Origin of the sequence: Pedosphaera parvula Ellin514 (genome assembly GCF_000172555.1) — a bacterium.
Lineage (GTDB): Bacteria > Verrucomicrobiota > Verrucomicrobiia > Limisphaerales > Pedosphaeraceae > Pedosphaera.
This window is the reverse complement of the sequence record NZ_ABOX02000008.1, coordinates 1-57671: the sequence shown is the minus strand read 5'-3', so window position 1 is coordinate 57671 and position 57671 is coordinate 1. Positions and strand designations below refer to the sequence as shown.

54 protein-coding genes, 1 other RNA gene and 1 pseudogene (1 of these 56 running past the window's edge) are annotated in these 57671 nt (G+C 52.5%); 30 read left to right on the top strand and 26 right to left on the bottom strand.

Annotated elements, in window-relative coordinates; all coding sequences use genetic code 11:
• From CFLAV_RS08270 to CFLAV_RS08255, 4 genes are all read left to right on the top strand, one after another.
• On the top strand, positions 1-537 hold the 3' portion of the coding sequence (locus CFLAV_RS08270; RefSeq protein WP_007414227.1) for a sugar-binding transcriptional regulator. 510 nt of this gene lie to the left of the window's left edge; the window shows 537 of its 1047 coding nt (coding positions 511-1047); the start codon falls outside the window, past its left edge; its stop codon occupies positions 535-537.
• A gap of 4 nt (positions 538-541) precedes the next feature.
• Positions 542-1894, top strand: a complete 1353-nt coding sequence (locus tag CFLAV_RS08265; RefSeq protein ID WP_007414226.1) for a sn-glycerol-1-phosphate dehydrogenase — start codon at positions 542-544, stop codon at positions 1892-1894.
• A 24-nt stretch (positions 1895-1918) separates the two neighbouring features.
• Positions 1919-3298, top strand: a complete 1380-nt coding sequence (locus tag CFLAV_RS08260; protein WP_007414225.1) for an MFS transporter — start codon at positions 1919-1921, stop codon at positions 3296-3298.
• Between the two features lie 77 nt (positions 3299-3375).
• Complete coding sequence (locus tag CFLAV_RS08255) at positions 3376-5481, top strand: sulfatase-like hydrolase/transferase (RefSeq protein ID WP_007414224.1); 2106 nt, start codon at positions 3376-3378, stop codon at positions 5479-5481.
• Between the two features lie 79 nt (positions 5482-5560).
• Here CFLAV_RS08255 and CFLAV_RS08250 read toward each other — a convergent pair whose 3' ends face one another.
• Positions 5561-6154, bottom strand: coding sequence for a hypothetical protein (locus CFLAV_RS08250; RefSeq protein WP_160164525.1), 594 nt, complete (start codon positions 6152-6154; stop codon positions 5561-5563).
• A 393-nt stretch (positions 6155-6547) separates the two neighbouring features.
• Between CFLAV_RS08250 and CFLAV_RS37575 the strand changes: the two genes are divergently transcribed.
• Positions 6548-6889 (top strand): four-helix bundle copper-binding protein, encoded by a 342-nt coding sequence (locus tag CFLAV_RS37575; protein WP_083808813.1) that lies wholly within the window; start codon positions 6548-6550, stop codon positions 6887-6889.
• Between the two features lie 522 nt (positions 6890-7411).
• Here the strand turns inward: CFLAV_RS37575 and CFLAV_RS08240 are convergent.
• Entirely contained in the window at positions 7412-8551 is a 1140-nt protein-coding gene (locus CFLAV_RS08240) for a hypothetical protein (protein ID WP_237712379.1), read from the bottom strand.
• 85 nt (positions 8552-8636) lie between these two features.
• Between CFLAV_RS08240 and CFLAV_RS08235 the strand changes: the two genes are divergently transcribed.
• Positions 8637-11750, top strand: coding sequence for an immunoglobulin domain-containing protein (locus CFLAV_RS08235; protein ID WP_007414218.1), 3114 nt, complete (start codon positions 8637-8639; stop codon positions 11748-11750).
• A gap of 165 nt (positions 11751-11915) precedes the next feature.
• Positions 11916-13061 carry an ISAs1-like element ISVer2 family transposase gene (locus tag CFLAV_RS08230; RefSeq protein WP_007414217.1) on the top strand — a complete coding sequence of 382 codons (1146 nt, stop codon included), beginning with the start codon at positions 11916-11918 and terminating at the stop codon, positions 13059-13061.
• A gap of 72 nt (positions 13062-13133) precedes the next feature.
• Here CFLAV_RS08230 and ssrA read toward each other — a convergent pair.
• The 5 genes from ssrA to dnaK all read right to left on the bottom strand — a co-directional run bounded on the left by ssrA (position 13134) and on the right by dnaK (position 18672).
• Positions 13134-13484, bottom strand: a transfer-messenger RNA (tmRNA) gene (ssrA, locus tag CFLAV_RS33670).
• An 81-nt stretch (positions 13485-13565) separates the two neighbouring features.
• Positions 13566-14441, bottom strand: coding sequence for a type II secretion system protein (locus CFLAV_RS08225; protein WP_007414215.1), 876 nt, complete (start codon positions 14439-14441; stop codon positions 13566-13568).
• A 149-nt stretch (positions 14442-14590) separates the two neighbouring features.
• Entirely contained in the window at positions 14591-16234 is a 1644-nt protein-coding gene (gene groL, locus CFLAV_RS08220; protein ID WP_007414213.1) for a chaperonin GroEL, read from the bottom strand.
• Positions 16235-16272: 38 nt separating this feature from the next.
• Positions 16273-16566 (bottom strand): co-chaperone GroES, encoded by a 294-nt coding sequence (groES, locus tag CFLAV_RS08215; protein WP_007414212.1) that lies wholly within the window; start codon positions 16564-16566, stop codon positions 16273-16275.
• A 150-nt stretch (positions 16567-16716) separates the two neighbouring features.
• Positions 16717-18672: a molecular chaperone DnaK gene (gene dnaK / locus CFLAV_RS08210; protein ID WP_007414211.1), complete on the bottom strand. Its 1956-nt coding sequence runs from the start codon at positions 18670-18672 to the stop codon at positions 16717-16719.
• Between the two features lie 606 nt (positions 18673-19278).
• On the opposite strand from dnaK, the gene CFLAV_RS08205 reads away from it, so the two are divergent.
• The 3 genes from CFLAV_RS08205 to CFLAV_RS08190 all read left to right on the top strand — a co-directional run bounded on the left by CFLAV_RS08205 (position 19279) and on the right by CFLAV_RS08190 (position 22580).
• The gene (locus CFLAV_RS08205; protein WP_202796868.1) at positions 19279-19668 is read left to right on the top strand and encodes a CopG family transcriptional regulator; all 390 of its coding nucleotides are present in this window, start codon (positions 19279-19281) and stop codon (positions 19666-19668) included.
• An 85-nt stretch (positions 19669-19753) separates the two neighbouring features.
• On the top strand, positions 19754-21007 hold the full coding sequence (locus CFLAV_RS08200; RefSeq protein WP_202796867.1) for an extracellular catalytic domain type 1 short-chain-length polyhydroxyalkanoate depolymerase: 1254 nt from the start codon (positions 19754-19756) through the stop codon (positions 21005-21007).
• A gap of 658 nt (positions 21008-21665) precedes the next feature.
• Positions 21666-22580, top strand: coding sequence for an ADP-ribosylglycohydrolase family protein (locus CFLAV_RS08190; RefSeq protein ID WP_007414206.1), 915 nt, complete (start codon positions 21666-21668; stop codon positions 22578-22580).
• 236 nt (positions 22581-22816) lie between these two features.
• On the opposite strand, the gene CFLAV_RS08185 is transcribed toward CFLAV_RS08190, so the two are convergent.
• Both CFLAV_RS08185 and CFLAV_RS08180 read right to left on the bottom strand, forming a co-directional pair.
• Positions 22817-23248 carry a hypothetical protein gene (locus CFLAV_RS08185; RefSeq protein ID WP_007414205.1) on the bottom strand — a complete coding sequence of 144 codons (432 nt, stop codon included), beginning with the start codon at positions 23246-23248 and terminating at the stop codon, positions 22817-22819.
• Between the two features lie 625 nt (positions 23249-23873).
• Complete coding sequence (locus CFLAV_RS08180; protein ID WP_007414204.1) at positions 23874-24437, bottom strand: hypothetical protein; 564 nt, start codon at positions 24435-24437, stop codon at positions 23874-23876.
• 235 nt (positions 24438-24672) lie between these two features.
• Here CFLAV_RS08180 and CFLAV_RS08175 point away from each other — a divergent pair, with 235 nt between their 5' ends.
• Positions 24673-25773, top strand: coding sequence for a hypothetical protein (locus tag CFLAV_RS08175; protein ID WP_007414203.1), 1101 nt, complete (start codon positions 24673-24675; stop codon positions 25771-25773).
• A gap of 90 nt (positions 25774-25863) precedes the next feature.
• Here CFLAV_RS08175 and CFLAV_RS08170 read toward each other — a convergent pair whose 3' ends face one another.
• The 7 genes from CFLAV_RS08170 to CFLAV_RS08140 form a co-directional block, all read right to left on the bottom strand.
• Complete coding sequence (locus CFLAV_RS08170) at positions 25864-26643, bottom strand: type II secretion system protein (protein WP_007414201.1); 780 nt, start codon at positions 26641-26643, stop codon at positions 25864-25866.
• A gap of 4 nt (positions 26644-26647) precedes the next feature.
• Complete coding sequence (locus CFLAV_RS08165; RefSeq protein ID WP_007414200.1) at positions 26648-28102, bottom strand: TIGR03435 family protein; 1455 nt, start codon at positions 28100-28102, stop codon at positions 26648-26650.
• Positions 28103-28377: 275 nt separating this feature from the next.
• Positions 28378-29790, bottom strand: a complete 1413-nt coding sequence (locus CFLAV_RS08160) for a TlpA family protein disulfide reductase (RefSeq protein ID WP_007414199.1) — start codon at positions 29788-29790, stop codon at positions 28378-28380.
• 98 nt (positions 29791-29888) lie between these two features.
• Positions 29889-30395: a GNAT family N-acetyltransferase gene (locus CFLAV_RS08155; protein ID WP_007414198.1), complete on the bottom strand. Its 507-nt coding sequence runs from the start codon at positions 30393-30395 to the stop codon at positions 29889-29891.
• Positions 30388-30672, bottom strand: a complete 285-nt coding sequence (locus CFLAV_RS08150) for a type II toxin-antitoxin system TacA family antitoxin (protein ID WP_007414197.1) — start codon at positions 30670-30672, stop codon at positions 30388-30390. Before CFLAV_RS08150 ends, CFLAV_RS08155 begins: the two co-directional genes overlap by 8 nt.
• 77 nt (positions 30673-30749) lie before the next feature.
• Positions 30750-31181 (bottom strand): hypothetical protein, encoded by a 432-nt coding sequence (locus CFLAV_RS08145; RefSeq protein ID WP_007414196.1) that lies wholly within the window; start codon positions 31179-31181, stop codon positions 30750-30752.
• Positions 31168-32007 carry a HEAT repeat domain-containing protein gene (locus CFLAV_RS08140; RefSeq protein ID WP_007414195.1) on the bottom strand — a complete coding sequence of 280 codons (840 nt, stop codon included), beginning with the start codon at positions 32005-32007 and terminating at the stop codon, positions 31168-31170. Before CFLAV_RS08140 ends, CFLAV_RS08145 begins: the two co-directional genes overlap by 14 nt.
• A 403-nt stretch (positions 32008-32410) precedes the next feature.
• Between CFLAV_RS08140 and CFLAV_RS08135 the strand changes: the two genes are divergently transcribed.
• The gene (locus CFLAV_RS08135) at positions 32411-32737 is read left to right on the top strand and encodes a hypothetical protein (RefSeq protein ID WP_007414194.1); all 327 of its coding nucleotides are present in this window, start codon (positions 32411-32413) and stop codon (positions 32735-32737) included.
• Between the two features lie 126 nt (positions 32738-32863).
• Here CFLAV_RS08135 and CFLAV_RS08130 read toward each other — a convergent pair whose 3' ends face one another.
• The 3 genes from CFLAV_RS08130 to CFLAV_RS08120 form a co-directional block, all read right to left on the bottom strand.
• The gene (locus CFLAV_RS08130) at positions 32864-33076 is read right to left on the bottom strand and encodes a hypothetical protein (protein WP_007414193.1); all 213 of its coding nucleotides are present in this window, start codon (positions 33074-33076) and stop codon (positions 32864-32866) included.
• Positions 33077-33128: 52 nt separating this feature from the next.
• Positions 33129-33725: a Panacea domain-containing protein gene (locus CFLAV_RS08125; RefSeq protein ID WP_007414192.1), complete on the bottom strand. Its 597-nt coding sequence runs from the start codon at positions 33723-33725 to the stop codon at positions 33129-33131.
• Between the two features lie 401 nt (positions 33726-34126).
• Positions 34127-35068: an IS1595-like element ISVer1 family transposase gene (locus tag CFLAV_RS08120; protein ID WP_007414190.1), complete on the bottom strand. Its 942-nt coding sequence runs from the start codon at positions 35066-35068 to the stop codon at positions 34127-34129.
• 137 nt (positions 35069-35205) lie between these two features.
• Between CFLAV_RS08120 and CFLAV_RS08115 the strand changes: the two genes are divergently transcribed.
• From CFLAV_RS08115 to CFLAV_RS08080, 8 genes are all read left to right on the top strand, one after another.
• Entirely contained in the window at positions 35206-35640 is a 435-nt protein-coding gene (locus tag CFLAV_RS08115) for a hypothetical protein (RefSeq protein WP_007414189.1), read from the top strand.
• 15 nt (positions 35641-35655) lie between these two features.
• Positions 35656-36063 carry a hypothetical protein gene (locus CFLAV_RS08110; RefSeq protein ID WP_083808823.1) on the top strand — a complete coding sequence of 136 codons (408 nt, stop codon included), beginning with the start codon at positions 35656-35658 and terminating at the stop codon, positions 36061-36063.
• Between the two features lie 107 nt (positions 36064-36170).
• Positions 36171-36611, top strand: a complete 441-nt coding sequence (locus CFLAV_RS08105; RefSeq protein ID WP_007414187.1) for a hypothetical protein — start codon at positions 36171-36173, stop codon at positions 36609-36611.
• 97 nt (positions 36612-36708) lie between these two features.
• The gene (locus CFLAV_RS08100) at positions 36709-37149 is read left to right on the top strand and encodes a hypothetical protein (protein ID WP_007414186.1); all 441 of its coding nucleotides are present in this window, start codon (positions 36709-36711) and stop codon (positions 37147-37149) included.
• An 81-nt stretch (positions 37150-37230) separates the two neighbouring features.
• Complete coding sequence (locus CFLAV_RS08095; RefSeq protein WP_007414185.1) at positions 37231-38646, top strand: PQQ-binding-like beta-propeller repeat protein; 1416 nt, start codon at positions 37231-37233, stop codon at positions 38644-38646.
• A 159-nt stretch (positions 38647-38805) separates the two neighbouring features.
• On the top strand, positions 38806-40770 hold the full coding sequence (locus tag CFLAV_RS08090) for a hypothetical protein (protein WP_007414184.1): 1965 nt from the start codon (positions 38806-38808) through the stop codon (positions 40768-40770).
• Positions 40771-40889: 119 nt separating this feature from the next.
• Positions 40890-42092, top strand: a complete 1203-nt coding sequence (locus CFLAV_RS08085) for a hypothetical protein (RefSeq protein ID WP_007414183.1) — start codon at positions 40890-40892, stop codon at positions 42090-42092.
• 191 nt (positions 42093-42283) lie between these two features.
• Complete coding sequence (locus tag CFLAV_RS08080) at positions 42284-42721, top strand: response regulator (RefSeq protein ID WP_007414182.1); 438 nt, start codon at positions 42284-42286, stop codon at positions 42719-42721.
• Between the two features lie 86 nt (positions 42722-42807).
• Here CFLAV_RS08080 and CFLAV_RS08075 read toward each other — a convergent pair whose 3' ends face one another.
• Positions 42808-43035 carry a hypothetical protein gene (locus tag CFLAV_RS08075; RefSeq protein ID WP_007414181.1) on the bottom strand — a complete coding sequence of 76 codons (228 nt, stop codon included), beginning with the start codon at positions 43033-43035 and terminating at the stop codon, positions 42808-42810.
• Between the two features lie 16 nt (positions 43036-43051).
• Positions 43052-43453 (bottom strand): hypothetical protein, encoded by a 402-nt coding sequence (locus tag CFLAV_RS08070; protein WP_007414180.1) that lies wholly within the window; start codon positions 43451-43453, stop codon positions 43052-43054.
• Between the two features lie 250 nt (positions 43454-43703).
• Between CFLAV_RS08070 and CFLAV_RS08065 the strand changes: the two genes are divergently transcribed.
• Complete coding sequence (locus CFLAV_RS08065) at positions 43704-44405, top strand: 3-keto-disaccharide hydrolase (protein ID WP_007414179.1); 702 nt, start codon at positions 43704-43706, stop codon at positions 44403-44405.
• A gap of 36 nt (positions 44406-44441) precedes the next feature.
• Here the strand turns inward: CFLAV_RS08065 and CFLAV_RS08060 are convergent, their stop codons facing one another.
• Positions 44442-45215, bottom strand: a complete 774-nt coding sequence (locus tag CFLAV_RS08060; RefSeq protein ID WP_007414178.1) for a hypothetical protein — start codon at positions 45213-45215, stop codon at positions 44442-44444.
• A gap of 926 nt (positions 45216-46141) precedes the next feature.
• Between CFLAV_RS08060 and CFLAV_RS08045 the strand changes: the two genes are divergently transcribed.
• On the top strand, positions 46142-46456 hold the full coding sequence (locus tag CFLAV_RS08045) for a hypothetical protein (protein WP_237712383.1): 315 nt from the start codon (positions 46142-46144) through the stop codon (positions 46454-46456).
• A gap of 80 nt (positions 46457-46536) precedes the next feature.
• On the opposite strand, the gene pyrE is transcribed toward CFLAV_RS08045, so the two are convergent.
• Positions 46537-47103 (bottom strand): orotate phosphoribosyltransferase, encoded by a 567-nt coding sequence (gene pyrE / locus CFLAV_RS08040; protein ID WP_007414174.1) that lies wholly within the window; start codon positions 47101-47103, stop codon positions 46537-46539.
• 85 nt (positions 47104-47188) lie between these two features.
• Here pyrE and CFLAV_RS08035 point away from each other — a divergent pair, with 85 nt between their 5' ends.
• The 6 genes and pseudogenes from CFLAV_RS08035 to CFLAV_RS08015 all read left to right on the top strand — a co-directional run bounded on the left by CFLAV_RS08035 (position 47189) and on the right by CFLAV_RS08015 (position 51916).
• Complete coding sequence (locus CFLAV_RS08035) at positions 47189-47842, top strand: M50 family metallopeptidase (RefSeq protein ID WP_007414173.1); 654 nt, start codon at positions 47189-47191, stop codon at positions 47840-47842.
• A 16-nt stretch (positions 47843-47858) separates the two neighbouring features.
• A complete protein-coding gene (locus CFLAV_RS08030; protein ID WP_007414172.1) occupies positions 47859-48254 on the top strand; it encodes a PTS sugar transporter subunit IIA in 396 nt (131 codons plus the stop codon).
• A gap of 303 nt (positions 48255-48557) precedes the next feature.
• The gene (locus tag CFLAV_RS08025) at positions 48558-49022 is read left to right on the top strand and encodes a PTS sugar transporter subunit IIA (RefSeq protein WP_007414171.1); all 465 of its coding nucleotides are present in this window, start codon (positions 48558-48560) and stop codon (positions 49020-49022) included.
• A 75-nt stretch (positions 49023-49097) separates the two neighbouring features.
• Positions 49098-49910, top strand: a pseudogene (gene argS, locus CFLAV_RS36875) (arginine--tRNA ligase domain-containing protein); the annotation flags it as partial.
• A gap of 58 nt (positions 49911-49968) precedes the next feature.
• Positions 49969-50877, top strand: a complete 909-nt coding sequence (gene argS / locus CFLAV_RS36870) for an arginine--tRNA ligase (protein ID WP_007414168.1) — start codon at positions 49969-49971, stop codon at positions 50875-50877.
• A 250-nt stretch (positions 50878-51127) separates the two neighbouring features.
• A complete protein-coding gene (locus CFLAV_RS08015) occupies positions 51128-51916 on the top strand; it encodes a PEP-CTERM sorting domain-containing protein (RefSeq protein ID WP_007414166.1) in 789 nt (262 codons plus the stop codon).
• 143 nt (positions 51917-52059) lie between these two features.
• Here CFLAV_RS08015 and dnaN read toward each other — a convergent pair whose 3' ends face one another.
• Positions 52060-53169, bottom strand: coding sequence for a DNA polymerase III subunit beta (dnaN, locus tag CFLAV_RS08010; protein WP_007414165.1), 1110 nt, complete (start codon positions 53167-53169; stop codon positions 52060-52062).
• A gap of 207 nt (positions 53170-53376) precedes the next feature.
• A complete protein-coding gene (locus CFLAV_RS08005) occupies positions 53377-54525 on the bottom strand; it encodes a cysteine desulfurase family protein (RefSeq protein ID WP_007414164.1) in 1149 nt (382 codons plus the stop codon).
• A gap of 267 nt (positions 54526-54792) precedes the next feature.
• Here CFLAV_RS08005 and CFLAV_RS07995 point away from each other — a divergent pair, with 267 nt between their 5' ends.
• Together CFLAV_RS07995 and CFLAV_RS07990 are read left to right on the top strand one after the other, a co-directional pair.
• Positions 54793-55080: an ElaB/YgaM/YqjD family protein gene (locus tag CFLAV_RS07995; protein WP_007414162.1), complete on the top strand. Its 288-nt coding sequence runs from the start codon at positions 54793-54795 to the stop codon at positions 55078-55080.
• Positions 55081-55286: 206 nt separating this feature from the next.
• On the top strand, positions 55287-56912 hold the full coding sequence (locus CFLAV_RS07990) for a molybdopterin-dependent oxidoreductase (protein ID WP_007414161.1): 1626 nt from the start codon (positions 55287-55289) through the stop codon (positions 56910-56912).
• Between the two features lie 24 nt (positions 56913-56936).
• On the opposite strand, the gene CFLAV_RS07985 is transcribed toward CFLAV_RS07990, so the two are convergent.
• Positions 56937-57569, bottom strand: coding sequence for a sulfite oxidase-like oxidoreductase (locus CFLAV_RS07985; RefSeq protein ID WP_007414160.1), 633 nt, complete (start codon positions 57567-57569; stop codon positions 56937-56939).
• Positions 57570-57671 lie beyond the last annotated feature (102 nt).

Sequence of the window (57671 nt, the reverse complement as noted above, 5' to 3'; positions counted from 1 at the left end):
ATAACTTTGAATACTCCCGCATTTTTGCCCGACAAGAAAACGCGCGAATCTTTTACGGCCCTGTCTCAAATCGATTCCGTTCGTCAACGGATGTCAAAAGCCGACCTAGCCCTGATCGGGGTTGGCACGCTGTCCAACTCCGTTTTCGTGGAGCGGGGGATGTTGCCAGAAAAAGAAGTCCACACCCTGCAAGACCTGGGAGCGGTAGGCGAAATTTGCGGAAGGTTTTTTGATATTCACGGCCAGGAGTGTCAGTCCTTGTGGCGCGACCGGGTGGTAAGCATTGAGTTTGAGCAGTTACGCCGCATTCCGCAGGTGGTCGCAGCCGTAGTGGGGAGTGACCGAGCGCTCGCAATCGCCGCTGCCATCAAGGGGAATTTGTTAAAGTCACTCATCATTGACGATGTGGGTGCCAAGACTCTGCTGGAGCTGCCGGAAAATATTCAGGCGTCGAACAACAAAGCAAACAATTCCGGTATCACGACGAGGGCGATCAAGAACAATTACGTAAAGAAAAAAGGGCAATCCGCCACTTAACTCTATGGCTCCTATCAGCAGAAGACTTTCCATCAGTGAAGCGTTGCAGTCCGCCCGGGAAACCCGGGCCGTGGTGATTGGAAAAAACAATCTCGGTGAAGCGCCCGGCATCTTCCAGAAACAATTTCCCGGAGCTACTCCGATCATCATCAGTGATGAGACCACTTTTGGATTGGCTGGTGCCGCCTTATCCGCGGCTTTTGAAGGCGCAGGCATACCAATGGCAAAGCCTTTCATCTTCACGGACCCGGATCTCTACGCAGAGTATCGCTTTGTCACCCAGTTGGAAAACGCCTTGCGCCAGCACAATGCCATCCCGGTGGCTCTGGGCTCAGGGACCATCAATGATTTAACCAAATTGGCTGCCCATAATGTTGGCCGGTCGTACATGTGCATGGCAACGGCAGCTTCGATGGACGGTTACACAGCCTTTGGCGCCTCCATCACCTATCAAGGCTCGAAGCAAACTTTCAATTGCCCGGCGCCAGTCGCGGTGCTGGCAGATTTGGAAATCATCCGTCACGCCCCCACGGACATGACAGCTTCGGGTTATGCAGACTTGTTGGCGAAAGTGACTGCGGGTGCCGATTGGATTTTGGCGGCTGGTCTCGGAATTGAGAAGATTGATCAACAGGCGTGGGACATCGTCCAGGGCGGTTTGCGTGAAGCATTGAACAACCCCGCTGCCGTTCGGAACCGCGATGCACATGCGATCAACAGTCTGACGGAAGGATTGATGCTGGGCGGCTTTGCCATGCAATGGACCAAATCCAGCCGTCCCGCTTCAGGAGCTGAACATCAATTCAGCCACTTATGGGACATGCAGCATCACACCCATAACGGCAAAGCGCCGTCGCACGGATTTAAAGTGGGCATCGCCACCCTGGCCATCACCGCGCTCTATGAACAGTTGTTAAAAATGCCCTTGGATAAGTTGGATATTCACAGCGCGTGTGCCAACTGGCCGGATGAAAAAGAGCTGGAGACCTGTGTGCGCAAAGAGTTTGCCAGTGATGATTTCACCGACAAGGCATGGGAGGAAACCCGCGCCAAGTATGTGAGCCGGGCGGAACTGCGGGCACAATTGGAAAAACTCAGGCAACTTTGGCCAACGTTGCAGGAGGAACTGCGGGCACAATTGATTCCTTACACCCAGCTCAAGCAGATGCTGCAGCAGGTGGGAGCACCGGTGGAACCCGAGCAGATAGGCATTTCCCGCGAGCGATTGAAGAAGGCTTTCGTGCAGGCGTATTACATTCGCCGCCGGTTCACAGTCCTGGATGTGGCACGGCGGGCCGGCGTTCTGCACGACTGCCTGAATGCCCTGTTTGGAAAAAGCGGGATCTGGCCGATTTAAATTCGTCAACAGGAAGCTTGGAACATGATCGAGACGGCGCCCATTGAAACAGTCCGGCCTCGCAAGCGCAGTGTGTTTGATATATTCAAGCCCGCTCCGCCTGCAAAGGTGATGCTTACCAACCCGGCTGAGATCCAGCAGCAGTTTCCCCTTTGGCAAAGGCGTATACTTGTTTCCAGCCTCATCGGTTACGCCTGCTTTTACCTGGTCCGCAAAAACATAGGTATCGCAATGCCGGTTCTGGAGAAGGATCTGCACATCACCAAATCCGATTTGGGGCTGTTCCTCTCATCGCACGGTGTGCTTTACGGTTTGTCCAAATTCGCCAATGGCTTCATCGCTGACCGGGCCAATGCACGGGCACTGATGGTGGTGGCCCTGGTTCTATCTGCATTGGTCAATGTCTTCTTTGGATTGAGTTCCGCAGTGCTCGTGCTCGGTCTGCTCTGGCTGGTGAACGGCTGGTTTCAAGGAATGGGCTTTCCTCCCTGCGCGCGATTGATGACCCACTGGTTTTCCCCGAAGGAACTCGCCACCAAGATGTCGATCTGGAATACCTCACACTCCATTGGTGCCGGGGTGGTCGTGGTCCTTTGCGGGTATTTGGCGCACTATAGCTGGCGACTTTGTTTCCTGGTGCCTGCGGCACTGGCCATGCTTGGTGCGACTTATCTTGCGTTAACGCTTCGCGACACCCCGCGCTCACTCGGTTTGCCTGAAGTTGCGGGATCGGAAATGGAGGGTGATGAAAAAGCCGAACAATCATCTACTGAATTCAAAAAATTCCTGAAGAAGCAAGTTTTTGGAAATCCATATATCTGGCTGATCTCAGGAGCGAATTTTTTTGTCTACATGGTGCGCTATGCCGTGTTGGATTGGGGGGCAACCATGCTGAAGGAAGCGAAAGGCATCGAACTGGCCCATGCTGGCTGGATGCTCTTCGGATTCGAAGTTTCCGGCGTGATTGGAATGTTGCTTGGCGGCTGGCTTACCGACAAGGTTTTTGGAGGACGCGGAGCCCGCACCTGTCTGTTTTGCATGATGCTGGCAGGATTGGCTGTATGGGGATTCTGGAAGCTGGCTGGAAACTCTGCCGTTGCAAGCACCGGGTTCCTTTGCGCCGCAGGATTTTTCATTTATGCCCCGCAGGCACTCGTCGGAATCATGGCTGCCAATCTCGGAACCAAGCGTGCCGCCGCTACCGCAGCCGGGCTAACAGGACTCTTTGGTTATCTGAGCACGGTGGCGTCAGGCTGGGGTCTGGGCCGGTTGGTTCAGACCCAGGGATGGAACGCTGGCCTCGCAGTATTGGTGGGAGCCAGCTTGATAGGGGCTACCTTGTTTGCCTTGGCATGGAACGCCGCTCCCAGCGGTTATGCTCAAGCCAGAAGTGGCAAAGCGTGAGCTAGGGTCAGGGCGTTGACCCTTGTTTCGTTGAAACCAATTGCAGACAAACACCGTCTGCCCTATGGCATATGGCAATGCACCTCAAAAGATTATGTCGCGTCTCTTTGGCTGTTCTCGTCATCCTGGTCACATTTGCCTGCGCTGGCGGTGAACTCACAAAACCGAACATTATCTTCATCCTCACCGATGATCTTGGCTTTGGTGATGTTGGAACGTTTTTTCAGAACTCGCGACAAGCTTCGAACAATCCTGCAAAGCCATGGCAATCGACGCCCAAACTTGACGCCATGGCAGCACAGGGTATCAAGCTGACCGACCATTATTGTCCCGCCGCAGTATGCGCACCATCCCGTGCGTCCTTGTTGCTCGGAGTACATCAGGGACATGCAAACGTTCGCGACAACCAGTTCGACAAGGCATTGGAAAATAATCATACACTGGCAACGGTTTTGAAAGCTGCGGGCTATCAAACAGCCGCCATTGGCAAATGGGGGTTGCAAGGGAAAGGTAACGCTCCAGCAACCTGGCCCGCCTACCCAACCAGGCGAGGGTTTGATTATTACTTCGGCTACGTGCGTCACGCAGATGGCCATGAACATTATCCTAAGGAAGGTCCGCACAAGGGGCCGATGCAAGTATGGGATATGGACCAGGAAATCTCATCCACCCTGGACAAGTGCTACACCGCCGATTTGTTCACGGCCCGCGCAAAGAAATGGATTCTGGATCAGCACGCGACAAATGTCGCCCAGCCGTTTTTCATGTATCTCGCCTTCGACACGCCTCACGCGACTACAGAATTGCCGACGCAGGCGTATCCAACGGGAAGCGGCACGAAAGGCGGGCTGCGCTGGCTGGGAAAGAGCGGGGAAATGATCAATACTGCGAGCGGCACCATTGATTCCTGGTACCATCCCGATTATGCCAAGGCGACTTACGACGACGATGGAAACCCGAACACGCCGGAAGTGCCATGGCCGGATGTTTATAAACGGTATGCCACATCCGTGCGCCGCATCGATGATTGCGTCGGCGATCTGCTGCAACTGTTAAAAGACCTTCACATTGAAACCAACACGCTCGTCGTTTTTTCTTCCGACAACGGGCCGTCGATTGAGTCCTATTTGAAACAGCCTTTCGCCGCGAATTTTTTCAGCAGCTTCGGTCCGTTCGATGGCATCAAGCGCGATCTATTGGAAGGCGGACTTCGCGTGCCGACGATCGCGTGGTGGCCGGGGCACATTTCGCCGGGTCGAACCTCTTCAGAGCCGAGCCAATCACATGATTGGATGCCGACGTTCGCCGAAGTTGCCGGTGTTCCCGTGCCCGCCCGTAGCGATGGAGTTTCACTGTTGCCGTTGCTCACCGGTCATGGCCTACAGAAGAAGTCCACTGTTTATTCTGAATACTTCAACGAAGGAAAAACGCCGAACTATTCTGAATTCGCACCCGGGCATCGGGGTCGTAAGCGCGAACAAATGCAGGCCATTCGCATCGGAGATTATCAAGGTGTTCGCTATAATGTGACTTCGCACGCCGACAATTTTGAAATTTACAACCTCGCAAAAGACCCGGGGGAAAGAATGAATCTCGCCACCAGGCCTGAATTCGCCGCGTTGCAACAGAAAATGAAAGACACGGTGCTGCAACTGCGGCGCCCGGACGTAAATGCACGACGTCCTTACGACCAAGAATTGGTGCCAGCTGTTTCGATTGCTTCCTTGAAACCTGGCATCACCTGGTCTTCCTATAAAGGCAATTTTCCCTGGCTTCCTGAATTAACAATGCTGCACGCCTCCTCGACAGGAATAACAAATCACCCCACCATCGCCATTCAACAGCACGAAACCGGAACCGGATTGCTCTTCACCGGTTATCTGGATGTGCCGACCGATGGGGAATACACAATCTACCTTGGCGCCGACACTCACGCGTTGCTGCGCATCCATGAAGCAACGGTGATTGACGAGGATTTTGGTTATTCCGCCAACACGGAAAAGAGCGGTGTTATTCGACTGAAAGCCGGCAAGCATCCATTTCGCCTTTACTATGCAACGCAAACGAAAAGCTCTCCATCTCTGAGCTTCTCCTGGAGCGGGCCGGGTATTGAGAAACAACCGATTCCGGATACCACATTCTTTCACGATGGAGCATTGGCCTCTCGCGCGAGTGCAGATTAATTCCGATAATCGAATTGGGGCACAAAAAAAAGCGTGGCGCGAAAGGACACGCCACGCTTGAAGAATCTTTCTGTTACTATTACGGCGTCGGAACGACGGTGTTTCCTACAACCGCGATGTCATCGATGTAATAGCCTTCAGTTGGAGGGCACTCGGAAAGATCCAGATGCTCCTCGCAAGCCTGACTGAAACTCACATAGAATTGAATCTTGATTGTTTGACCTGCGAACTGAGACAGGTCGACCGTGACGTTGGGCCCTTCATAGGCGCCGGCATTTCCCCAGAGACTCCAACCATTGGGGAGACCCTCGACGACTGTGGTGAAGGTTTCAAAGTTGTTGGTTGAAACGTAAACGGCGACGTAGTCGTCATCAATTGGCAGACAACTGTCGCCCCGAGTCAGGTGCGCGTAGCTAAGTACCGCATTGGTTACGGAAGTCAGATCAATCGACGGTGTGGTGATTGATCCATAGTTCCAGCCGTTGGTTCCAACGGTGCCGGTGCTTTCCTGGCCATAATACCAGGATGTATTTGTACTCGCAGACCAACGTTGAGACAAATGCCAGAGTCCACCGTCACTATTCACACCATCGGTGGAACCGGCGATCGTCCATCCATTGGCTCCGTTCTCCAGATTATCAGAGAACAGAGTCACTTCTGCGTTTGAGTTCATTGCAAGGCAAAGAAACCCTGCAACCATCGTCATGGGGAGGATCTTTCTCATAGGGCGTCGACTTTAAACCTACTCACAACGCTTTTTAAACTCAAAACAGCCCGGGATTCATTTTTTTAGTTTTTCTACTATTCATCCGTGGGGTTCAGGAAAATTGCTTCCAAAGCAGCGAAGTAAGCCCTGCTAATAGATTTGGCGAAGGGCTTTAGTAGTTTTCCTGATGTAGAATGCACCGAAATCTCGTTGAAAAAGATGCCTTAAGGCCGGATTTGCAAGCGGTTTGAATTTTCCATGAAATAACATTTTGTTCTCTCATAAATTTGTGCAACCGTAAAACAGGCTCGTGCTTTTAGACCTGAACTGCCCGGCAGGCATGGACCAAAAGGAGAGAATATGATAAATGAGCAATACGAAAGCTGCATAAAGGCTTGCAATGAATGTGCAATCGAATGTGAAAGCTGCGCCACTGCATGCCTCAGGGAGAATGACGTGAAAATGATGGCCCGTTGCATTAATCTCGATAGAGATTGTGCGAAAATCTGCTTCACTGCTTCAGCCTTCATGTCTAGCGACTCTGAGTTTGCGGGTGAATTATGCCGTGCCTGCGCAGAAATTTGCCGTGCCTGCGGAGAGGAATGCCGCAAGTTTAAAATGGAGCATTGCCAGCGCTGTGCTGCTGCCTGTGAGCGATGCGCCGAGGAGTGCGAAAAAATGGCAACTGTAGCTACGCATTAAGGTCGGCCGCTGATACCATGGAAAAGATCAGAACTCCTCTCGAAATCTGCGCAGGAAAACAAATGAAGCAGAAAATCCCTGGTAAACAGGAATAAAAAATGGTGGAGGCGGCGGGAGTTGAACCTTGTTTGGCTACCTGAGCAATATTCACCAAATCGCCCATAAAACCGCGTATTTAAGACTGTCGTCTGCATCTTTTAAAAAGTTTAACACGCACGTGACTACATGCCATGCGAAATATTTTTTTCAGAAAATTTCAGAAATCGGAGGCATGGGACACATACCCTCATCCCCTCTCAGATCATCGAGTGGAGAGAGCTAAGGGTTAACCCCGCCCGCAGCAGCCCAGCCTGTTGCCTCAAGGATAAATGACACCGGGGATTGGACCGGATTTGGGTATTTGTTGCCTCACATTAAATGACACCGACGTGTTTATTGTTTTTCCCTCCGTCAGGAGGGTCCTTTTGCCCCTGCTGCTGCAGCAGCAGGGGCAAAAAAATTTCTCATTCTTCCATCCCGTCCTCATTTTAAGATCGGTCTGAGTTGTTTATCCGTTTGCCTGGCCAGTTCAAAGGGATCGACGGCGTAATACCAGTCGCGCAACCGTTGCGCCTGTTTCCTACCCAGTTGTCCGCTGCTCACCAGCCACTGGTAGGCCGTCTGCGGACGGTCGTGACGGCGAACCCAGCGGCTGCCTTCCCGATGCTTGGCCACCAGCTTGGCTGAGGGCAGAAAAAAGTTCTGCAATGGCCCCCAGGTTTCCTTGTAAAGCTGGTTGATCAAGGGCACCGCTGCCGGAGATTCCAACCGGGCATAGCCCAGAACCTGCCGCGGCCACATCCAGTTCTTCTGCTCCACATGCGCATTGTCATCTTTATGATAAGGGCGTGAGCGGGTGAGTTTTACGGGCACCACGCGCTCCTGCAGGTAACGCACCAGATGCCAGTTCAGCCATTCGCTCCCATTGTCAAAATCCATCCCCAGCAAAGGAAATGGCAGGTTTTTTTCCACGTCCCGGGTTTGCTCCAACACCCCTTGGGCACCCTTGTTCCACACGGCCCGACCTTCCGTCCACCCACTCCCCAAACACGTGTAGGTCAGGCTCCAAATGAAATCACCCGCCAGGCTGGAACCGCAATGCGCCACGCTGTCCGCCTCCAAAAATCCCGGACGTTGCTCATCCCACACTTCCCCCTGAATGGGAATCTGGGTCCGCAACAGCGTGCCGGGCCGGGTGCCACATAACCGGCGAGGGACTTCCGCTTTGAGCGGCGCCAGCAGCCGGTCCAGGGTCGCGGCACTGACCTTTCCCAAGAGCTTCTTCTGTGCTGGCAAAAGACTGCCGTAGTGCTTGCCATAATGCGGCAACCACAGGGCCAGCGCCGGTTCCAGCCGCTTGCCACAAAGCTGTTCACTGGCTTTCCAGATCCGCTCGACCACCTCACGCACCGGCTCATAGACCGGTTCGGCCCCGGGGCGCACTCCGCCCTTGGGCTTGGGCAATTGATCCCCCAACAACTTGATCGCATGCTTGCGATCATAGCCATGATGTTCACAAAACTCATCGAGCATCCGCGTTTTTCCTTCCCGCCCTCGACCGGCATACCGCCTCCGCAAACGTTCCAACTCTTCCGTCCGACAACTGCTCTTTGGCATCTTCATTCTCCAAGTTTGTCGGTGTCATTTTCCCGTGAGGCAACGTATTCCTTCAGTCCGGCTTCCCAACCTCTCTCCGGTGTCATTAATTATGAGTCAACTCGCCATCGCCGCAGGGGACTATTACGCACTGGCCGTCCAGCGCGATGGCACCGTCGTTGCATGGGGCAATGATTCTGCCGGGCAAAGTGATGTACCCGAGGGTCTTGCCAATGTGGTCGCTGTTGCTGCGGGAGAAAACCACAGTGTGGCTCTGAAGGAGGACGGAACGGTCGTGACCTGGGGAGCGGAAGACATTGTTCCTGCAGGGTTAGACCATGTGGTATCGATTTCCGCGTCTGGTTTCCACAGTGTCGCGCTGAGAGACGACAGCACCGTGGTGGCTTGGGGTTCTGGGGATTTCGCGCCTGTGGGATTGAGCAACGTGACAGCCATTTCATCCGGCTTTTCCTTTGATCTTGCACTGGTGCAAACTTCGCCCTTGATGATCGTACGGCAGCCCGCAAACCGGACGTTATACAGCGGCATGAACGCACGATTCACAGTCGGTGCGGTCAGTTCATTGCCGATTAGTTACCAGTGGCTGGCGAATGGCACCAATATCGCCGGAGCGACCAATTCAGCCCTTACTCTAACCAATATCCAGCCAGCCGACTCCGGCACGTACAGTGCTGTCCTCAATAACGGCAACGGCTTGCTCACCACCTCCAACGCCACCTTGGCGGTGACTCATTCTCCTCCAATTTTTCTCAGCCAGACTTCCAATCAACTGCTCACCCTTGGGGGAAATCTGAACCTTGCCGTCACTGTTGGCGGAAGCCAACCTCTGAGCTATCAGTGGCGGCTCAATGGCAAGGAGATCCCTGGGGCAACGGCTTCGCGCTTTGCCGTGACCAATGTAGTGGATGCCAACTCGGGCTTTTACGAACTGGTGGTGAGCAACGTCTTTGGCATCGCTACCAACTCAGGAATCTTCGCTACCGTCAATGATCTGCCTTCTTCACTGAACGCAGTCGAACTAATTTGGACGACCAGTACCAACAAGCCGTGGTTTGCAGAATCGATCACTTCGCATGACGGTGTGGAAGCGGCGCAAAGCAGTCCCTTATCTTACACCGGTGAACAATCCCTGCTTCAAACAACCGTTACCGGGCCTGGCACTTTAAGCTTTTGGTGCATGCTCAATTCTTACTGGGGTCAGGAGCGTTTGGGGTTTTCCATCGATGGATTGCAACAATTTTACCTGCCCACCCGTACGTCGGGGTGGCAGCACAAAACGATTTACATTCCTGAGGGCAATCATGTCTTGGAATGGAGTTTCTACACTCCTGGTGCTACCTATCTAAGTGATTCGGCCTGGGTAGACCAGGTCACTTATTCACCTGGCCCAACACCGCCTGCATTTGACACCCCCCCGAGCAGCCAGGTTGCATCCGCAGGCACAAATGCAGCCTGGAACATCTCGGTTTTTGGCACCCCCCCGCTCAGTTACCAATGGCAGTTCAACGGCACCGATATTAACGGAGCCACTAATACGTCCTTGTCTCTGACCAACATCCAAGCTGACAATGCAGGCCTGTACAGCATCATCGTGAACAATCAATACGGTACTGCTAGTTCCAACGCAACACTGAGCGTCAATGTCGCAGCTCCGAAGGTGGTGGTACAGCCCTTGAACTACCGCTTGCCGATCCACGCAAGCATCGCCCTTACCGTCACCGCCACCGGGTCAGAACCGTTCAGCTACCAGTGGCGTTTGAACGGAACCAACATCGATGGGGCCACCAACCGAACGCTTGCTTTGAGCGATGTCCAACAGGGTGATGCGGGTAGCTACCAGGTCGTGGTCAACAACGCCTACGGTTCAGTTGCCAGCTCCAACGCAACAGTGCAGGTCGCCCCTGCCTTCGTGCTGGCTTGGGGGAGGAATACCTATGGTGCTACCAACGTCCCGACTACCTTGACGAATCCTGTGGCAATCGCTGGAGGCATTTTTCATAGTTTGAGCTTGAGAAGTGATGGCACCGTCCTCGTCTGGGGTGACAACTATTATGGTCAAACCAACGTGCCTGCCGGTCTGAGCAACGCGGTGGCCATTGCCTCTGGCCTTGACCATATTCTGGCTCTGAAGGCCGACGGTTTAGTCACTGCCTGGGGGGCGTCGAACTACCACCAGGCAACGGTTCCCCCACACCTGAGCAACGTGGTCGCGATTGCAGCTGGGAATTTTCATAGTCTGGCTTTGAAAGGTGATGGCCAGGTGGTCACTTGGGGAAACAACGCTTCAGGCCTGACGAACGTGCCTACAGGGTTGAGCAACGTGGTCGCCATCGCCGGAGGTGCCTACCACAGCCTGGCACTTAAAGCGGACGGCACAGTGATCGCGTGGGGCAGCAACTCCCAAGGTCAGACCAATGTGCCCGTTGGATTAAGCAATGTCGTGGCCATCGCGGCAGGCAGCTATCACAACATGGCATTAAAAAGCGATGGCTCGCTGGCGAGTTGGGGCGACAACTCCTACGGTCAGACGAACGTGCCTGTTGGATTAAGTAATGTTGTGGCAGTGGCAGCCGGATATTACCACAATATGGCGCTGAAGCAGGACGGGACGGTGCTGGCTTGGGGAAAAAATAATACTGATGGGCAAACGAACGTGCCACCAGGGCTGGGTAATGTGGTGGCGATTGCTGCGGGTACTTATCACAGTCTGGCTCTTGTGAATGATGACGAGCCTTTTATCGTGAGACAACCTTTCTCACGGCTGATAAATGCTGGGGCGGATGTCACCTTTGCGGTGACGCCAGCGGGCATGGCCCCTCTGGGTTACCAGTGGCAGTTTAATGGAACCAAAATCAACGGTGCGACGAATGCCTCTTTGGTGTTGACGAATGTGCCCTTGGCTGGAGCGGGGAATTATCAATGTGCGGTCAGTAACGCCATTGGCTTGGTGACGAGCCTCCCCGCCAGCCTCATAGTGTTACGCACCAGTCCCTCCTTCGACTCGCAAGTGCAGTTTGGCAGTGGAGGGTTTGGTTTTCAGCTCAATGGGCTGTCCGGTCACGGGCAGGTGATTGTCTATTCGTCGGCGGACTTCGTGAACTGGGTTCCAATTCTGACCAATGGAGCGGTGACCGGAACGCTGCAAGTGATGGATTCGTCGGCAACCAACCTTCCAATTCGATTCTACAAAGTTGTTGAACAGTAGTTTTGCGATAACCTTCTCAGCAATCCGCGTAAACCCCTGGAAAAGCGCGCAGTGATTGGCGTATCACATCTTCAGAAATCGTACAGAAAATCCCAGGGCAGACGCATCAAAATTTTTTTGAAGAAAAGTATGTACTTTGTAAATACAATGCGTACATGAGATGGGATGCAAAAGCATCACCGTCAAAACTTGATCGAACATTTCAAAGAGATAAGGGACCCGCGAGTCAAAGGCCGGTGCGACCACGAACTGGTGGACGTGCTGATGATTGGTTTGTGCTGCCTGCTGTGCGGCGGGGAAACCTTCAACGACATGGAGGACTTTGGCAAAGCCAAACGCAAATGGTTCAAGACGTTTCTGCGTTTGCGCCATGGGATACCCAAACACGACACGTTCAACCGAGTGTTTGCGGCGCTCAAGCCGGAAGCCTTTCTGGACTGTTTCATGCGCTGGACGCAATCGGTGCGCGCGACGGTGGCTGATGAAATCGTGGCGTTGGATGGCAAGGCCCTGCGTCGGGCGCTGGAGCAAGGACAATCCCCGCGGGTGATTGTCAGCGCCTGGGCGGCGGGCAACTCGCTGGTGCTGGGCCAAATCCAGGTGCCTGACAAGACCAATGAAATCACCGCTGTGCCGCAACTGTTGCGAGTGTTGGAGTTGAGCGGATGCATTGTCACCCTCGATGCCATGGGGTGCCAAAAGGAGATAGCCAGGGAGATTGTGGAAGCCGACGCCAACTACGTGCTGGCGCTCAAAGGCAACCAGGGCCAGTGCCATCAGGAAATCAAAGCCTATCTGGAGGACGCCGTGGCGCGGCACGACCAGGAGCGGCCTGTGGAAAAGAATGCCGTGGCGCTGGCTTACAAGGAAACCACCGAAAAAGATCACGGACGCCTGGAAACACGACGCTACTGGCAAAGCGGCGATGTCAGCTGGCTTGCTGATCGCCAGCAATGGGCAGGACTGCGCAGCGTGGGCGTGGTGGAGAGCGTGCGGCAGGTGGGCCAGCAAGCGCCCACGGTGGAACGGCGCTATTATTTGAGCAGCTTGAACGTGGACGTTGAAAAGTTTGCTCGTGCCGTGCGCGGACACTGGAGTGTGGAAAACTCCCTGCACTGGGTGCTGGACGTGCAATGCGGCGAGGACCGCAACCGGGCCCGCTCTGGCCACGCCGCTGAAAACCTCGCCACCTTGCGTCGACTGGCTTTAAACCTCTTAAAACGAGAATCCACCAAAAAACGCGGCATCAAAGGCAAACAACTCAATGCTTCCTGGGACCATGATTACCTCCTACGCCTTTTATCATTTTGATGCGTTTGCCCTGCAGAAAATCCGAGGTAGAATTGTGTATAAACTCGGAAGTGCTTATAAATGAGGATGAAATGGTGGAGGCGGCGGGAGTTGAACCCGCGTCCTTGGCAAACCAACCAGCCGCGACTACATGCTTAGTCAAAGGAGAGTTTTCTGCTATGCGATTACGCTCTGACACGATTCGCACTGCCTAGTCTGCATGAAATTTTTCGACCAACCGCGCGCAGTCTCCGCATTTGATCTAACCTGCTGTAGCGTTCATCCACCGTAGCAGGTGTCCAGCAGTGAACGTCGTGGCATTAAGCCGCGAGAGCTAATTCTTCAGTAGCTTTTATTTTTTGGTTCGATTTTTTACGAGGCCAACGAACCATCCTCGGCATGCCGCCTCTGGCGTATCTCCCAAGTCGAAACCAGTACGCCCCCGAAAACGACCTCACAATATTGCCTTGCTGGCGGCCAAGGTCAAGACATCCACAAACTCTTTTGGCTTTTGGCTTAGTATTATTACTTCGCCCTTGTGGCACGTTCCTGGAGCCAGATTACATCAGGATTATTTGGCGAACTAAATTGGTCCGGCACGAACCCGTTGGGTACGAGCGACGGCATCGTTCTGTTATCGCGCCATCGCTTGATTTCAGCGTGCCCATCAGCGAAGGACAATCCGCCCGCCCGATGATGGTAACTGGCCGGCAGGTCATAAAGACCAACCTGTCCAGGCGCGTCTGGCCATCCTCGCATATCCGTGGCGAAGTTACCCCAATCAATGCTGTCCTCACGCATGTCCATTAACAAAAACGTTCCGGAAGGTCCAGGATCGGTCATGTCAGACATCCGCAGATAAATGCGCCAATTGCTGCCGCCATAAACCAAATCATTGCCCCCGGATAAAAGACCGTCATAACCGGCGAACCCACCAACCCAGAGGTTCATGGACATGCTTCTGACCCGCGACTTGCGTTCTCCATTCACAGTCACAAAGGATTTGTCCGCGGGACATCTCCATATCTCAGTTGAATTTCCGCAATATGGCCAAATCGGACTTTTCTTGATATCGACGTCAGGATCCCAATTCGAAGGATTGGCTGGATTAAAATCCAGATCTCCCAGCACCCAGGCATAGGCGCTCGATTCCGGGTGCAACCAATCATGGCTGGCATAGAGCAACTTGTCGTTGTTCTCCTCACTATACATCCTCCAGGCCAAAGTTAATTGCCGGTGGCTGGACATGCATTGTAATCCTTGAGCCTTTTGCTTGCCTTTACCCAACACCGGTAACAACAGTCCGGCCAGGATGGCAATAATCGCAATGACGACCAGCAACTCAATGAGTGTGAATCCCTCTTCACACCGTGGAGAAGCGAATGGAAGTTTCGGCTTCATGTGAACAAATGGGGCTTTTACCAATTCCACTATGTTCCAATGCCTCGTTCTGTCAATTGCAAAGCGCCTCCATCCAACCAACAAAAAGGGCGAGGTTGGGGATGCCAACCTCGCCATTGATTTTCGGTTCCTCGATGTTTAGGAGCGAATTAGTAATCCATTCCGCCCATGCCGCCGCCGTGGCCGCCGCCATGACCAGCAGGAGCCGGCTTTTCCTTCTCCGGCACTTCGGTGATCAAGCATTCAGTGGTCAGGAGCAGACCAGCGATGGACGAAGCATTCTGCAGGGCAGAGCGGGTGACCTTCTTCGGATCAACCACGCCGGCCTTGACCAGGTCTTCGTATTCGTTGGTGGCAACGTTGTAACCGTCATTGCCTTTACGCTTCTTGACTTCCTGAACCACGATGGAGCCTTCCACGCCGGCATTGGAAGCCAATGCACGGAGAGGAGCTTCGATGGCGCGCTTCACGATCTCGACACCGATCTGTTCGTCGCCTTCGAGCTTCAAAGAATCAATGGCAGGGAGACAGCGGAGCAGGGCCACGCCACCACCAGGCACAATGCCTTCTTCAACCGCCGCGCGAGTCGCGTGCAACGCGTCTTCCACACGGGCTTTCTTTTCCTTCATCTCGGTTTCAGTAGCGGCACCGACGTTGATGACGGCCACGCCACCGGCCAGCTTGGCCAGGCGTTCCTGCAATTTTTCGCGGTCGTAATCCGAAGTGGTCTCTTCAATCTGACGGCGGATTTGATTCACGCGGCCCTGGATCTCAGAGGACTTTCCGTAACCTTCCACAATGGTGGTGTTTTCCTTGTCCACCACGATCGACTTGGCACGGCCGAGGTCTTCCAAACCGATGGAGTCGAGCTTGATGCCCAGGTCTTCGGTAATGCATTTGCCGCCGGTCAGGATGGCAATGTCTTCCATCATCGCTTTGCGGCGATCACCGAAGCCAGGCGCCTTCACAGCACAAATGTTCAACGTGCCGCGCAGCTTGTTCACGACCAGAGTCGCGAGCGCTTCGCCTTCCACGTCTTCCGCAATGATCAACAGCGGCTTGCCAATCTTGGCCACCTTCTCGAGGATCGGCAGAAGATCCTTGAGGCTGCTGATTTTCTTTTCGTAATTCAGGATGTAAGCATCTTCCAGCTTGGCTTCCATCGACTCCGCGTTGGTCACGAAGTAAGGAGAAAGATAGCCCTTGTCGAACTGCATACCTTCGACGACGTCGAGGGTGGTTTCGATGGACTTGGCTTCTTCGACCGTGATGGTGCCGTCCTTGCCGACCTTGTCCATCGCGTCAGCAATGATTTCGCCGATGGTGGTGTCCCAGTTGGCGGAAACGGTTGCGACCTGCTTGATCTCTTCCTTGTCCTTGACCTTCTTGGCAATCTTGGCGAGGTGCTCGACGGCTGCATCAACGGCCTTTTGGATGCCGCGTTGCAGGCTGATCGGGCTGGCGCCAGCGGTCACGTTCTTCAAACCTTCGCGATAAATCGCTTCAGCGAGAACGGTCGCGGTCGTGGTGCCGTCACCGGCGGTGTCGCTCGTCTTGCTCGCGACTTCACGCACCATTTGCGCGCCCATGTTTTCATAAGGGTCTTCCAGTTCGATTTCCTTGGCGACGGTTACGCCGTCCTTGGTCACCGTGGGAGAACCAAATTTTTTGTCGAGCACTACGTTACGACCCTTGGGACCGAGAGTAGCCTTGACCGCGCGGCTCAGTTTTTCCACACCCTTGAGCAGGGACTGACGCGCAACTTCGTCAAATATCAATTGTTTAGCTGCCATATATTTCTAATCCTAGGTTAATTGTTGGAGTTTCAGTGTTACTCAAGGACGGCAAGAATGTCATCCGAGTTCAGGATTTTGTATTCCTTGCCATCAAGTTTGATCTCGGTGCCGCCGTATTTGCTCACGAGCACGCGATCGCCCTTCTTCACTTCGAAAGGAACTTTTTTCCCATTGTCGTCGGTTTTGCCCGTGCCGAGTGCCACGACGATGCTTTCCATCGGTTTTTCCTTGGCGGAATCAGGAATGATAATGCCGCCCTTTTTGGTTTCTTTTTCTTCGACCGCTTCAACGAGGATGCGATCCCCGAGCGGCTTAACGTTTAGTGCCATACTTGGTTTTCCTTTATCTTTTATTTTGATTTAACTGATTGAATCAAATCCCGCCGCACTCGCGTGCAGGAAAATTCGTTTAATCCGCAGACACAAGCGGAAGGACACTTCATTCTTCAAAGCGCCTTCCGCGTGAATCGCGGGCCAATATTATTTCTTATCGTCCACCACTTCGGCGTCGATGATCGGACCTTCGTCCTTGCCACCTTTGTCGCCACCGGCTTGCCCACCAGCTTCAGGGCCAGGCTGAGGTCCACCAGCTTGTCCGCCAGGTTGGCCCCCTTGCGCCTTCTCCGAAGCGGCTTTGTAAATCTCCGCCCAAACCGATTGCGAAACTTCGGTAAGCTTGTCGTTGGCCGACTTGATGGCCGCGCCATCGCTCCCCTTCAAGGCTTCCTTCACCTCGTTGACCACGCCTTCAATCTTGCTGCGATCCGCATCGGAAATCTTGTCCTTGTTATCCTTCAGCATCTTTTCCGTGCGATACACCGCATTGTCCGCCTCGTTGCGGGCATCAATCTCTTCGCGACGCTTCTTATCCTCTTCCGCGTGCGTCTCCGCATCGCGGCGCATCTTCTCGATCTCGTCCTTCGAGAGACCGCTGCTGGCCGTGATGGTGATTTTCTGTTCCTTGCCGGTGCCCAGGTCCTTGGCATTCACATGCAGGATGCCGTTCGCATCGATGTCGAACGTGACTTCGATCTGCGGCACTCCGCGCGGGGCCGGAGGAATGTCGGTCAATTGAAACTTGCCGATCGTCTTGTTGTCGCGGGAGAACTGGCGCTCACCCTGCAACACATGAATTTCCACGCCCGGTTGATTGTCCGAAGCCGTGGAGAAAATTTCCGACTTGCGCGTTGGCACTGTCGTATTGCGCTCGATCAACTTCGTGAACACGCCGCCAAGGGTTTCGATGCCCAGTGACAACGGCGTCACGTCGAGCAACAGCACATCCTTCACTTCACCCTTCAGCACGCCACCCTGGATGCCTGCGCCGATCGCCACCACTTCGTCAGGATTCACACCCTGATGCGGCGGTTTGTTGACCAAGGTATGCGCCGTTTCCACCACGCGCGGCATACGGGTCATGCCACCGACCAACACGAGCTCATCGATTTTGTCGGCCGTAATTTCAGCATCCTTCAAGCAGTTCCGGACGGGCGTGATCGTGCGTTCGAACAAGTCATCGCAAATCTGTTCCATCTTCGCACGGGTCAGCTTCATGCTGATATGCTTCGGGCCGCTCGCATCCGCCGTGATGAACGGCAGGTTGATGTCGTATTGCTGCGCGCTCGAAAGCGCTATCTTCGCCTTTTCAGCCTCTTCCTTGATGCGTTGCAATGCATCCGGCTGCTTGCGCAAATCCATGCCCTGTTCGCGTTTGAATTCGTCCAGGATCCAATCCATGATGCGGTTGTCCCAGTCATCACCACCCAGGTGCGTGTCACCATTAGTGGCCTTCACTTCAAACACGCCATCACCGATTTCCAGCACCGAGATGTCGAATGTGCCGCCTCCAAGGTCGTACACCGCGATCTTCTCGTCCTTCTTCTTGTCCAAACCGTAAGCCAGCGACGCCGCCGTTGGTTCGTTAATGATGCGCAGCACTTCAAGTCCTGCGATCCGACCCGCGTCCTTGGTCGCCTGGCGTTGAGAATCATTAAAATAAGCCGGCACAGTGATGACCGCCTGGGTGATGGTTTCACCGAGACGCATTTCAGCGTCCGCCTTCAATTTGGCCAGGATCATGGCGGAAACTTCCGGCGGGCTGTATTGCTTCGACTTGCCCTCCACTTCAACCTCCACTGCCACGTCGCCATTCGAAGCGCGCACCACCTTATAGGGAACCCGCTTGATTTCCTCCTGCACCTCATCAAATTTGCGTCCCATGAAGCGCTTGATGGAATAAACCGTGTTGCGCGAATTGGTGACCGCCTGCCGCTTTGCAGCATCGCCGACCAATCGCTCGCCACTCTTGGTGAAAGCAACCACAGAAGGGGTCGTCCGTTTGCCTTCTGAATTCTCCAGAACCAGAGGCTCGCCACCCTCCATCACTGCCATGCAGCTATTCGTCGTTCCTAAATCGATACCGAGTACTTTTGCCATAAAATCTGTTTCAGCCTTTCTACGACTCCTTACGCCAATGAGTCGTTCGTCCCTATTATCCGCCTATCCGTTTCTACGACAGTATCCGCATTGTTCATGCCACCCGTGACACATATTTTCTAAGTGGCTGTAGAGCAAGCTATTGCGAATTTATAGCTGTCTTTCCTCTAAAAAATAAGTGCGCCAAACTGCGCCAACATGTCACACATGGCGCGAATACTAAGCCTTCTTGTCACACCCTGCCCGTACGGGTTGCTGCTCCGAGTGTTCCGATTGAACCGCTCTCCATAAACTTTTTATCTCGGCTTAAGCCAGTTTAATTCAAGTTAACCGGGAGCATCGGTCGCAATGCACATTAAGGCCGACGACGCCTCAAATCAAAAGCACGCTGTACCCAATGACTAAAGTAAGTTCCTCTCCTCCAAGGCCATGGCTCTTCAGTCTCCACTTTCATCAGGCTTATTGTCTCCTTTCATCCGGTTCTTTTCCCCATTACAGAAATTAATTTTTGGCATTCGGTATAACGCAGTTGACTCTGGGCTTAACTCGGGCTACCATCCCATGAGATGGTCAAGAGATGGCATTCGGATGGTGAAACTACTCATTATGGCAATAGAGACCGAGAAAATTACGCTTAACCTTGGCCCAGTCGATCTTGGGCAGGTGGATCTGCTGGTGCAGGAAGGCTTTTATTCAACCCGCACCGATTTTCTGCGCACCGCTATCCGCAATCAATTGTTGGTTCACGCGGATGTGCTCAAGCAGGCCGCGGTCCGGAAAACGCTGGTGCTTGGCTTGCAACGTTTTACGCGCAAGGACCTTGAGGCGGTTCAGGCCGCTGGACAGAAGCTCCGGATTCGAGTCTTGGGCCTGGCCACCATTGACGAGGATGTGTCGCCGGAATTGGCCATGGCCACCATTGACGAGATTTATGTTCTTGGCGCCTTCCACGCCAGCGCGGGAGTCAAACGGGCCCTGGCCAGCCGCCTCCAATAAAAGCCGCCAAGTCCCAGCAGGAGATTTCAACGAAGTCCCCCAATCGGGGAAACCAAGGAATTATATGAATCGATCTATAGACTGTATGAAAACCGAAATGGAGGAAGCGACACGACTCACAAGGGAGGGACGATTGGCTGAGGCGGCCGCGCTGATCCGACGCAGCCTGGGCATGGGAGAGGCTTCAACGGCCACTCGCGCGCGCGTCGTGGAGGCGCCGCCAATTGATGTTACGTCCAGCAGCACAAGAGAGCCAGCCGAGCTGGCGGTTCCGCTGGCGACGGGAGCTGAGCCAGACGCGAGAACATCCGCCCCCAGACCAACCGACCAACGCACTCCCCCTCATCAAGCCCCCGCCGCTCCTGTGACTCCACCACCGAATCTGAGTGCTTTACTAGCCGGGTTGCCGAAGCCCGACACTCTGGGCAAGGTCCAGTGGCGCGACCGCTCCGGGCGGCAATTCGCGCCTGAGATCGTCGCCCCTGCCGCCGGTCAATGGCGCGCGGGAGTGTTCACCGGGGAAAGCGGCAGCCGTGCCTACAAGCTCTACCTTCCCAGCGGTTATCATGGCCGACGCCTGCCGCTGGTCGTGATGCTGCATGGCTGCACTCAGAGCGCCGATGATTTTGCCGCCGGCACTCGCATGAACTTCGTGGCGGAAGCAGAAGGGCTGTTGGTCCTTTTTCCCGAGCAGGCTGTTGCCGCCAACACTTCCCGATGCTGGAATTGGTTCCAGTCCGCAGACCAGCAGCGCGGGAGAGGCGAACCGGCCATCCTCGCGGGCATGACGCGCGAGGTGCTGGCTGAGCACAACGTTGACCAGAACCGCGTCTTTATTGCGGGCTTGTCGGCGGGCGGCGCGATGGCGGCCATCCTCGCGGCGACCTATCCCGAACTATTCGCGGCGGTCGGCGTGCACTCCGGGCTAGCCCCGGGTAAAGCGCATGATCTGCCGTCCGCGCTGCAAGCGATGCAAGGCCTGGGCCTGGACAGGCAACCCGGGGCTCCTGGCCGATCTATTCCGCTAATCCTCTTTCACGGAGATCGTGATTCCACGGTGCATCCGCGCAACGCCGAGGAGTTCATCCGCCAGTGGGTTGGCGACGGACCTGACGAGTCTTCGCTGCGCCGGGGGCAGGTGCCAGGCGGCAAGACTTATTCCTGCGCAGTTTACGGAAATCCAGACGGCCGGACTCTGGTGGAGCGCTGGACCATACACGGTGCCAGTCACGCTTGGTCAGGGGGCAGTGTGAATGGCTCCTTTACCGATCCTGCCGGCCCGAATGCTTCGCAGGAGTTAGTGCGATTTTTCCGCGAACACCCGCAGCCATCAGCCTAGCGCCCTAGAAAAACCATTGTATGAAGGTGTGTTTGCCGGGGGCGGAGGCGGCTGCGGGCGTGCTGGAGCGGCTTGAATTTCACCACACGCCCAAGCATGCCAGCTGGCTCAGCTAGGCGAGGGGTTGTGCCTTTCTTTTTTTAACGCTCCTGTAGAACCAACACCAATCAACCGAGGCCCCGAATCCATAAAACCTGATTGGATTCATCTTCACATTTCCTATACACTAGCACTTGAAGCCATTTCAAATGGGGACTGAGGATTACAACAACACTATGCCTGACAAGCCATATACCCGTGAAGAACTAATGGCCTTGGCAACAGATTCGCTGCCAAAGCGCGGAATTCTTTGCCCAAAATGCAAACAGCTAATTCCCCAGTTCGCAGAGCTAGACGACAAAAACAGTGACCGAATCCTAGTGCTCATCCGACAACGAAGCCCCATACAGGCCATCGTTGAACTGAGATCTGCTACCGGAGCGCCTTTGAGCTGGGCCAAACTCTGGGTTCACCATTCCGGTCGTCCTGATGCTGTGGGGACTACGGCTCCCTGTCCTTATTGCGGCAAACCCCTCATCACCGCACTCGCCAAACAATGCCGTTATTGCCTGATGGACTGGCATAACGCTGAAAAACCCAAAAAACTGAGCTCCCCCGGATGACCGCCATACCAAATCGTTCCAGCCCTCTCGAACGCGCCCTTATCTCTCTCGACGGCCTCTCCGTCGGTGACGCCTTTGGCGAAATGCTTTCCACCCGCGCGAAGGCAGCCCGCCGCATTGTTGCAAGCAAACAATTACCACCTCCCGGCTGGTGGCACACCGACGATACGCAAATGGCCATGGCCATCGTCGAGGAACTCAAAGCCGCTCAGACCATCGATCCCGCACGTCTTGGGGAACGTTTCGCAGCTCGTTATGACCGCGACCCCGAACGCGGTTACGGCAAAGGCGCGCGCATGGTTCTCCGTGCCATCTTTGAAGGCACGAACTGGCAGGTGGCGAACAAAAAAGCTTTCAGCTGCGAAGGTTCCAAAGGCAACGGCGGCGCGATGCGTGTCGCCCCTCTCGGCGCTTACTTCGCTGATGACTTGCCTCGGCTGGTGCATGAAGCCCGCCAATCTTGCGTCCCCACACATTCCCACCCGGAAGGAATTGCAGGTGCCATTGCAGTTGCCGTCGCCGCGGGAGTCACCTGGCAAAATCGCCTTCGTCCGCTCGAAGAAGCGCGCCAGCTCATTTGGAAAACGGTCCTTGAACTCACACCTGCCGGTGAAACGCACGATGCCCTCGTGCATGCTTCCGATTTACCCCCTGTCACATCAGTGGAAAAAGCCGCGCAACACCTCGGCAGCGGTTTTCTCGTTACCGCACCCGACACGGTTCCATTCGCCATCTGGTGCGCCGCGCGTCACCTGGACAATTTCTCAGAAGCGCTAATTTCAACGCTTGAAGGCGATGGTGATTGCGATACCAACTGCGCCATAGTGGGAGGCATCGTCTCCTTATACACCGGTCGTGAAGGCATCCCAGCCGAATGGCTCACTTCCCGGGAACGTTTGAATCTGGAATAAAGCAAATTCTCATTCCGGTTCGGCACTCCAGAGCAAAAAAGAAACAGGCCTGACTTGCGTCAGGCCTGATGAGAACAAAGTCTTATCTCCAGTGCGGCGCCGCAGACATACGCCTTAAATTACACACACGAAACAACTGCATTTTTGCACTGTCAACGCTATTACCTTACCCGATTCCCCTGTCCCCACCAGTCACCAGTACTGGGGACAACCAGGTCCACCTCCGTAGAAAGCTTTCAGCCGCTCGAGTTTCTTACCTCTGCGATCCGTTCATCCTGCAACCAAATCGCATCCAAAACCTCAAAAACCTCATTCGCCATCGGCGTCCCAATCACCTCTGAACGTTTCAATCCCTTACCGATCTCTGGATTCGGCGCGATTGCGATCTGCCCCGGATCGACAACCATGAAGCCTGGCTTGCCTTCATGAATGGCAAAACTTACAGACACAGCCACTCGCTGTTCAGCTGTGGACTCCTCACCCCAATCGCCAAGGAAAACATAAAATCCCGCCCCGTGTATACCCACTCGCCCGATGGTCCAATGCGCCCGATAGGCTGCATACGCAAAACCATCCCGATACACAAATCCACTCAGCATGCGATTCTGTCCACCACAACACTCGCACGGTCCGGATTCAACCAAATTGCCAGGTTCAATGGTTAACATCTATTTCGCTCAATAAAGGAAAAACCCTGAAGCCGATCCCTGTTGTCTTCAAGGCCAAAAGAAACAGGCCTGACTTGCGTCAGGCCTGATGAGAACAAATTCTTATCTCCAGTGCGGCGCCGCAGACATACGCCTTAAATTACACACACGAAACAACTGCATTTTTGCACCGTCAACGCCATTACCTTACCCGATTCCCCCGTCCCCACCAGTCACCAGTACTGGGGACAACCTTCTTCGAACTTACGGGCTTATATACTTCACAAACACAGAAAGTTTTAACACTCGTGTTTGCAGGTAAGCTGGCTATTGTGGCTGTATCGAAAGGGAAGAAATGATGGCTTTACCTACCTCAGCTAACATCACCGTTCCGCTGTGGAAAGTTTTACTCGTCGTCGTTCTAGGTGCGCTTTTTGTCATTTGGCTAATACGCAGGAAGTAATTTCAAATTAGGAGGCTATCTGCAATTAGGGAGTGCGGAAAACTTTGAAATGGGAGAGGGCAGGGTGAGGGAAAGTACGCCCAGAATATCCACCACCATTGGCACCTTCCAGCTTGCTAAGCCGTCGCCAGGTTTCCGTTCTCTATAAAATCTCTTCTGACTTTGCCTGCAAATACCGAAAGGTTACTTCGTCCTGATTAACTCCTTCGGATTGATCCCTTCCGGACATTCCCCCGCCTCAAAGGCCTCATAACTGAATCCGACCCCAAAATCCGGAATTCCGAGAACACCCACCAGATCCGCATGCCGTTCCACCGCGAACGTATAACCCTCCCCGGCCTCCTTCCGCAAAATGCTTTCGACCTCCTCCTCATCGCCACCGCCGAAAGCGGCACAAAGTCTTTGCGCATCCCCGCCCGTAGGTGGAGTGATGCTCTCTGCATCCGAATCAAAGTAGCTCGGAGAGGAATCATACTCATCCGTCACCTTGCCCTTTTCATAAAGTTGATACCAAAAAATATCATCATCATGATTCAACACCGCCAGCACCGGACACCGAAACTCCGCGGATAACTTCGTCCCCAGCTCGGTGATTTGTTCCTGATCCTGTTCATCCGATTGCTCGTCAAAAACCACCACGCAATCCTCCTCGTTTGGAGTGACAATCGCTCTGCGACCTTTTAAGAAATCAGCAACCTCCTGCTGGCTCGGCCCCTTTAAAGTATAATTCGTATAAAAATTGCCCATGGCGACGTCACTCTAATCACTCCCGCGCACATTCTCAAGCCCGCTTCCTCATTCCCTTACGACTAACGCATCTAAATGAACGCCTTTCTCATTAGCATTGAGGCACCGGAGCGCGGTTCGAGCTTTGTCCTGTTCATTTTCGCGTCTGGTCCTAATATACCGGCGGGTTTCACTTCTCATCAGAAGGGGACGCAGATTACCAATGAATCCAACTTTCTCAAAACGCGCTCACTGGATGTGCATATCCATATCATCACGCTTTTTTGCCAGCGCGGTTCTAATCGTCTCCTGCCTGCTCCTGTCAGGCTGTGCCTCGCCCAAGACAACCTCTTCTCAAACCACCACCACCGACCCAACCTCCTTCTGGAAGCCTTACGATTTATATCTCCTTGCCTCACCGCATCCCCGACTCTACGTGGAAGTCGATGCCGTGAAAGGCTGCGAGCCGTCCGATGCTACCCTGCAAAAACTCCGGGATTTTCTCACGACCTATTGTCACAAATCCGAAGGCATAGAGATTGTGCGCAGCGATGTAATCCCCATAGAATCCGCGAGGGAGGTTTTACCGGGAGCGCTTGCCCGCAAATTTATTAATGGCCCGCCGGACAACAGCACTTCAGCACCGCCGGCCTATATGTACGTACTCTTTTACAACGACGACATCATCGACAAGCGCATTATCGAAACGGGCCGTCATCCGGACCCCAACCCGCTGCCGCATCCCCGTCCACGGGAGCGGAAACCCCATGTTGATTCGGTGCCATACCCGGCCATGGCTTTCATAAACACTCATTATTGGTACGGAGTCATGCCAAACGAAAGGGCTCTGCACGAAGCAGGGCACCTGCTTGGCCTGGCATCGAGACCGACAGACGCTGCCAATCATCATTGCCTCAGCAAGAACTGCTTAATGAACGCATCGATAAACGTGAATCTCCCTAGCCTCCTACTGGGCCAGGATCCCATCAAGCAAAGACAGCTTTGCGAGAAATGTGTGGCACAGTTGCAGGAAAGTGCGAAGCAACAGCCGCCATCCAATCTGCGTTTTGTCGGTCCCGTGTTGGTTCGTTCGGAAGAGGGTTACCATGTCTTAAGCCTGCCCAACCGGGTGAAACTCATTGTGGGAAACCTGACCGATCAGGACTGCCGCGACTTCGCCGCCGCTGTGCATGCGGAAAACCCTTCCGAAGCCAGCGACAATTGGCGCGCAGATGGGTTGATGAAGGAAGAAATGATCCGGGAAACAGCCAAGACGCGTGAGATCCTCAATAGAGCCAAAGAGGATCCTTATGAACCGGTGCGAATCCTGGCGGCCGAGAGGCGAGCCGAGCAATAAAGGAGGGCTTTTGGTTGAGGCAGGGCGGAGGCCGCGGGCACTATCTGAAAGATAAGGACAGGCCGGCTGCAATGCATTGGCGTTCCGAATTCAATCTCCGCTCCATTTGTAGTCGTATCCAGCAGGTGGATCATATTGCAGTGCCAGAGTGTTAAAGCCGCCAATCAAGTTGCTGTTCCAAAAGATTTTGGTGTAATTGACGTGGCCATCCACAAAACTGACCATGTTTCTGGCGTCATTGAACAAAACCACACCTCCGGGAAGCGTCACGCCGCCGGGAGTTGAAGACCGATGCCAGGAATAGGGGAAGAAAGCAGGGACTTCCGCAACAAGAACAGTTTTAGCCGGGTCTTTTATCGAACTGATTTTTCGACCACCAATGCCGGGGGTGTTTACGCCAATAAATGTTTTCGCCCCGCCATTAAAGGCGTAGCTCGAATAATCAAAATTCGTTTGCTCGTAAAGAGGCGCGCGCACGTACGCAAGACCCCTGCCTGGCGTATTGCTGCGTCTGACCAGATTGACATAATATGTGTCGGCGGGACAGGCAAACAACCGGTCTTTAGAGGACGATTCGCCATTGACGCCGACATAATTTCTCATCCGTTCCCGATAGGCACTCCATGCCTGAGTTCCAAAACTTGCACCGCCCGTCGTTGGAAAAGTGTCATTGGAATCGTCGCAATACATACGCAAACCCAAATTAACTTGTCGTAAATTATTCAGGCAGGCCGTTCGCTTCCCCTTTGCTTTTGTTTCACTGATTGCTGGAAGCAACGAAGCGGCGAGAATTGCAATAGTAGCGATGACTACCAGCAGTTCAATCAGCGTGAACGCGTATCTGCGTTTGTTTCCGGCGGCGCCATTCATGATGTCAGTTTGCTTTTTCCACAACGACAAATTCCATGGATTGGCGGCCCAATGTTAGTTTGAGTCCAAGTTTGTCCAGCAACACCTGTTTCAATCCTTCAAAAGTTGAATCCCATTTGAAATCAATATCAAAATTATTAGTCAGCCCGGTCTGGTCAATCACCGCCACTCCTGAAGAACGTTCAAGATAACCAACAAGACATGGAATGGATTGGTTGTGCGCGGAATAATAATCATTCCCCTGCGAACCGGTGGATTGACCAGCAGCCGGTTTCAATCCGGCTGCGTTGCGCGATTGAACTGTGAGAAAAAGAACATTCGTCTCAATAGTTTCACGCCTCCCAATCAGCCCGAATTTCTTTTTGATTTCCTGCCGCAAGGCTTCCTGATTGGCTTCGACGCCTGTGGTTAAATTCGCGATGAAATCATATTTTCCGTCGGGCACAGGAACAGTCAGAATCAGTTGAGCCGGTCCGACACCATACGCAACAGTCAATAAATCTGGAATACTTTCGCCAAGTCCCAATGCCATTTCATTGCGCATTCCGGTGACGTGCAGGTCGGATTGAATCGTGATCGGTAGCGACGCAAGAATGTTGGCCTGCGCCGGCACTTTGTCGAGAACCGACAGGTCAAATTTTTCCTGCCATACTTCATGTCGATGTGCCGCTATTTTTTTGACGGTGATGGTCGCGGTTCCAACTGCGAGCAGCACGCTCAAGCCGACAACGATCGTTGTTTTTGCTTTTGACCATGCCATAATTTTCAATGCTCCTTTGACGAGGGATAGGGTTGAAGGTGAAGCCATCGCCCCCTTGGCAAATGCGCTGGCCGTCGTGGCCTTTGCCAGCACAGCTGGCGCAGCATGAACGGAATTCGCGGAAATCGCCAGGGCAAGAGTCGCAGTCGTTGAAGCAATTCCGCGTTTGATAAAAAATTTCCGCAGCTTTTCCATCGCCCGCGCCGCGCGTTTGTGAGCAGCCCATTCCTGGATGCCAAGCACGGCCGCTGTTTCCGCTGCGCTTTTATTTTCAAAAAAGCGCAATGCCACCAACGTGCGTTCCTTTTCGCTCAGTCGGATCATGGCTTCCTCTAAAAGCGGTTCAAGCTGACGCCAGACATTTTCGGAATTAGAATCGTTCAAGGTGGATTCCATATAGGCTTTTTGTTCGCGGGCCTGGCGGCGGGTTTTGCTGGTCAGAAAATTCATGGCCGTGAACCGTGTGGTCTCATACAGCCAGCCGGTGAGGATGGTTCTTTGGCTCAGGCTTGCGGCTTTTTGAGCCAGAATGATGAAGACCGCCTGCGCCACGTCTTGCGCGTCCGGTGAGTTGTCGACGTATCGGAGGGCTACGGAATACACAAGATTGATGTGCCGATGAACGATTTCCGCGAAGGCTGATTCGGAATTGCAATCAGCATATTTGCGCAGCAGGGCAATGTCGTCCACGTCGGGCATTTACCTATTATCTTCACACCCAATGAAAATTGGACATTTATTTTCCCCGGCTTGCGCCATCAAAATCGATTTCGCACACCTGCCCTGGACAAAAAAGAAACAGGCCGGATTTTAATCCGGCCTGATGAGAACAAATTCTTATTTCCAGTGCGGCGCCGCAGACATACGCCTTAAATCACACACACGAAACAACTGCATTTATGCACTGTCAACGCTATTACCTTACCCGATCCCGCTGTCCCCACCAGTCACCAGTACTGGTGACACCACTTGCCCTACTCAACCCGCGCTTCCGCCTTGCGAATCTCCAGCGTTGGCATCGCACGCACATCCGTTTTCAGTTCCAATCCCAATTGTTCGCGGGCAGCTTGGATCACCTTGTCAGGATCAGGCTGAAACCGTTCGTCCTCCGGCTTCATCAATTCCGCCTTTAACAGTTTTAGATCCTCGGGACTGATCACCTTCTTAAGCTCGGCGGGCAGTGTGTCATTGATTATCGATTTTGGATTCTTATCCATAAGCATCCCAATCCGCCTATCCAATCGAAAGTCCAATTTCTCCGCCTCTGAGAGCTCCCATTTGATCTGCACGCTCACACGATTTATCATGGATGTCTCATCAATGACCTGTTTGTTCAGGGCCAGAGTGAGATGACGGCAAACCGTTTTCATGTAAAGGCCGCCAAACTTGAACCCCCCGGGCTCCTGGCCTCCTCCACCCGGCTTATTGGTTGGTCTGAGCCCAGGTGCATTGGTGGAGACCATCTTCATCACATACACTTCCTGCGCTTGCGTGTTCGTTTGCGCGGTGATCCCAAACGTTGTCCTGAGCGCTTTTGCCAGTTCAGCCGTGGCCTCGGACATGTGACCGGGTGGTGCAGCTACGCTAATGTCATACAATTCTTCGGGAAGCTTGGTCTTTTCCAAAACCAGTTTGGGATCAATATCGTAATAAACTGCCAAAGCCTGGCGTAAATACGCTTTCTCGGCTTTGAAAACAGAGTGGGTTTTGTCCCAACGACAAAAATTAAAAGCCCCTCCGGGCATCGGGAATGGTCCCGTGATGGAAGCTTCAACAACCTTCACGCTCGGTTCCAAATCCGGCTTGGGTTTGGACTTAACGGCTGCTGGTTCATCGGGCTCATCAACCGGCTGAGGCAGAGAGCATGGTTTCCCTGCCAACACCTCCTCCAAATGTTCCGCTTTGAGTTTGGATGGATGCGTAACGGCCGCGATTTTTCCCTTGGCATCAACAATGAACGTCGTCGGAATGCCCGTGATGCCAAATCCTTTGGTCGTTGGAGACAGGGGACCATCTTCAGCAATCCATCCCGCCATGGAAGTCTTGTGCAAAAATTGTTTTATATACTCCCCGTTCTCCTCCGAGATGGAAATAAAGACCACCGGTTTCTGGCTGAATTGCGCCACCAGTTCATTCAGGTGCGGAATGGCTTCGATGCAAGGAGCGCATCTCGTTCCCCAAAATTCCACGACCACCACCCGCCCCCGCAGTTTTTCCCAGTTCACCTCATTCGTGGCCGGCCCTTGCAATAGACTCCTCAGGATCAAAGGCGGTGCAAGTTCCCCAACTTTCGGCGTGCTTGCCTTTTCCTGGGCAGGACAGTTCGCGCACTGTGCAAAAAACCAGCACAGGCAAAGTAGGAGAATTGATTTCCTTGGTAATTTCATAACCTCACAAGCTGAACCACCGCATTCTTGCCAAATCCACCACCTTGTCAATTGCGTTTACAAAAACGCTCATAGGTCGCGTGTATTCTACCAGGTCCTCATTCCCTCAATACTTCTTTAATTGTCTTCATTGGCAGAAAAAGCTGCAGTTCATTGGATGGCAACGGCACAAACCCAAATTGTTCGTAATACCGCTTTGCTGTTTCATCTTTAGCATCCACGAACAATCCGATGCCGCCGGCTTTTTCTGCAATCGCAACAACTTCCTTCATCGCCGCCACAAGCAAAACTCTCCCAATCCCCTGGCGGTGAGAATTCCTGGAAACTGCCAAACGGCCCAGCTTGAGTCCAGGCACATTGCGGGGAAATTTCTTCGCTATTTCCGGTGGCAATTCCTCCGCTGCCAGCTGGCAGATGTTCAGCGAATAAAAACCGAGGATGGGCTTTGGTGCCATCGCCTCCTCTTCAACCAGCACAAACGTTTTGGAAATGCCGCGCTCGGCATGCTGGCGTGCTGTCTGCTTCAGAAAAAGATTCAGAGGCTCACTGCCACAGTCAAAGCCCTCCCGGTCGTGCGCCTTGGAAAGCGCTTCGAGTTCAAGCACGCACCGACCTCTTGAAAGCGCGGACTGCCTCCTTTAACTGCTTGTTTGGTTTCGGCGGATGTTCCAACAGCTCGAACACCTTCTTCGCATCCTGTTGTGAAAGGCGAATCACCGATTCCCGCTCCAACACCCGCTGTGCTTCCTGATAGGCCGCCTGCACCACGAATTGATTCACCGTGGCCCCCAGCAGCTCTGCCGCCTGCTCCAGGGTCCCGCGCATCTCTTGAGTGATCCGCGCCGTAATCCTGGCTTTTGATTCATCAGTCGTGCTGGCCATAAATACATGGTGCCACTTTGGCACCGGATTGGCAAGTGGGAACCTCGGCTCACATCCATTTTGAGAAACCTCGCACCTTACCCGGAAGCGCTTCTCACCTCCGCCACCCGCTCATCCTGCGCCGCTATGGCATCCACCACTTCAAACACTATTTCCGCCAACGGCGTTCCAATTACCTCTGCCCGTTTCAACGCTTTTCCAACCAGCGGATTTGTGGCAATCGAAGTTTCATCCGCATCCACCAACATCAGCCCCGGACTCCCGCCTTCAATAAAATAATGCACTGCCACCCCCACACGACCCGCCGCGCTTACCTCCTCACCCCATTCGCCGAGAATCACATAAAACTCCGCTCCATGCTTCGCCACCTGTCCCACGGTCCAATGCACTTGATACCCCGCATACGCCGCCCCATCGCGATACACAAATCCGCTCACCATGCGATTCTCCCCGCCGCAACATTCGCACGGCCCGTAGTCCGCCACATTGCCTGGTTCAATGGTCAACATCAGCCGCTTTCAAATTCGATTTATCCATTTTAGTTTCAGCCTCCCTGACCGCTGCGGGATCCATTTTTCGAAGCAGCCTCTCAGCTCGATCACTTAACGTGGAGTCGTCACTCTTTCGTAATTCCAGCAGCTTTGGAATGGCTGCCTTTGCTCTCCTGCCGCCAAAGGATTCTAGTGCTCCAACGGCTGCGTGCCGGACCATCCTATCAGGATCATCAACGGCTTTTATGAGTACTGGGACGACGGTTTCCGGTTCCTGATGGATTCTGGCCAGCGCGACGATCGCACTATTCCGCACCGACGCACTCGGGTTTTTCAACATCCGAATCAAAGTTGGAATAGTCTCCTGGGACGCCGGGCCGATATCACCCAATATCTGCGCCACCAGCGATTGCGATAGCCCCGACAGGTTCTCGTCATAGATCTTGATCAGCTCGGGAACTGCCTCCTTGGCCTGTGGACCCAGGCATTTAAATGCCATGGCGGCCGCGACATATTTCACCGATGAATGAACATAGCCCACTCTGGATAAACCCAGCGCTTTCAGTCGAAACGCAATATTATCCTGCAGGGGACGGTTCTTAAACCTCATCATTTTCAGTAGGATGGGGATGGCATTGGTGCCCGCATGCTTGATCGCTCCATTTGCCTTGAATTGTTCGAAACTATCCGACACTTGATTAGTCGTCGGATAATACGCTTCGAGCCAGACACTCAGGCTTTTGCCCTCATAAATTGGTTCACGAGGCCGCATAACCTGCCAGGCGAACAGGGCAAGCAAAATGAGCACGAAACCGACAACGAGAATTCGACCTTTGTTCCCCACGAGAAAATCTATACCTGCTGTAATCGGTGCCGACGAGCCAAAACGAGCTCAAAAGAGAAGGTCAATCATGCTCTGAGTCGCGCCTCTATTGGTGTTCATTCGTGAAAATTCGTGGTTGAACTCCGTTTTCCAACCCACGACCAAAAAGAAACAGGCCTGACTTGCGTCAGGCCTGATGAGAACAAATTCTTATCTCCAGTGCGGCGCCGCAGACATACGCCTTAAATCACACACACGAAACAACTGCATTTTTGCACCGTCAACGCCATTACCTTACCCGATTCCCCCGTCCCCACCAGTCACCAGTACTGGGGACAAGCTCACCCGGACTTATATACTTTCCAAACGCAGATTTTTTAAGTAAGGATAGTGAGATTACTAAAGACGAGGCGGGTGTTATCTTATGAACGACGAACAATTCAAAAGGCTGGAATCAGAGGTTGTACATTTAAGGCAACTGATTCACTTGCAGAAAGCTGTTATTGAGGGGCTTAAAACCTACACGGTTTCAAGAATATCGGAAATCGCCAAAGTAGACAGGCAAAAGGAGTCTGCGGCGGTAGAGAGGCTTATAATGATTGCTTACGATCAACACATTTCCGAGCTTGAGAATTCTTTTCCCGCTTTAGCTGCCGAGATTGATATGCGCTCAAAGCTTCCAGATGCTGGCCAAGATAAGTGGTATTTTCCTTCAGAGCAGCCCCCCAAAAAAGACGAGCCACCAAAGTAGAATGTGATCCGGTATAATGCATGATGATTTCTTTACCGTATTGCAAATCATTTGCAATTAGAATTGCCAGAAATAAAAACCCCACCAGAATTATCTGGCGGGGAGATTTATGAATGTGTTCAGCCTTTATTCTTCTTCAGATGCTGAATCGGGAATTTCCGAAACGGAAATGAGAATAATTTGGTTAATTATTTCCACGAACCGGTAAACAATAATTAACTGAGGGATGCCAGCCACAAGCCTTTCAGTTTTCCAAACATAAAAATCTTTGGAAATGTTGTAAAAATGCTTTGGGTTTCTTGAAAGTCCCCATTCAATTGCCATATCTAACTCATCCATTCTGCTATGAGTTTGAGATATGCGTTCTATTGCGTCATCAAATTGATTTTCTCTAACGAACGTTACCTGCATATTCGGTGATTGTTTTGCGCGCCCAAGTTAGGTCATCTTCGTTAAGAGGGGCTTCTGTAAGCAGATAAGCATAGTCGGGAAGCTCTTCCATCATTCCCGCAAATTTCCATGATAGCTCCTCATGGGTTACGTCGCTTATGGCTTTGCCGTTGAATGGAGAAAGGGCGGAAATAACATTATCAATCAATGAGATTTCATCCACAGTGAACCCTTTAAGGTCTGGCTCTGTTAGCGCAGAAAGCCGTTTCTGGACCCTGCCAAAAAACTCTACTGGCTTTTCGTTAATCTTTTCATTGTCAATCAAGCTCTCCCGAATGGGCAAGAATTCCGATGGCTTTGGCGTTGGGCCAAGCCGCTGTTTAATATATTTGAATCCGGTAAGCTTCTTACCATGTTTCAGATAATGAACATGGTCGATATAGTACAGGACTTTGTTTAGAAGGATCGCCCCAAATCCAGGGCAATTCTCCATCTTTTGGCAAACGTAGATGATAAGGTTTTCCGCCTTCACCCTATCGCCGTTAAAAGCGGGGGGGGTTATTCTCATAGAATGAGTATAGGTAACGGTTTTGTTCATGCAATCCTCTTTTTGTCAAAAATTAATGTCGCGTTCAATGGGGTTTTAACCCAAAAGAAGCTTAGTATGCTTAAGAAACTAAGCCAACAAAGAACACTTATCCATTGCGGACATTTTTAGAGTAGAACAAACCTTGAAGAAAAGGCTATTTGACTCCCTGCTTGGCTTTCTTAGAACTTGGCGGTGGTGGTGCTGCCAGCATCACACGCAAAGCATCCTCAAACTTCACCCCAGACAGATTAAGCGATTCAGCTTTCGGCTTCGACGCCGAACGCGTCATAGGCTTTTTGGACGGCTTGGAATTTTTCGGTTTTGGCATAGTAGCGTTTCCATCGTAGTTGACGGTTTACAATAACCTGAAACCTTTCGACGAGAAACAGAAACTTAACCCTGCGCCCCATTCAGATCGCTTGGCGATAGGTCAGCCGTTTGCCTTCAATCCGGCCAACGGCTGCAACCATGCGCTCGCCGTCTGTTACCTTGCGATTGTTCCAGCGAAATTCAAATTCACCCGCATACTTTGGCAGATGCTCACGGCTCACATGGTGCCAGCTACCATAAACGCCACGCTTAAGCAGGCTGAAAAAGGATTCGCAAGTATTGATTCCCGCTTTCGTTCCATCATCCAGCTTGCGGCTGTATTCGTATTTGGAATGGACAACGGTGTTGTGCTGTTTGAATTCCTTCAAGGGATTACGATAAGCGCCGTGTTCGTCGGTGTTCACAATCGCATTCTTGCTCACTGATTCATTCAACACCCTGCCTAGATTCTTCTGGGTGACGTTGGACACAACTGCCGTACGCATATTGCCATCACGTTCAATCAGTGCAACCACGGGCGTTTTACGCGCCAGTGTGGTATCACGTGAACCTTTGCCGCCAACGAATGTTTCATCTACTTCGACAATGCCGGAAAGCTTCTTGGTGCTATCTCCACCCATTGCATAACGGATGCGATGAGTCATGAACCACGCGGTTTTGTACGTGATGCCCAACATCCGGTGCAATTGGTGAGAGCTAATCGACTTCTTGCTTGAGCACATGATGAACAGAGCCATGAGCCATTTGGAAATGGGAATATGACTGCCTTCAAAGATGGTGCCGACCTTTACCGTAAATTGTTTGCGACAAGCAGCACAGCAATACAGACCTTTGCGAGCTGGCGACTTGCTGGTTGCCTTTGGAGTGATGATGTAAACCTCGTTGTGCTTACAATGTGGACAGATCGGGCCATCAGGCCAGCGCATTTGTTCAAGTAATCCACGCGCCTTGTCCTCATCGGAATATTGGGCGGCCAGCGTTACTAGATTTAGCTCTTCGGGTTTCAGTTCCTTCTCTGTCATGGAGTGAGACTAACAGTTTGGTTGTGTTTGTAAAGTATATAATTCCGAGCTCACCAGCGAGAGCTGACCCCAAAAACGCACCTGTTTCTTATTGCTTGCGAGGCATGTTGAAACTGGGAGAATCATTTTCTGTAGCTATGACCAAAAGGAAGAAATTCAGTTTCATCCTGATCGCTGTCCTCGTGTTCGCGACAGGCGCCTTCCTTTATTTTCGCGCGACGGAGCGGCCCATCAAGATTAACGGCAAGCTTTCGCCGGAGGACGTGGCCGCCATCAAATCCGTCGTGAACCGTGAAATCTGGCGCAGCGCCTTCCCTGATTTTTCGTTCAAGACATTCAAGAATCTTCCCGGTGCCATCAAAACGAGTTGGAGTCTTCGCATCGTTTCGATCGATTCGCTTAACGGGCTTACCGACCCTGGTTGGCTGGCGAAGACCGCCTCGGCCAATGTTATTTTTGGAAAATCCGAGCGCGGAGGAATCTACACTTACGCTTGCACCAAAAGCTCCAATCAATGGGTCTTCGTCATGCGCGTCGGGCCGAAGCGTGAAATCGATTCCTATCTGTTTTGATTTATCTCCATGGGCATGACCAAAAGGATGAAACTCGGTTTGGGCTTGGCTGCTGTTCTCATATTGGCGACGGGAGCCTTCCTTTATTTTCGTGCGACCGAAAAGCCCATCACGGTGAAGGGGCAACCGCTTTCCGCTAAAGATATAACCGCCATCAAAAGGATCGTGCACCATGAAATCTGGTATTACACCTTTTCTAATTTTTCGTTTAAGACTTTCAGGTATTTGCCGACGGACATCAAAAGGGGCCTGACCTTTCACATCGACTCGATTGAATCGTTTGACACGTCTGCCGACCCTGTTTATGGGCGCAGGAGCGCCACGGCCAACGTGACTTATGGAAAATCCAAGTTTGGCGGTAGTTATGTCTGCGTCAAAAGCACCAATCAGTGGATACTTGTCAAGATGGTCCTGCCGGACTGAGGTAAAACCCATTCAAAACGCCGCATTAACGTCACGGAATACACGGTGTCGCCTCTTCATCATCGACAAAGTTGTTCTCCACGAATACATCTGACTCATATTCATCCATGACCAAAAGGAAGAAACTCGGTTTTGCCCTGATCGCTATCTTGATTATGGCGACCAGTGCCTTCCTTTATCTGCATGCGCCGGATAAGCCCATTCGGATAAACGGCAATCTCGCTCCAGAAGACCTGGCTGACGTCCAGTCCATCGTCCGCCGCGAAATCTGGCGCGGCACCTTTCCAGACTGGTCCTTCAAAACGTTCAGGAATCTCCCGGGCGCGATCAAAACCAGGCTGAACCGTCGCGTAGTTTCGATTGATGTCTTTTATGGAGAAGATTGGCCTCCGCAGCCAACTCTGGTCTCTGGCGACAGTTGGCTCATTCAGAATGCTTTGGTGAATGTATCGGGTAAAACATATGATGGGGCACTTTATACATATTCCTGCACCAGAATTTCCAATCAATGGGCAATTGTCAGCAGAGATATAAGATATGGATGGTAAGAATTGAGTAAAGGAAGCTGGCCATCTCAGCGACTGCCGAAGCCAATTTGCACTGCAACCTTGACACCGTTGCCACAGCAACCCAGCTTCCAATGACATGACCAAAAGGAAGAAACTCGTTTTAGCCTCGCTCGTTGTCCTTTTATTGGCTACGAGCGCCTTCCTTTATTTCCGCACAACAGACAAACCCATCCGAATTAACGGCAATCTCGCTCCAGAAGACCTGGCTGCCGTCCAGTCCATCGTCCGCCGCGAAATCTGGCGCAGTAATTTCCGGAACTTGTCATTTAAACCTTTCAGGAATCTCCCGGGCGCCATCAAGACCAGCCTGAGTCTTCGCATCGATTCGATTGATGTCCTCTCTGACGACGCCTGGCAGCGCAAGTTGGCTGAGGTGCAAGTGGTCTCCGGCAAATCGTCGCGGAACGCGGTTTGTACTTTTGTCTGCGCCAAAAGTTCGAACCAATGGGACGTCGTCTCGAGAATAGGCCCGCCCCGCTACATCGATTCGGACCGTATTCAAAAGCTCACACCTTAATAGCAACTGAAGGAGCCATCCGCCTTGGCTTGTGTTTGCCAAGGATTTGCGATACAGTCCCTGCACCAACCGGCAGAAATCATGAAAACACACAGCCAGCGCCTAAAAACTTTCCTCGCCACAAGCACAGTTGTCGCCACCTTTCTCTCCAGCTCGCTGATACTCTCCGCCGCTGCGAACTCAGCGAACGAAAACTGGCCCCAATGGCGCGGCCCGCTCTCCACCGGCGTCGCTCCCGATGCCAATCCGCCATCCAATTGGAGCGAAACCAACAATATCAAATGGAAGGTAAAAATCCCTGGCAACGGCAATGCCACGCCGATCATTTGGGGCAACCAGATTTTCATCCAAACCGCCATCGCCACCGGCAAAAAGGTCGAAGGCGCGACTGAAAAGAAACCCGAAGCGACACCAGCAGCTGCCGATGCGCCCGCTGACAACCAACCACGCCGTCGTCCTGGTCCGCCGGGAGGAGGCATGCGTTCTGATAAGCCGGACGAGAAATATCAGTTCGTATTACTCTGCCTCGATCGCCAGACCGGCAAAACGCTCTGGCAAAAAGTTGCCCGTGAAGAAGTCCCGCACGAGGGCCATCATCCCGATCACGGTTTCTCCTCCTACTCGCCCGTCACCGACGGCAAATACGTTATCGCCTACTTCGGCTCACGCGGCATTCATTGCTACGATCTACAGGGCAATTTGAAATGGTCAAAAGACCTCGGCCATATGCAAACCAAAATGGCTTTCGGCGAAGGCAGTTCGCCCGCGCTCTTTGGCGACACCATCGTGGTCAATTGGGATCACGAAAGCGGTTCATTCATCGTTGCGCTCGACAAGAAGACCGGCAACGAACTTTGGCGTCAACCGCGCGAGGAAGGCACTTCCTGGGCATCGCCCATCATTGTGGATTACAAAGGCAAGCCCCAGGTCATCACCGACGCTTCCAACAAAATCCGCAGTTACGACCTCGCAACCGGAAAGATCATTTGGGAATGCACCGGCCTGACCGCGAATGTGATTCCCAGTCCCGTTGCCGACCAAGACACCGTCTATTCGATGAGTGGATTCAAAGGCAACGCCCTGCTCGCCATCAAACTGGGCCACACCGGCGACCTCACCGGCACCGACGCCATTGCCTGGAGCCACAACAAAAGCACTCCCTATGTCCCTTCACCATTGCTCTACGGCGACAAGCTCTATTTCTTCGCCGGCAACAACGGTATGATCTCCTGCTTCGACACCAAGTCCGGCAAACCACTGATCGATGCCGAGCGACTGGAAGATATCAAAGGTGTTTATGCCTCGCCCGCCGGTGCAGCCAATCGCGTTTACCTCGCCGGCCGCAATGGCGCGGTGCTCGTTATCAAGAACTCGGATAAGCTTGAAATTCTTGCCACCAACAAACTTGACGATGAATTCGGAGCCTCCCCGGCCATCGCCGGCAAGGAACTGTTTCTTCGCGGCAAGGAATCACTTTATTGCATTTCCGACAAATAATCCTGACAGAAACCTGCGGTTCCACCGTTCCATCCTTGACCAACACTCCATCGCTCAAGCTAGAGTTTCGCCATGTCATGCTCACATATAAGGAAAGCCGCGGTGCATGTGGTCTCCCGCAATCTTGATTAATCCCAGGCGCGGAAGACTCATTTCAAAATGTCCTCATCCTTTACCAACCCGATTACCGCGGAGGCTCCGGCCCGGGCTGAACTCAAACCGGCCACCAGTCCGCAGCCAAAACTCACTCGCCATTTGCAATCCCACATCGGTTGGGTCATGAGTCTTTTCCTGGTCGGTTTGGGAGTCAAACTCGGTTTGATCTGCCGGTTTGCAACCTCCCTGCCCTTTTTCGACCAATGGGGTGCTGAAGCGGGCCGTCTTTACAGCCCTTATTTTCAAGGACATATACCTTTTGAAAATTGGTTCAAAGCGCATAATGAACACCGGCTTTTCTTCACCCGCATTTATGACTTCGCCCTGCTATTGCTAAACGGACAATGGGATAGCCGCCTGCAAATGGCAGGGAATGCCCTCATTCATTGCGGCGCCATCGCCGGCCTCGGCTGGCTGCTGGCCCACTTGATGGGTAAAAAAACATGGCCATACATCTGGTTGCCACTGGCCCTGGCCTTGGTGCTGCCTTTTGCCTGGGAAAATACTCTGGCCGGATTTCAATCGCAGTTCTATTTCCTGATGCTCTTTTCCATGCTGACCATCTGGCTGCTGAGCCTGAGTGAACCGCTCTCCCGCCGCTGGTGGCTGGGCGTCGCGGCTGCCATCGCATCCTTGTTTACGACCGCTGCCGGAATGCTGGCGTGCGCCGCCGTCGCTGCCCTGGTTGTCCTCGAGATCTTGAAAGTAAGACGAATTCAACGGCGCCACGTTCTTACTCTGGCCGTCTGCTTCGCAATCGGGATAGCTGGGCTTTTATTAAAGAAGGACGTCCCATCCACCGCCGTCTTGAAAGCCAATTCACTGCATTTCTTCTTCATGGCGCTCGGTAGAAATTTTACCTGGCCGCGCATCTGGCTCTTCGACGAATCAACCTGGCATTTGCTTCCGCTGTTCGTTCTCGGCTGGATGTATTTTAGATCATCCAGAAAGGATGCCGCCGCCGATCGCATGATTCTGGGAATGGGTGTTTGGGTGATTCTGCAATGCCTGGCCACTGCTTATGCGCGTGGCGTCAATGGCTCCGCACCCGCTTCCCGCTACATGGATTCAAATAGTTTCATCATGATTGCCGGCGCATTGAGCATTATCAGGCTGCTGACTGCCTATCGGCAAACCATGTGGTTTACCACCTTGTTCGCCGTCGTCACAATTTCCTACATCTGGATCAAGCTCTTCGCTGGCGGCCTGTGGGAGCTCAGCGTCGCCGGCTGGAATCACGACATTCCTGAACGCGTATATTCCCAGCGCATGTGGCTGAAAACCACCCGCGCTTTCCTGGCTACTGATGATCTCCATGCACTTCAGGGAAAACGTTTCATGGAAATCGCTTATCCTGATCCGGAGAAATTGGCCACCTTTCTGCGCGATCCGCACGTTCGTCGCATTCTGCCGACCTGCGTGCGCGAATCTTTGAAAGTCAGCCAAATTGAAATGGGCGATCATCCCTTTTTGCAAATGACCAACGCGGCAAATCTCACCGATACACCCGCGGGTCCTTACTGGATTTCACCAGCCCTGGGCACCAGTGGTAAATTCGAAAGCCTTCCCATTGCCCCGGGCGCCTTGCCCTACCTGGAAATTCCTGTGGCTGGTTATCTCGCGGCACCAGGTGCGTCACTGGAGCTGCTGGACCTGTCCACCAGCCGGATCATTCGAGTCCAGCCACCGCGAACGGGCGCTGAAAACTGGCAGAGTGTTTTTGTAAAAGCACCCGCCGGCAAGTTCAAGATTCTCGCCACCTCCAGCCCGGATAATTGGTTTGCCTTCAAGGAACCCCGCGAACTCGGACGCTTCTCTTATTGGACCATGCTATTGCTCGGAGCCTGGAAGTGGGTTTTGTGGCTTGGCCTTGGCTGCCTCGTTTTGAACCTGCTGCTGCTCATGCTTCCCAGACGCCTCGATTCGTCCGCGACTAATCAGGACAGGCTGCAAGCCCCTGCGCCATGAATAAATTGTAATTTTGCTTTCATTGCAGGTTCATGAATGTGTGCTTAAATCATTATTGTTCCCAAACAGCATTTGGAACATAAGTTAGAAATGAGCAGGCAGAAACCGGGAGTCAGAACATGAACCGAATCGCTATCTTTTTATTAAGCATCGCCGCCGGTGGTGCGCTCGCCTGGATGGTTGCCGTCAAAAATCAGGAAGCCCGATTCACCACGTTGCTTGCCGCTCAACAAGCTTCGTGGGATAAAGAGAAAGCAGCCTTGGAAGCCGCCCTTCAGTCCCAGCCCAAACAGGCCGTCAAGCTGGCCTCCTCTGCCATGCCGGTTGAGCCTGCGGCCAGGCAGATGACTCCCAGCGAGATCATTGCAAATCTCAAAGATCCCCGGCTTGGCACCTCGCCTCGCGGCATTCGCGCTGCCATTTACAATCTGGAGACTCTCATTGCCGCCGGTACCAACGCACTTCCTGCCATTCGCGAATTCCTGGCTGAAAATAAGGATATTCCGTACGATTTCGCCGGTGGCAAGGGCATGAAGCATTCCCGTCTGCCGACCGATTTTCTGGTGCCTCCCTCGTTGCGTTTTGGCCTGTTTGATGCGGCCAAACAGATCGGTGGTCCTGATGCTGAAAAGCTCCTTGCCGATATGTTGCAAACGACCGGCAGCGGAATGGAAGTCGCCTGGCTCGCCAAAACCTTGCAGGAAATGGCTCCAGACAAATATCGTGACACAGCGCTGGCAGTGGCTCGTGACCTGCTAACTCATCCTGTCGCTGGCGGTTCGAACGACAAATATGAACGCGATTTTCTTTACGGCGTTCTCTCCACGTACAATGACGCGTCACTTGTGAGTCAGTCTCAAGCTCAACTCATTGCGCCTGACGGGCAAATCGACCGCTCTGCGTTGCGATATATTCAGCAAACCCTTGGTGAACAGTCTCTGCCCATCGCGATGCAGGCTTACAATGATCCTCGCGTCGATCCCGCAAAAAAGGAAACCCTGGCTCGTATTGGTTTATACTATGCGGGTGACAATCCTCAGGCCAACCAACTCTTCGACGCCGCCGTCCACAATGAAAGTCTCTCCGTCGATGCCCGCCGCAATTTTATCGAGGATCTAAACCAGGACGGCATTTCCAATCAAAAGAATCCGACACCCGAGGACCAAAAAATTATCGAAGCCCGCATAAAATTGATTCAAAGTTATTATGACAACGGCGGGATGAATCAACCGATCTTGAACGGAGCCTTGAACGAAGCCATGAAGGACTTGCAGGGCTTGTTGCAGAAAATGGCCCAATCCTCCGCCACTCCACACCAATAAACCCGGGCCAGCCTTTTCTCAATCTATTCACCACGGATTGTCGTGCCCTCCGTTTGTTGCGACCGGTTTCGAGCTTTTTCCAGCAACCGCCCTTTCCATCCATCTTTGATAATGTTTCAACTGACTGCTTTTGAATATTGACATCTCTGGCTCACCGGAACAGGGTTGTGGAAACCCGAGGCACCCAGTACATGAAAACTATCTTATCCGTGGATGACGGCGAAGATGATGCTTACCTCCTTCACCGGGCTTTACAATATGTTCAAACGAAATGCAATCTGGAGAGCGTTCCCAGTGCAGCGGCGGCCATGGAATACCTTTCGGGTACCGGTCCCTTTGCTGATCGGTATGAACATCCGCTGCCTTCCATCATTTTGCTCGATATCAAAATGCCCGACACCAATGGCTTTGAGCTCCTCCGGTGGATTCGATCCAAACCCGAATTCAAGTCCATCCCCGTCATCATGCTCACCTGCTCAGAGGCCGCTGTTGATATCGAACATGCCTATGAAATAGGCGCGAACTCCTATTTGGTGAAGTCGCTCGATTTTCAAAACCTCAAGCAAGACCTTCCATTATTCATGCACTATTGGCTGGACCTAAATCAGACCCCCGAGTCAGACCAATGAAAACCGGGTGCATACCGTTCAACTCGGCACACAGTGAATAGTAGGCCGCAGAAAAGATTCCTTTTACCTGAGGCGCGCCGATGCGTTTAATAATTATATGGCGGTCTGCTGTAATTGTACGGGTACCGGTAATTATAGGGATATCTATAGGCCGGGGTATTATTCCAATAATGCCCGTTCCTTGAAGCCGAACCATAACCATAATAGGTATCATTTCCATACCCGCCTTGATCGTAAGATTCGGACGCGCAGCCAGCCACAGCCAGCAGCCCAAGTGCACACCCCAAAAACATGATGGATTTCATCGTTTTCATAGCTCATTGGTTCCATTTAGGGAGCACGATATTTGTAAGCCCAGTCGTCGGAATGATTTTCATATCCACGGTAGGCAGAGTTGAGACGATAGTCTGGCCAGTTCCTTTGTGGGGAAACAGGCTCCGTATAAACAGGGCGACCCTCATAAGACGTCTCTGCTGAATAAGCAGGAGTTGCCGGAGCAACGGGAGTTACGGGAGTTCCTGGATAAACAGTGGTCGAATAAGGCCCGGCTGTAAAAATTGTGGTTGTTTCGATAGGCATACCTCCCATGTCACTGCTATAAGTTGTACCGGCTGTGCCGGTGCCATAGGAAGTACCAGCCCCGGCAGCTCCACCTGCCTGCTGATGAGTAGAACTGCAACCTGCCAGAAGTACCAACCCAACCAAACCCGCCAAGCTAGAAACAAATTTCATAACACAATACTCCTTTTCATTAGGGTTTTGCACCCAAGTTCGAACTCAACCGGGCAAGGCTGATTGCCAGCTTCTTTGGCCGGTAAGGAACTTCAAAATTCGAAGTCCCTTAATTCAAATATTGTTGCAAACCAAGACACTGCTATAAGGAGTTTACCCCGTACACCCGTTTTGAACTGCCCGGTAATATCCGGTCAAATAAAAGATGTTGCTGCTGAATACGTTCTAAATTTCAGTCGTCGGACGTGCCATGCTTTCAAATTATAAAACTGCTTTCCGAATGGTTTCGGGATTGCTGTTTGCCGCGCTCACGCTCTCTTATTTTTCCCAAGATCTCCACGCAGCCGAGCCAGAAGCTGGCTTTACCTCCTTATTCGATGGCAAAACGTTGCAAGGCTGGAGTTACGTTCCAAGAATCAAAGCTCCCGGTCATTACCTGGCAGCGAATAACATCATCATCTGCCCCTCCAACACCTGGGGAGTATTGATGTCCGCCGGGGAATACTCGGATTTCGTGCTGCGATTGGATTACAAATTGGAAGCAGGCGGCAACAACGGCGTCCTCGTTCGCACCACGCTGCTGAGCACCAATAAGATGGATTCCGGCGTGGAAATCCAGATGCTCGACGACAAGGCGCCGAAACACGAACACCTCAAGCCTTACCAATACAACGGCTCCGTCTATGGCATCGTTCCCGCCCATGATGGTGCACCAAAGATCGATGAATGGAACACCGAAGAAATCACCTGCATCGGCCAACACTACAAAGTAGTGCTCAACGGCAAGGTGATTGTCGACGCGGACCTTACCGATCCGCAATACGAAGAAGGATTTAAGTCACATGCCGGAGCACATCATCTGCGTGGGCACATAGGTTTCATGGGGCACGGCGATTACTTTGAGTTTCGGAATATACGCATCAAGGAAATCGTCCCGGAAATGAAGAAGTGAGCCAGTTCCAGGCACATCCAATTCTGTTCGTTAGAATCATGGAGCTTTATATCTCCACGGAATCGTATCCCGTTCCTGTTCTTTGACGGTTTTGTCCTTTGGTATCTGATGAAAGCCACCTACCACGTAATCAATGGTTGCATCAAAGGAGGTGATGCGACGACTACCTTGAAATGGTGCCTCAAACATGAATTCCACGTAACCAATGAATGGAAGGTTGTGCTCGAAGAACTTGGGATCAGTCTGAACAATCCATTTCACCGCTGCTTCCTCATCACTACCCCAAGGCACGTCCAACCTGGAATAATCTGAAAGATGGGCGGAATAGGACTGCCGATCGCGTTGTGGCACTGTCAGATCGCCACTAAAGATGCGTTCGCTTGAATTAGTGCTCGCTGAAGAGTCCTGTTTCAACGCCTGCCAGGAAGACCAATGCTCAAAGTCCGCACTATACCGCGCGAAGACCCGTCCAGCAAAGGGCGTGAAGGTTTGGCCGTTATCCAGTTTGATGGACTTTGCTTCGGGCTTTATGACCACGTTAAGGCGGACAGAAGTCGGTGGCCGCCAGGAGAGGCCCACTCCCATCGGCTTGGTTTGAAGCCAGCCATCCACTGTCTCAGATGCTGGTCCATCAAATCCGAGTCCTTCAGGAGTCACTTTCAGTTTTGGAAACCAGTCAGCTTTGCTTTGTGCCTCTTCGAGTTTCGTTAGATCGATCGAGAGTCGATTGGAGCCTTGAACAGCGGCACCTGCTGGAATGCCTGCTACCAGGAAAACCAGAGCAGCTACCCAAGAAGACAAATGTCTCATATGCGGATTAGACGGTATTCTCACCCACATGCTCCGCTTGAGGGGCACAGGTGGCAATGAGTGCTTTCAAAAAGAATTCGAACACGATTAAATGGCTGCAGGATATGAATCGCCTCACATTGTGTATTTTGTTTGCAACGCTTGTGTTGGTTGTTGGCTGCACAACGACGAAAACAACACTTGATCCCTTGATAGGTTGGAAGGAATTAGCCTCGACAAATCGCAATGGATCGACCTTCTCTGGAGGAGATCAGCCCTTCGTTCCTAAATTGATCACTGACGACTATCAAGCGTTCATTCAGAAACTGCCAATTCGTAAGGATCCTTTTGGGTTTTGGAGATCATAGCGAGAGTTACTGGGATCGATAATATATCCTTCTTAGAGGACGGAACTGGTCAGCACGCTGTGAAGATTCATATACCACTGGATGGGACTTATTGGAATTATGTCATCTTTTACGATAGCGCCAACCAGAGGACAAGAGTGGTAAAATTTGCAAGCGGTAGGTATGCCTGCTGAAGCACAATATGATTATCACTCGATTCGCATTTTGCATTTTTTTGGCACTACTTATCTCCGGATGCGTTGCCCCAAGGCATGATACCGATCCATTGGCTGGGTGGCACCCTTGCCTGAGTGAGGAGCCTAACGTGGTGATTGCAAAGGATTACTGGGCCTACATCGAAAAACTTCCACCAGAAGAAAGTCGTTTGGTAACTCATTACGACATTTGGTTCTTCAAAAACTTTACTGGTCAACATGCCGTCCAAATAAAAATCCCATTAAACGGAACCTGGTGGGAGCATTTCCTTATTTATGATCAGGAAAACAAGAGAATAAGGGTGATAAAGCATGCGAGTGGTGGGTATGCCTCCTGAAACGCCATATGAATACTACTCGACTAGCATTTTGTATTTTTTTGGCAGTGATTATCTCAGGATGTGCGGCCTCAAGGCCTGATCCCAATCCATTGCAAGGCTGGAATTACTGCTTCAGCCGGAATCCTTTCCGCTCCAACAAAACGGTTTTGGATGATTATCATGACTACATCCAAAAGCTGCCACCCGAAGAGAGAAAGTTTGTTGGGATTATCAATTTCTTCGAAGACGGCACTGGGCAACACGCCGTCCAGATTGAAATCCCTTTAAACGGAACCTGGTGGGAGCATGATCTGATTTACGATAAGGAAAACAAGAGAGTAAAAGTGATAAAGCACCGAAATGGCAGGTATCAGAGCTGATATGTGAAAGCCAGCATCATGCCAAAGCACATTTTGATGTGCGCTGCTTAGATCACCCTGGCTAGAAATCGAGGAATATTTTATTTACTTCCCGGCTTCACGGCAGGCGTTCCGACCAGATCAGGCGGCAACTTGTCTGCTGGAAAAGCCTCCACCTGCAACGCCAGCAGACTGAACCTCGGCACCCCCACGTTCACCACGCCATTGGAGCGGTCCACCGCCATTGCTGCGCCCACCACTTCACCTTGATGTGCCCGGACAATATCAATGGTTTCCTGCACGCGACCGCCTTTGGTCACGACATCTTCCACCACCAGAATCTTTTCTCCCGGTGCAATCTTGAACCCGCGACGCAGCACCAGCTTGCCTTCTTCCTTTTCAACAAAGATAAACCGGGTCTTTAACTGCCGAGCCACTTCCTGCCCTAGCACCAGTCCACCCATCGCAGGCGAGATGACTGTCACTGCACCCAAATGTTTCACCTTGGCTGCCAGGGCTGCCCCGAGTCTTTCCACCGTCGGCATCTGTTGCAGCGCCAAGGCACACTGAAAGAACTGCCGGCTGTGCAATCCGCTGCGCAGGACAAAATGTCCTTCCAATAATGCACCGGTATCCCGAAAAACCTGCAAGACTTCCTGTTCTGTCATGCCGTGATTCTAAGTTCCCCGTTCAAAGTTCAAAGTTCAAAGTTTCTGGTTCCACCCGGAGCGTCCGCCCTTTATAACATTCACCATGCCCAAATGGGTTAAATTCATCCTCGCGATTCTGCTGTTGCCGCTCTGTTACGGCGCGGGGCAGGCGCTTTGGATGGTGCTCCGTGCCAGTGGGCACGCTACGAATTTCTGGATCGCCTTTACAGCCGGGGTCGGTTGTTGGGTGGTGATCTACCTGCTCTTGCCCAAGCCGATGCTGGTCTATGTGTTTGGCCATGAATTGACTCATGCGCTGTGGGCATGGTTGTTTGGCGGAAAGGTAAAAAAGTTCAAGGCATCGTCCAATGGCGGGCATGTCGTGGTGACCAAAACCAACTTTTTGATCTGCCTGGCCCCTTATTTCTTTCCTCTATACGTCGCGCTCGTGGTGCTGTTTTTTGGCATCGGGCATCTCATCTGGAATTGGAAACCTTATCTTCTCTGGTTTCACCTGCTGCTCGGGTCGGCGTATGCCTTTCATCTCACCCTGACCTGGCACATCCTTAAGACCGAGCAGTCCGACATCACCTCGCAAGGTTACCTGTTTTCCAGCGTGATTATCTTTCTCGGAAATATCAGCATCCTGCTGGTGGGATTGCCATTGTTGGCGGCGAAGGTGGACTTGATTACTGCCTTCGGCTGGTGGGGTAAAAGCACCTGGGAGGTGCTTTTACGATTAAAAGGCATGGTGTAATAAGCTCGATCAACTTATGAACCTGCGCGATTTTTTTGGACCGGATAAGTTCCTGCCGGATTTGCAGGCGGCGAATCGATGGGAGGTCATCGATGAGTTGATCAGTCATCTCGTGGTTACGAACCAGATAAAGCCTGAGCATCGCGAGGTCCTTACTGCAGCGGTAAAGGAGCGGGAGATCGCGATGAGCACGGGAATTGGTTTCGGCATCGGCCTGCCCCACGCCTTGAGCGATCTGGTGGATGACGTGGTTGCGGTTTGCGGTCAGTCGAAGCAGGGGATTGATTATAATGCTCCGGACAACCAGCCGGTAAAATGCGTCGTCCTCTTTTTATCTCCCCGCCGGCAGCAGGAGCAACACACTCGTTTCCTCGCGGACCTGGCGAAAGCACTTCACAAAAGAGATTCCTGACTTGAGGCCCGAGAGTTCTCGCCTGGCAAAGTCTCCCATCCGGCTTGACCATTGAGGTTATCGCTTCCTACGTAACCAGTGGAATATTACCAGCGAGTGTGCCATGGTTAGCTGCAAGGCTGGACCAATTGACCGCATTGGATGGTGGGAAAGAGTGTACATTAAAGTTGTCTTACGGTTGAAAAGCATGCTGTCAGGAAATTACTGACAGCTGCATCCGTACTCTGCGCTTCATAGGCAATTACTATTTACTCTTGAATTGCCCGCCCACTTCAGGCGAAATGTACAGGCTGTATCGACGCTATGAACCTTGGCGACATTCTCGGGTCGGATAATATTTTGCCGGATTTGCAGGCTACGAATCGATGGGAAGCCATCGATGAGCTGATCGACAACCTCGTTGCCACAAATAAAATCAAGCCCGAGAACCGGGACGCCATCGCGGCGGTGGTAAAAAAACGGGAGACCTCGATGAGTACCGGCATCGGGTTTGGCATCGGAATCCCCCATGCCTCCACCGACCTGATTTACGAGGTGGTCGGGGCTTTCGGGCGATCGAAGAGAGGGGTTAACTTCGATGCACTTGATAACCAGCCGGTAAACCTCGTCATGCTCTTCCTCGTTCCCCAAGGCCAATTTCAGAAACACCTTCACACCCTCGCCAACATCGCCAAGCTCCTCCACAAGAAAGAATTTCGTCAGGCTCTCGAAGAAGCTCCCAATGCCGAAGCCATGTACAAAATCATCAAGGAATACGGTGGGAAGTAGTTCTGGAAGGAATTCGACTTTAGGATTTCGCGAAACTGGTCTTCTGCTTTAATTTATCGGTGAGGTTACAACTCTGTGTTGCCCCATAAATCCATAGAATCTCGTTTGCAACAGGCAGTCACCGCGGTTCTGCCCGGTGCGGATGTCTCCAGCGTCCTGGTTCGCCCCTGTCCTGATCCCAAGTTCGGCGATTACCAGAGCAACGCCCTCATGAGTCTGGCCAAGGAGCGGAAAATGAACCCGCGCCAACTCGCCACCGACGTTCTGGCCAAACTGGATGTAAATGATATCTGTGAAAAGGTCGAGATTGCCGGTGCCGGCTTCCTGAACTTCAGGTTGAAGAACTCCGCCCTGGCTGCAACGCTTCAATCCGCCGTGCGCGGTGAGCATCTATTTTTCGAGAAGGCCAGCCATCCGCGCACGATTGTCATCGACTTCAGCTCGCCCAACATCGCCAAGCCGATGCATGTCGGCCACATCCGTTCCACCATCCTCGGCGATTCCCTGGCCCGCACATTCCGGCTCCTCGGTCACAAGGTCATCACGGACAATCATATTGGCGACTGGGGCACACAATTCGGTAAGTTGCTGGTGGGGTGGAAGACGCAACTCAATGCAGAAAACTTGCTCGCCGATCCCATTGGTGAGATGGAACGACTTTACAAGACAGTTAATTCGGCCAGCGAGAAAGATCCGGCTGTTCTGGAACAAGCTCGCCAGGAACTGGTCAAACTGCAAAACGGCGACAAGGAAAACCTCGGCATCTGGGAGGAGATGATCAAGCTCTCCGAAATCCAGTTCAAAACCATTTACGACCGCCTCGGCATTCAATTCGATTACACGCTGGGCGAGAGCTTCTATAATCCACGGCTCAAGGGCGTGGTGGAGGAACTCACAAATAAAGGCATCGCACGGGAAAGCGAAGGTGCCATGGCTGTCTTCTCGGATGGCTCACTGCTCTCAGAAACAGGATCCTTTTCTCAAACAGGAAGATGGCGAGTGGAAGCCGAATCCGGCTCTCATCCAAAAGAGCGACGGTGCCGCAAACTACGCCACGACCGATCTCGCAACCCTCGCTTACCGCCTGGAAACCTGGAATCCAGCGGAGATTGCTTACGTCACCGGTGGCCCCCAGCAACTCCACTTTCAGCAAATTTTTGCGATCTTCCGCCGTTGGCATCCGGAAGCGCCGGTCAAACTGGCTCACGTCTGGTTCGGTTCCATTCTCGGTGAAGACGGCAAGCCCTTCAAAACCCGTTCCGGCGAAACTGTCAAACTCGCGGACCTCCTTGATGAAGCGGAGGAACGCGCTTACAAGGTGGTGAGCGACAAAGCCACCGAACGTGAAACCACTGTCCCCGAGGAACAGAAGCGGGAAATTGCCAGGGTGGTTGGCCTCGGCGCCCTTAAATACGCCGACCTGCTCCCCAACCGCCAAAGTGATTACGTATTTAGCTGGGACAGGATGCTTGCGTTGAATGGTAACACTGCTCCGTATTTGCAGTATGCTTACGCACGCATCCGCAGCATTTTCCGCCGTGGCGGAATTGAAAATGAAGCGAGTGGCTGGAGCGGAACCATCTCCCTGACCGCTCCGGATGAAATTATTCTATCCAAGCACCTGCTGAACTTCAGTTTGGTCCTGGAGGGTGTTGCCGAAGAATACCGCCCTAATTATCTCTGCAATTATCTCTACGAATTGTCCGGCCACTTTGCCCGGTTCTACGAAAACTGCCCCGTCCTCAAATCTGAACCCGCCGAACGCGCCAGCCGCCTGCTGCTGTGCGACCTCACCGCCCGCGTTCTAAAGCAAGGTCTCGAAATTCTAGGAATAGAAGTTCTGGAGCAGATGTAGGCCGAAGATGCGTTGTTCAACTTCGCCTTCAACTGAATAGATTAAACCAGTTTGGACGCTTTCTCTCAGTCGATTTCTCTGGACCTCCTCAACTATGGCCTTTTTTGAGATTTCCTTCCTCGGCATACAACATGCTTCTCGTTTCCAAGTTTCAAGTGCCGTTGCTCAAATGTAACATGTTGTGCAGTTGCTTTTTTAGAGTCGTCGAGAGTAGCATCCGCATTCGGCAGAAGAGATAATCCGTTTAACTATGAAAAAACTATTGGTCCTTTTATCCGCTTCGGGAGTGGCGGCTTTAAGTGCACAGGCTCAAGTTTCGCTTACAGGTTCTCCTTACACCCAGAATTTCGATACCTTGGCCAATAGCGGCACAGCCAATACGTGGACGGATAATACTACTATTGCTGGGTGGTATGCCGGCACTTCGGGCACTTTTTCTGGAACCTACCGGGCTGATATAGGGTCAAGCACAACTGGCGCTATCTACAGTTATGGCAGTTCTGCTGCAACAGATCGTGCCCTCGGTTCCGTTGCTTCAGGTACTACTGGTACGCTGGCCTATGGTGTTCGGTTGCAAAATAATACCGGAGGCATGATCGGTAACCTCAATCTTTCCTATACTGGCGAGCAATGGCGCAACGGTGGCAATGCCACCGCTCAGACTTTATCGCTCACCTATCGCATCAGCAGCGGCCCCATTACCAGTTCCGATGCTGCCGGCACTCAGTCTTGGACATCCTACGCCTCCTTGAATTTTACGAGCCCCACCACTGGGGCAACTGCCGCAGCCTTGGACGGCAATAATGCCGCCAATCACACTTTCATTAGTGCCACTCTTACCGGAATCACCCTGAATGCTGGCGATGAGATCTTTTTTCGCTGGGTGGACCTCAATGATGCAGGCAACGACCATGGGTTAGCCGTCGATGATTTCACGCTCTCATACGATCCAGTTGCCGTGCCTGAACCCTCCACCTTCGCGCTGCTGGGCGTGGGTGCCATGGCTGGGATGTTCGTTCTCGTGCGTCGAAAAAAATAACTTTCCCATCAAACCTACATAACGCGCAGGCCTTCCTGCGTGTTTTTTATTTCGAGCTCCCAGGATTTTACCCCACAGCACTTCAACAATAAAAAAGCCGCGCTTTGCAGCACGGCTCTTTTTGAAAATATTGAACTCCCGCCTTAGCTCAAACGCATCGGCATGACCACATACAGAAATGGTCCGTTGATCTTCACCACGCCCGGGCTCAGTTCATCGATCAATTCCAGGAAAATTTCGTCGTTGCTCAACGCATTCAGCGGATCAATGACGTATTTCGGATTGAATGCGATCGCCATCTCCTTGCCTTTGTAATTGATCGCCAGACTCTCGCGGGCCTCACCAACTTCAGGAGAATTGGCGGTAATGGCCAGGTTGTTCTTCGAGAAAGTCAGCTTCACCGAGTTCGACTTCTCGCTGGTCATGATTTCAGCGCGCTTCAACGCATGCAGAAATTCTTCCCGAACCAAAGCGATCCGTTCCTTGGCCTCTCCCGGAATGACCTGGCGATAATTCGGATAATTTCCTTCAATTAGCTTGCTGATAATCAGGATCGAGAAGCCTTTTTCATCCTTTAACGTAAACGCAGCCTGGTTTTCAGAATAGCGAATCTCCACCTCACCTTTATCGGTCAACAGGCGGTTCAATTCATTCACGGCTTTCGCGGGAACAATAAATTCTCCCTGGCTTTTTTCAGTGACATCCACTTCTTCATCCACCAAGGCCAGCCGGCGGCCATCAGTTGCCACCATGGTCAGCTTGTGTTCCTTCAGGCTGATAAAAATACCGTTGAGCACGTAACGCGATTCATCCGTGGAAATGGCGAAGGAAGTCTTTTTCATCATCCCTTTCACCTTTTCCTGTGGCAGGGTGACTTTCTTATCTTCCTTGAACTTGGGCAATGGAGGAAATTCATCGGCGCTGAGACCATTAATCTTATAAAAAGAAGATCCCGACCGGATGCTGCAGGTGTTTTTCTCATCCACCTCGATTTCGATCTCCGGGTTGTTCAGCTCGCGCACGATGCCGAACAGTTTCTTCACTGGCACCGTAGTCGCTCCACCTTCCTTCACAGCGGCTTCAACGCCGCAGGAGATGGTGACGTCCAGATCGGTGGCTGTGAACTCAAGGCGGTTGCCTTCCGCGCGAATAAGCACGTTGGAAAGAATCGGTAACGTCGTCCGCGTGCTGACGACATTCTGTACGGCTTGCAGCCCGTTGATGAGTTGCTCTTTTGAAATGGTCAGATTCATGCGGCCTTTAATAGGTATCTTCTTTTTCTAAAAAACGTCTTATTATTAAGGGTTGTGAATAAGGCAAACAACCCTCAGTGTCAAGGTCACTACAACAACTTACAAAAAAACCGGGCACCCGGGTATCGGCACGAATTTAAAACCAAGAAACCCAACAACTTGGAGTTATTCACACTGTGCACATCTTCTTCACACGAAACCCCAGCCCTATTGGGGACGTTGTGCCCGTTTAATCACTTGCGGTACAATCCGCTCGGCGTACTCCACTTCGCCCATCGTGCTCTCGCGGCCAAGCGAGAAGCGAACCAGGGAATTTGCCAGATTCCGATCCACTCCCAGCCCGACAATCACATGTGAGGGTTCAATGGACCCCGCCGAACACGCCGAACCGCTGGAAGCGCAAATGCCTTCCAAATCCAATCCCGCCAGCAACGCGATACTATCCGAACCTTCCACAAGGAAAGCAACGGTATTCACCAGTCGTTTATCACGTGGTCCTACTAATTGGACTCGTGGCATGGAATCAACCAGGGTGATCAATCTTTCAGTGAGCGGCAGCAACTTTTCCCGCGAAAATATCGGATTCGACACAAAGCGCTCCATGGCCTCCACCAAACCGATGATTGCCGCCATGTTTTCAGTGCCAGCGCGACGCTCATTCTCATGCCCGCCACCGAACAGGATTGGGTCCGGATGAAGCGGCGATTTGATATAGAGTGCTCCCGCACCTTTTGGCCCATGGAACTTGTGCGCGCAAATGGAAACCAGGTCGGCATTGAACTGGTGAATGTTCGCAAATGGCTCCTTGCCGAACCATTGCACGGCATCGGTATGGAATAAAACACCACGCTCCCGGCAAATCGCACCTAATTCAGCTACTGGCTGCACGGTGCCAATCTCATTGTTGGCGGCCATCAGGGTGACCAGGATGGTGTCGGGTCGGATCGCCTTCTTCAAATCCTCGGGATGAATGAACCCTTCCCGGTCTACTGGCAGGCGGGTGATCTCGAATCCTTCCTTCTTTTCCAAATAATCAACACAATGCAGCACGGCATGATGTTCAATTACCGAGGTGATGATATGCCGTCCCTTTGACTTTAACAGCCGTGCCGTTCCAAAAATCGCCAGGTTATCGGCCTCCGTGCCACCGCTGGTAAAAATAATCTCACTCGGCTTTGCCCCGAGCACCTTGGCCACCCGATCATGCGCCTCATCCAGAATGGACCGCGCTTTCCGCCCGACATGGTGCACACTGCTGGGATTGCCATAAATTCCATCCAAAAACGGCAGCATCGCCTCCCGCACCTGCGGATCGAGCGGTGTTGTGGCGTTGTAATCAAAATAAACCGTGCGCACAGGAGCATTTTAACCGCAAAACCTGGAACTTCGAGCCTTAAACTCAGAAGCAGCTTGATTGTCTTTCGTCGGACAACCACAAAGGCGGTTTTCATTGTTTGGAGCGGTATAAACCCCATTTTCATCGAAGCCCGTTCCGCCCATGCTGGCGGTGTAACAGTTGTATGAACGCATGGATGAATTATCGCTCACGAGTAAAAGGCGCTTTGCGGCCTGTTTCATGCGCTACCATTTCAAAACAACCAGGACTCAACCAAAGGAAGTAATATGAATACCCAAAACGGTCTGAAAGAAAACATGGAAGACATGATGGATGACGCCAGCACCTTGCTTAATCATACCGATGACATGACAGACGACAGCATGGTTCAAGCTCGCAAGCAACTCGCCGAAGCAATGGAACAGGTCCGCAATGCCTATGAAGTCGTCCAAAAGAAGGCAGTGGAGGGGGCCAAGGCTACCGATAAAGCGATTCGCAACAATCCCTATGCGGCCATCGGCATCGCAGCCGGCGTCGGTGTACTGATCGGTTACCTGATCAGCCGCCGCAAATAACTCGCGGCACCGGACAAGCATCTGAGGTTTGTTGTTGCCAGCATTTCGAGAGAATTCATCTCTGGACTGCTGGCATTTTGCTTTGGAAAGGTGGCGTAAGGTTTCCACCCCACAGGTGAATATTTTGCATCCCATATTTGCCGCGTTAGTGTGAGGGACGATTGGTGCTTGGATTTCGAGTTCCATCGCAAACAAAAGGAGGGGATGTGAAAAGTCTTAAAAGGCCCGGTGTTCTGACCGGTTTGCTTGTCGGCCTGATGCTTACGCTGGCAATTACGGTGATTTTTTATGTGGGATGGAAAGTGTTGGGATTGCCTTTTGTTCCCTTCGACATTTTCGATTGGATGACACGCGTGTTGCCTGGGCAGGTTATCGCCTCGGGCATCGATGCCATGGTGAAGGTGATCCGCTCCTTGAATCTGGGCCCGACTGCGACGACGGCCAAACTGGCTGAGCAAGGAATGGCAGTCGGAGGCATGCTGTTCGCAGGCGCGATCGTTGGAGCGATATTTTTCGCTGTCGAACGCGCATTGCACGGGCGCAATGCCTCTGTTGCAGGACCTGTCTTCGGATTGGCAGCAGGCATTCCCATCATGCTGCTCAGTCTGCACCTGAACAAAGCGCCCGAAATTCCGCCTTGGATCAGTGCCATCTGGATTTTGCTCGTATTCCTGGCGTGGGGAGTTGCCATCGCCCGGGCAAATCAACGACTCTTTGCCACGGCTCACATAACCGAAGACTCTGCTGAGCAAGCGTTGGTGAAGCGCATTGATCGGCGTCGATTCCTCGTTCGATTAGGTGGCGCCACTGCTTTGATTACCGTGACCGGCGCAATGGTGGGCAGACTCTCCCGGACTGGTGCGAGACAATCCGCGGTGCAGAGGGAATCACTCTGGTCCTCCAATCATCCTTTACCCAATGCCGATGCTGAAGTGAAATCAGTGCCCGGCACACGACCGGAATTTACGCCACTGGAAAGGCATTACCGGATTGATATCAACACGACACCTCCTACCATCGACGAGTCTCAATGGCGGTTGAAAATAAAAGGTCTCATGGAAAAGCCGCTGGAGTTGACACTGAACGAAATTCGCAGTTACGAGCCAATGCATCAGTTCATCACTCTGGCCTGCATCTCCAATCCTGTCGGTGGCGATTTGATCGGAACAACCCGCTGGACAGGAGTCAGCCTGCAAAAATTATTGCCGACCTGGCAACTCAGGCCCAATGCCACGCATCTTAAAATCCACGGAGCGGATGGATTTTATGAAGTAGTTTCATTGGAAACCATCAAAGCGGATGAACGCGTGATGCTCGCCTACGCATGGGATGGCGTGCCGCTGCTGGCCGAACATGGATTTCCATTGCGCATTTACGTTCCCAACACCTACGGCATGAAGCTGCCCAAATGGATTGAGTCCATCGAGGCGATTGATCACTGGGAGCCGGGATATTGGGTGACTCGCGGTTGGGACAAGGCCGCGCAGATGAAGGCGACTTCGGTGATTGATACCGTTGGTGTGAACATGAATATCGTAGGAGCGGATGCGCGGACGGTTGTTCCCATTGGCGGAATTGCACACGCAGGTTCGCGTGGAATCTCGAAAGTCGAAGTGCAAGTGGATGACGGACCATGGCAGGAGGCCGCGCTCCGCAAACCACTTTCCAAATTAACCTGGGTCATCTGGCGTTATGAGTGGCCCTTCCAAAGAGGCAAACATACCTTCACCGTGCGCTGCTTCGATGGCACCGGGGCGATGCAGAGCCCCATACCAACTCCCATGGAACCCGATGGGGCAGCCGGATTGCACAGCAAAACCCAGATGTTTTGAAGCGTCGGCAGGAGCGAAGACAGTTTAAGCAAACCTATCGTCTTTAAAAGGATCAGCAGTATTGGAATAACCGCGCAGCTCCCAAAAACCAAGGATGTCCCGGTCCAAAAATGTGATTTCGCGAATGAACTTGGCTCCCTTCCAGGCATAACGTTTGGGAATTATTATCCGCGCCGGACCGCCATGTTCGCGCGTCAGCGGCTTGCCATTCCAGGAATGCGCGATCATCACATCATCATCCATGCAGACATCGAGCGGATTGTTGGTGGAATAGCCGTCGTAACTTTTGAAATAGACATGTGTCGCCTCCGGCTTCGGCTTCACCAAATCGGCAATCGTAAAGAATGCCACGCCTTCAAATTCCATATCGAACTGACTCCAGGTGGTGACACAATGAAAGTCACTCACATCCTTGAACTGCGGGAGTGCCATGAATTGCTCCCAGTTCAAAGTCACCGGATTCTCCACCTTCCCGCCGATCTTGAGCTCCCATTTATCGAGCGGAATTTCCGGTCGAATGCCCAAGTCCAGCACCGGAAAGTTGTGCACCTCGCGTTGACCCGGCGGCAACCGGTCCTCTGAGCGCACCACCCGCTTTTCCTTCCCCGCCATCTTTCGCGCCCAGCGTTCCTTTGCTGCTATGTATTGTTCTTTCATACCCGTCCAACCTAGCCGATCTCTGGAGTTCCGCGAGCAGCGTGCCAAAAACGAAGAACTGAAACTAGTCGGGCTTCCTCTGAAACCTCGAAAATGATGCGA

Bases quoted from the DNA above. Each gene is read 5' to 3' on its own strand.
- CFLAV_RS08105 (WP_007414187.1), top strand. From the start codon at position 36,171: ATGACCAAAAGGAAGAAACTCGGTTTTGCCCTGATCGCTATCTTGATT.
- CFLAV_RS07985 (WP_007414160.1), bottom strand. From the start codon at position 57,569: ATGAAAGAACAATACATAGCAGCAAAGGAACGCTGGGCGCGAAAGATG.
- CFLAV_RS08205 (WP_202796868.1), top strand. From the start codon at position 19,279: ATGGCAATAGAGACCGAGAAAATTACGCTTAACCTTGGCCCAGTCGAT.
- CFLAV_RS08185 (WP_007414205.1), bottom strand. From the start codon at position 23,248: ATGTTAACCATTGAACCTGGCAATTTGGTTGAATCCGGACCGTGCGAG.
- dnaK (WP_007414211.1), bottom strand. From the start codon at position 18,672: ATGGCAAAAGTACTCGGTATCGATTTAGGAACGACGAATAGCTGCATG.
- CFLAV_RS08240 (WP_237712379.1), bottom strand. From the start codon at position 8,551: ATGAAGATGCCAAAGAGCAGTTGTCGGACGGAAGAGTTGGAACGTTTG.
- CFLAV_RS08230 (WP_007414217.1), top strand. From the start codon at position 11,916: ATGCAAAAGCATCACCGTCAAAACTTGATCGAACATTTCAAAGAGATA.
- CFLAV_RS08090 (WP_007414184.1), top strand. From the start codon at position 38,806: ATGTCCTCATCCTTTACCAACCCGATTACCGCGGAGGCTCCGGCCCGG.
- CFLAV_RS07995 (WP_007414162.1), top strand. From the start codon at position 54,793: ATGAATACCCAAAACGGTCTGAAAGAAAACATGGAAGACATGATGGAT.
- CFLAV_RS08160 (WP_007414199.1), bottom strand. From the start codon at position 29,790: ATGAAATTACCAAGGAAATCAATTCTCCTACTTTGCCTGTGCTGGTTT.
- dnaN (WP_007414165.1), bottom strand. From the start codon at position 53,169: ATGAATCTGACCATTTCAAAAGAGCAACTCATCAACGGGCTGCAAGCC.
- CFLAV_RS08025 (WP_007414171.1), top strand. From the start codon at position 48,558: ATGAACCTTGGCGACATTCTCGGGTCGGATAATATTTTGCCGGATTTG.
- CFLAV_RS08095 (WP_007414185.1), top strand. From the start codon at position 37,231: ATGAAAACACACAGCCAGCGCCTAAAAACTTTCCTCGCCACAAGCACA.
- CFLAV_RS08125 (WP_007414192.1), bottom strand. From the start codon at position 33,725: ATGAACAAAACCGTTACCTATACTCATTCTATGAGAATAACCCCCCCC.
- CFLAV_RS08235 (WP_007414218.1), top strand. From the start codon at position 8,637: ATGAGTCAACTCGCCATCGCCGCAGGGGACTATTACGCACTGGCCGTC.
- CFLAV_RS08120 (WP_007414190.1), bottom strand. From the start codon at position 35,068: ATGACAGAGAAGGAACTGAAACCCGAAGAGCTAAATCTAGTAACGCTG.
- CFLAV_RS08085 (WP_007414183.1), top strand. From the start codon at position 40,890: ATGAACCGAATCGCTATCTTTTTATTAAGCATCGCCGCCGGTGGTGCG.
- CFLAV_RS08135 (WP_007414194.1), top strand. From the start codon at position 32,411: ATGAACGACGAACAATTCAAAAGGCTGGAATCAGAGGTTGTACATTTA.
- groES (WP_007414212.1), bottom strand. From the start codon at position 16,566: ATGGCACTAAACGTTAAGCCGCTCGGGGATCGCATCCTCGTTGAAGCG.
- CFLAV_RS08170 (WP_007414201.1), bottom strand. From the start codon at position 26,643: ATGAATGGCGCCGCCGGAAACAAACGCAGATACGCGTTCACGCTGATT.
- CFLAV_RS37575 (WP_083808813.1), top strand. From the start codon at position 6,548: ATGATAAATGAGCAATACGAAAGCTGCATAAAGGCTTGCAATGAATGT.
- CFLAV_RS08030 (WP_007414172.1), top strand. From the start codon at position 47,859: ATGAACCTGCGCGATTTTTTTGGACCGGATAAGTTCCTGCCGGATTTG.
- CFLAV_RS08200 (WP_202796867.1), top strand. From the start codon at position 19,754: ATGAAAACCGAAATGGAGGAAGCGACACGACTCACAAGGGAGGGACGA.
- CFLAV_RS08070 (WP_007414180.1), bottom strand. From the start codon at position 43,453: ATGAAATTTGTTTCTAGCTTGGCGGGTTTGGTTGGGTTGGTACTTCTG.
- CFLAV_RS08190 (WP_007414206.1), top strand. From the start codon at position 21,666: ATGACCGCCATACCAAATCGTTCCAGCCCTCTCGAACGCGCCCTTATC.
- CFLAV_RS08080 (WP_007414182.1), top strand. From the start codon at position 42,284: ATGAAAACTATCTTATCCGTGGATGACGGCGAAGATGATGCTTACCTC.
- CFLAV_RS08255 (WP_007414224.1), top strand. From the start codon at position 3,376: ATGCACCTCAAAAGATTATGTCGCGTCTCTTTGGCTGTTCTCGTCATC.
- CFLAV_RS08060 (WP_007414178.1), bottom strand. From the start codon at position 45,215: ATGAGACATTTGTCTTCTTGGGTAGCTGCTCTGGTTTTCCTGGTAGCA.
- pyrE (WP_007414174.1), bottom strand. From the start codon at position 47,103: ATGACAGAACAGGAAGTCTTGCAGGTTTTTCGGGATACCGGTGCATTA.
- CFLAV_RS08035 (WP_007414173.1), top strand. From the start codon at position 47,189: ATGCCCAAATGGGTTAAATTCATCCTCGCGATTCTGCTGTTGCCGCTC.
- CFLAV_RS08145 (WP_007414196.1), bottom strand. From the start codon at position 31,181: ATGTTGACCATTGAACCAGGCAATGTGGCGGACTACGGGCCGTGCGAA.
- CFLAV_RS08180 (WP_007414204.1), bottom strand. From the start codon at position 24,437: ATGGGCAATTTTTATACGAATTATACTTTAAAGGGGCCGAGCCAGCAG.
- CFLAV_RS08130 (WP_007414193.1), bottom strand. From the start codon at position 33,076: ATGGATGAGTTAGATATGGCAATTGAATGGGGACTTTCAAGAAACCCA.
- CFLAV_RS08175 (WP_007414203.1), top strand. From the start codon at position 24,673: ATGTGCATATCCATATCATCACGCTTTTTTGCCAGCGCGGTTCTAATC.
- CFLAV_RS08065 (WP_007414179.1), top strand. From the start codon at position 43,704: ATGCTTTCAAATTATAAAACTGCTTTCCGAATGGTTTCGGGATTGCTG.
- argS (WP_007414168.1), top strand. From the start codon at position 49,969: ATGGCTCACTGCTCTCAGAAACAGGATCCTTTTCTCAAACAGGAAGAT.
- groL (WP_007414213.1), bottom strand. From the start codon at position 16,234: ATGGCAGCTAAACAATTGATATTTGACGAAGTTGCGCGTCAGTCCCTG.
- CFLAV_RS08075 (WP_007414181.1), bottom strand. From the start codon at position 43,035: ATGAAAACGATGAAATCCATCATGTTTTTGGGGTGTGCACTTGGGCTG.
- CFLAV_RS08110 (WP_083808823.1), top strand. From the start codon at position 35,656: ATGACCAAAAGGATGAAACTCGGTTTGGGCTTGGCTGCTGTTCTCATA.
- CFLAV_RS08015 (WP_007414166.1), top strand. From the start codon at position 51,128: ATGAAAAAACTATTGGTCCTTTTATCCGCTTCGGGAGTGGCGGCTTTA.
- CFLAV_RS08150 (WP_007414197.1), bottom strand. From the start codon at position 30,672: ATGGCCAGCACGACTGATGAATCAAAAGCCAGGATTACGGCGCGGATC.
- CFLAV_RS08250 (WP_160164525.1), bottom strand. From the start codon at position 6,154: ATGAACTCAAACGCAGAAGTGACTCTGTTCTCTGATAATCTGGAGAAC.
- CFLAV_RS08100 (WP_007414186.1), top strand. From the start codon at position 36,709: ATGACCAAAAGGAAGAAACTCGTTTTAGCCTCGCTCGTTGTCCTTTTA.
- CFLAV_RS08115 (WP_007414189.1), top strand. From the start codon at position 35,206: ATGACCAAAAGGAAGAAATTCAGTTTCATCCTGATCGCTGTCCTCGTG.
- CFLAV_RS08265 (WP_007414226.1), top strand. From the start codon at position 542: ATGGCTCCTATCAGCAGAAGACTTTCCATCAGTGAAGCGTTGCAGTCC.
- CFLAV_RS08260 (WP_007414225.1), top strand. From the start codon at position 1,919: ATGATCGAGACGGCGCCCATTGAAACAGTCCGGCCTCGCAAGCGCAGT.
- CFLAV_RS08165 (WP_007414200.1), bottom strand. From the start codon at position 28,102: ATGCCCGACGTGGACGACATTGCCCTGCTGCGCAAATATGCTGATTGC.
- CFLAV_RS08225 (WP_007414215.1), bottom strand. From the start codon at position 14,441: ATGAAGCCGAAACTTCCATTCGCTTCTCCACGGTGTGAAGAGGGATTC.